This window comes from Streptomyces sp. P5F9 (assembly GCF_057961495.1).
In genome coordinates, this window is record NZ_JBXVPZ010000015.1 from 1 (window position 1) to 56,888 (window position 56,888).

Annotated in this window: 47 protein-coding genes and 4 pseudogenes; 20 read left to right on the forward strand and 31 right to left on the reverse strand. The window is 69.0% G+C overall.

Annotated features, from left to right (window positions below; translation table 11 throughout):
- Positions 1 to 97 precede the first annotated feature (97 nt).
- On the reverse strand, positions 98 to 1,330 hold the full coding sequence (locus AC31A1_RS04830; protein WP_489651999.1) for an RNA-guided endonuclease InsQ/TnpB family protein: 1,233 nt from the start codon (positions 1,328 to 1,330) through the stop codon (positions 98 to 100).
- A gap of 50 nt (positions 1,331 to 1,380) precedes the next feature.
- Here AC31A1_RS04830 and AC31A1_RS04835 point away from each other — a divergent pair, with 50 nt between their 5' ends.
- Complete coding sequence (locus AC31A1_RS04835; protein ID WP_489652000.1) at positions 1,381 to 1,539, forward strand: Arc family DNA-binding protein; 159 nt, start codon at positions 1,381 to 1,383, stop codon at positions 1,537 to 1,539.
- Positions 1,540 to 1,623: 84 nt separating this feature from the next.
- Positions 1,624 to 3,036 (forward strand): thioesterase domain-containing protein, encoded by a 1,413-nt coding sequence (locus tag AC31A1_RS04840; protein ID WP_489652001.1) that lies wholly within the window; start codon positions 1,624 to 1,626, stop codon positions 3,034 to 3,036.
- 15 nt (positions 3,037 to 3,051) lie between these two features.
- Here AC31A1_RS04840 and thpD read toward each other — a convergent pair whose 3' ends face one another.
- The 12 genes from thpD to AC31A1_RS04900 all read right to left on the reverse strand — a co-directional run bounded on the left by thpD (position 3,052) and on the right by AC31A1_RS04900 (position 13,938).
- On the reverse strand, positions 3,052 to 3,960 hold the full coding sequence (gene thpD / locus AC31A1_RS04845; RefSeq protein WP_489652002.1) for an ectoine hydroxylase: 909 nt from the start codon (positions 3,958 to 3,960) through the stop codon (positions 3,052 to 3,054).
- Positions 3,957 to 5,366, reverse strand: coding sequence for an ATP-grasp domain-containing protein (locus AC31A1_RS04850; RefSeq protein WP_489652003.1), 1,410 nt, complete (start codon positions 5,364 to 5,366; stop codon positions 3,957 to 3,959). Before AC31A1_RS04850 ends, thpD begins: the two co-directional genes overlap by 4 nt.
- 10 nt (positions 5,367 to 5,376) lie before the next feature.
- Entirely contained in the window at positions 5,377 to 6,162 is a 786-nt protein-coding gene (locus AC31A1_RS04855; RefSeq protein WP_489652004.1) for a creatininase family protein, read from the reverse strand.
- Positions 6,163 to 6,165: 3 nt separating this feature from the next.
- Positions 6,166 to 7,038, reverse strand: coding sequence for a dihydroorotate dehydrogenase (locus tag AC31A1_RS04860; protein WP_489652005.1), 873 nt, complete (start codon positions 7,036 to 7,038; stop codon positions 6,166 to 6,168).
- Positions 7,039 to 7,054: 16 nt separating this feature from the next.
- Positions 7,055 to 7,678 carry a hypothetical protein gene (locus AC31A1_RS04865; RefSeq protein ID WP_489652006.1) on the reverse strand — a complete coding sequence of 208 codons (624 nt, stop codon included), beginning with the start codon at positions 7,676 to 7,678 and terminating at the stop codon, positions 7,055 to 7,057.
- Positions 7,679 to 7,724: 46 nt separating this feature from the next.
- Positions 7,725 to 8,111: an ectoine synthase gene (locus tag AC31A1_RS04870; RefSeq protein ID WP_489652007.1), complete on the reverse strand. Its 387-nt coding sequence runs from the start codon at positions 8,109 to 8,111 to the stop codon at positions 7,725 to 7,727.
- Between the two features lie 5 nt (positions 8,112 to 8,116).
- The gene (locus AC31A1_RS04875) at positions 8,117 to 8,884 is read right to left on the reverse strand and encodes a thioesterase II family protein (protein ID WP_489652008.1); all 768 of its coding nucleotides are present in this window, start codon (positions 8,882 to 8,884) and stop codon (positions 8,117 to 8,119) included.
- A gap of 3 nt (positions 8,885 to 8,887) precedes the next feature.
- Positions 8,888 to 9,178 (reverse strand): phosphopantetheine-binding protein, encoded by a 291-nt coding sequence (locus AC31A1_RS04880; protein WP_489652009.1) that lies wholly within the window; start codon positions 9,176 to 9,178, stop codon positions 8,888 to 8,890.
- Complete coding sequence (locus AC31A1_RS04885; protein WP_489652010.1) at positions 9,175 to 10,755, reverse strand: amino acid adenylation domain-containing protein; 1,581 nt, start codon at positions 10,753 to 10,755, stop codon at positions 9,175 to 9,177. The genes AC31A1_RS04880 and AC31A1_RS04885 overlap by 4 nt, the downstream gene beginning before the upstream one ends.
- 509 nt (positions 10,756 to 11,264) lie before the next feature.
- Positions 11,265 to 11,600, reverse strand: a complete 336-nt coding sequence (locus AC31A1_RS04890; protein ID WP_489652011.1) for a winged helix-turn-helix transcriptional regulator — start codon at positions 11,598 to 11,600, stop codon at positions 11,265 to 11,267.
- A gap of 624 nt (positions 11,601 to 12,224) precedes the next feature.
- Entirely contained in the window at positions 12,225 to 12,644 is a 420-nt protein-coding gene (locus tag AC31A1_RS04895) for a hypothetical protein (RefSeq protein ID WP_489652012.1), read from the reverse strand.
- Between the two features lie 595 nt (positions 12,645 to 13,239).
- A complete protein-coding gene (locus tag AC31A1_RS04900; RefSeq protein WP_489652044.1) occupies positions 13,240 to 13,938 on the reverse strand; it encodes a FadR/GntR family transcriptional regulator in 699 nt (232 codons plus the stop codon).
- 150 nt (positions 13,939 to 14,088) lie between these two features.
- Between AC31A1_RS04900 and AC31A1_RS04905 the strand changes: the two genes are divergently transcribed.
- Together AC31A1_RS04905 and AC31A1_RS04910 are read left to right on the forward strand one after the other, a co-directional pair.
- Positions 14,089 to 15,825, forward strand: a complete 1,737-nt coding sequence (locus AC31A1_RS04905; RefSeq protein WP_489652013.1) for an IlvD/Edd family dehydratase — start codon at positions 14,089 to 14,091, stop codon at positions 15,823 to 15,825.
- Positions 15,826 to 15,872: 47 nt separating this feature from the next.
- Complete coding sequence (locus AC31A1_RS04910; RefSeq protein WP_489652014.1) at positions 15,873 to 17,060, forward strand: fumarylacetoacetate hydrolase family protein; 1,188 nt, start codon at positions 15,873 to 15,875, stop codon at positions 17,058 to 17,060.
- Between the two features lie 77 nt (positions 17,061 to 17,137).
- On the opposite strand, the gene AC31A1_RS04915 is transcribed toward AC31A1_RS04910, so the two are convergent.
- The 4 genes from AC31A1_RS04915 to AC31A1_RS04930 all read right to left on the reverse strand — a co-directional run bounded on the left by AC31A1_RS04915 (position 17,138) and on the right by AC31A1_RS04930 (position 22,835).
- Positions 17,138 to 19,519 (reverse strand): beta-xylosidase/alpha-l-arabinosidase, encoded by a 2,382-nt coding sequence (locus AC31A1_RS04915; protein WP_489652015.1) that lies wholly within the window; start codon positions 19,517 to 19,519, stop codon positions 17,138 to 17,140.
- Between the two features lie 211 nt (positions 19,520 to 19,730).
- Positions 19,731 to 20,627, reverse strand: coding sequence for a carbohydrate ABC transporter permease (locus AC31A1_RS04920; RefSeq protein ID WP_489652016.1), 897 nt, complete (start codon positions 20,625 to 20,627; stop codon positions 19,731 to 19,733).
- Position 20,628: 1 nt separating this feature from the next.
- Complete coding sequence (locus AC31A1_RS04925) at positions 20,629 to 21,531, reverse strand: carbohydrate ABC transporter permease (RefSeq protein WP_489652017.1); 903 nt, start codon at positions 21,529 to 21,531, stop codon at positions 20,629 to 20,631.
- Positions 21,528 to 22,835, reverse strand: a complete 1,308-nt coding sequence (locus tag AC31A1_RS04930; protein WP_489652018.1) for an extracellular solute-binding protein — start codon at positions 22,833 to 22,835, stop codon at positions 21,528 to 21,530. Before AC31A1_RS04930 ends, AC31A1_RS04925 begins: the two co-directional genes overlap by 4 nt.
- Before the next feature lie 639 nt (positions 22,836 to 23,474).
- On the opposite strand from AC31A1_RS04930, the gene AC31A1_RS04935 reads away from it, so the two are divergent.
- Both AC31A1_RS04935 and AC31A1_RS04940 read left to right on the forward strand, forming a co-directional pair.
- Positions 23,475 to 23,762: a hypothetical protein gene (locus AC31A1_RS04935; RefSeq protein ID WP_489652019.1), complete on the forward strand. Its 288-nt coding sequence runs from the start codon at positions 23,475 to 23,477 to the stop codon at positions 23,760 to 23,762.
- A gap of 71 nt (positions 23,763 to 23,833) precedes the next feature.
- Positions 23,834 to 24,871: a LacI family DNA-binding transcriptional regulator gene (locus tag AC31A1_RS04940; RefSeq protein WP_489652020.1), complete on the forward strand. Its 1,038-nt coding sequence runs from the start codon at positions 23,834 to 23,836 to the stop codon at positions 24,869 to 24,871.
- Between the two features lie 310 nt (positions 24,872 to 25,181).
- On the opposite strand, the pseudogene AC31A1_RS04945 reads toward AC31A1_RS04940, so the two are convergent.
- Together AC31A1_RS04945 and AC31A1_RS04950 are read right to left on the reverse strand one after the other, a co-directional pair.
- A pseudogene (locus tag AC31A1_RS04945) lies at positions 25,182 to 25,448 on the reverse strand (helix-turn-helix domain-containing protein); the annotation flags it as partial.
- A gap of 125 nt (positions 25,449 to 25,573) precedes the next feature.
- Positions 25,574 to 26,209: an NADPH-dependent F420 reductase gene (locus tag AC31A1_RS04950; RefSeq protein WP_489652021.1), complete on the reverse strand. Its 636-nt coding sequence runs from the start codon at positions 26,207 to 26,209 to the stop codon at positions 25,574 to 25,576.
- 93 nt (positions 26,210 to 26,302) lie between these two features.
- Here AC31A1_RS04950 and AC31A1_RS04955 point away from each other — a divergent pair, with 93 nt between their 5' ends.
- Positions 26,303 to 26,686 (forward strand): winged helix-turn-helix transcriptional regulator, encoded by a 384-nt coding sequence (locus AC31A1_RS04955; protein WP_489652022.1) that lies wholly within the window; start codon positions 26,303 to 26,305, stop codon positions 26,684 to 26,686.
- Between the two features lie 24 nt (positions 26,687 to 26,710).
- Here the strand turns inward: AC31A1_RS04955 and AC31A1_RS04960 are convergent.
- Positions 26,711 to 27,108, reverse strand: a pseudogene (locus tag AC31A1_RS04960) (transposase); the annotation flags it as partial.
- On the opposite strand from AC31A1_RS04960, the gene AC31A1_RS04965 reads away from it, so the two are divergent.
- Positions 27,014 to 27,556 (forward strand): serine hydrolase, encoded by a 543-nt coding sequence (locus tag AC31A1_RS04965; protein WP_489652023.1) that lies wholly within the window; start codon positions 27,014 to 27,016, stop codon positions 27,554 to 27,556. The pseudogene AC31A1_RS04960 and the gene AC31A1_RS04965 sit on opposite strands and share 95 nt — an antisense overlap.
- On the opposite strand, the gene AC31A1_RS04970 is transcribed toward AC31A1_RS04965, so the two are convergent.
- Positions 27,451 to 28,509: a helix-turn-helix transcriptional regulator gene (locus AC31A1_RS04970; protein WP_489652024.1), complete on the reverse strand. Its 1,059-nt coding sequence runs from the start codon at positions 28,507 to 28,509 to the stop codon at positions 27,451 to 27,453. The two genes, AC31A1_RS04965 and AC31A1_RS04970, sit on opposite strands and share 106 nt — an antisense overlap.
- 470 nt (positions 28,510 to 28,979) lie before the next feature.
- Here AC31A1_RS04970 and AC31A1_RS04975 point away from each other — a divergent pair, with 470 nt between their 5' ends.
- The 4 genes and pseudogenes from AC31A1_RS04975 to AC31A1_RS04990 all read left to right on the forward strand — a co-directional run bounded on the left by AC31A1_RS04975 (position 28,980) and on the right by AC31A1_RS04990 (position 35,946).
- On the forward strand, positions 28,980 to 33,104 hold the full coding sequence (locus AC31A1_RS04975; RefSeq protein WP_489652025.1) for a Kelch repeat-containing protein: 4,125 nt from the start codon (positions 28,980 to 28,982) through the stop codon (positions 33,102 to 33,104).
- 462 nt (positions 33,105 to 33,566) lie between these two features.
- A pseudogene (locus AC31A1_RS04980) lies at positions 33,567 to 33,728 on the forward strand (GNAT family N-acetyltransferase); the annotation flags it as partial.
- A 172-nt stretch (positions 33,729 to 33,900) separates the two neighbouring features.
- A complete protein-coding gene (locus AC31A1_RS04985; protein WP_489652026.1) occupies positions 33,901 to 34,092 on the forward strand; it encodes a hypothetical protein in 192 nt (63 codons plus the stop codon).
- A gap of 426 nt (positions 34,093 to 34,518) precedes the next feature.
- The gene (locus tag AC31A1_RS04990; protein WP_489652027.1) at positions 34,519 to 35,946 is read left to right on the forward strand and encodes a non-reducing end alpha-L-arabinofuranosidase family hydrolase; all 1,428 of its coding nucleotides are present in this window, start codon (positions 34,519 to 34,521) and stop codon (positions 35,944 to 35,946) included.
- A gap of 599 nt (positions 35,947 to 36,545) precedes the next feature.
- On the opposite strand, the gene AC31A1_RS04995 is transcribed toward AC31A1_RS04990, so the two are convergent.
- Both AC31A1_RS04995 and AC31A1_RS05000 read right to left on the reverse strand, forming a co-directional pair.
- Complete coding sequence (locus tag AC31A1_RS04995; protein WP_489652028.1) at positions 36,546 to 38,162, reverse strand: multicopper oxidase family protein; 1,617 nt, start codon at positions 38,160 to 38,162, stop codon at positions 36,546 to 36,548.
- A 72-nt stretch (positions 38,163 to 38,234) separates the two neighbouring features.
- Positions 38,235 to 38,675, reverse strand: coding sequence for a hypothetical protein (locus tag AC31A1_RS05000; RefSeq protein WP_489652029.1), 441 nt, complete (start codon positions 38,673 to 38,675; stop codon positions 38,235 to 38,237).
- Between the two features lie 700 nt (positions 38,676 to 39,375).
- On the opposite strand from AC31A1_RS05000, the gene AC31A1_RS05005 reads away from it, so the two are divergent.
- Together AC31A1_RS05005 and AC31A1_RS05010 are read left to right on the forward strand one after the other, a co-directional pair.
- On the forward strand, positions 39,376 to 39,825 hold the full coding sequence (locus AC31A1_RS05005; protein ID WP_489652030.1) for a spore-associated protein: 450 nt from the start codon (positions 39,376 to 39,378) through the stop codon (positions 39,823 to 39,825).
- Positions 39,826 to 39,992: 167 nt separating this feature from the next.
- Complete coding sequence (locus AC31A1_RS05010; RefSeq protein WP_489652045.1) at positions 39,993 to 40,337, forward strand: thioredoxin family protein; 345 nt, start codon at positions 39,993 to 39,995, stop codon at positions 40,335 to 40,337.
- Positions 40,338 to 40,596: 259 nt separating this feature from the next.
- Here the strand turns inward: AC31A1_RS05010 and AC31A1_RS05015 are convergent, their stop codons facing one another.
- Positions 40,597 to 42,933, reverse strand: a complete 2,337-nt coding sequence (locus tag AC31A1_RS05015) for a glycosyl hydrolase family 95 catalytic domain-containing protein (RefSeq protein ID WP_489652031.1) — start codon at positions 42,931 to 42,933, stop codon at positions 40,597 to 40,599.
- A 1,586-nt stretch (positions 42,934 to 44,519) separates the two neighbouring features.
- Between AC31A1_RS05015 and AC31A1_RS05020 the strand changes: the two genes are divergently transcribed.
- Positions 44,520 to 45,362: an FkbM family methyltransferase gene (locus tag AC31A1_RS05020; RefSeq protein WP_489652032.1), complete on the forward strand. Its 843-nt coding sequence runs from the start codon at positions 44,520 to 44,522 to the stop codon at positions 45,360 to 45,362.
- Between the two features lie 45 nt (positions 45,363 to 45,407).
- Positions 45,408 to 45,808 (forward strand): annotated as a pseudogene (locus AC31A1_RS05025) (transposase); the annotation flags it as partial.
- Between the two features lie 90 nt (positions 45,809 to 45,898).
- On the opposite strand, the gene AC31A1_RS05030 reads toward AC31A1_RS05025, so the two are convergent.
- On the reverse strand, positions 45,899 to 46,504 hold the full coding sequence (locus AC31A1_RS05030; RefSeq protein WP_489652033.1) for a TetR/AcrR family transcriptional regulator: 606 nt from the start codon (positions 46,502 to 46,504) through the stop codon (positions 45,899 to 45,901).
- A gap of 57 nt (positions 46,505 to 46,561) precedes the next feature.
- Between AC31A1_RS05030 and AC31A1_RS05035 the strand changes: the two genes are divergently transcribed.
- The 4 genes from AC31A1_RS05035 to AC31A1_RS05050 all read left to right on the forward strand — a co-directional run bounded on the left by AC31A1_RS05035 (position 46,562) and on the right by AC31A1_RS05050 (position 49,162).
- A complete protein-coding gene (locus AC31A1_RS05035; protein WP_489652034.1) occupies positions 46,562 to 47,461 on the forward strand; it encodes an alpha/beta fold hydrolase in 900 nt (299 codons plus the stop codon).
- 178 nt (positions 47,462 to 47,639) lie between these two features.
- Positions 47,640 to 47,975, forward strand: a complete 336-nt coding sequence (locus AC31A1_RS05040; RefSeq protein WP_489652035.1) for an FAD-dependent oxidoreductase — start codon at positions 47,640 to 47,642, stop codon at positions 47,973 to 47,975.
- Between the two features lie 30 nt (positions 47,976 to 48,005).
- Positions 48,006 to 48,833, forward strand: a complete 828-nt coding sequence (locus tag AC31A1_RS05045; protein ID WP_489652036.1) for an FAD-dependent monooxygenase — start codon at positions 48,006 to 48,008, stop codon at positions 48,831 to 48,833.
- 32 nt (positions 48,834 to 48,865) lie between these two features.
- Positions 48,866 to 49,162, forward strand: a complete 297-nt coding sequence (locus tag AC31A1_RS05050; protein WP_489652037.1) for a dioxygenase — start codon at positions 48,866 to 48,868, stop codon at positions 49,160 to 49,162.
- Between the two features lie 389 nt (positions 49,163 to 49,551).
- Here AC31A1_RS05050 and AC31A1_RS05055 read toward each other — a convergent pair whose 3' ends face one another.
- The 6 genes from AC31A1_RS05055 to hpaB form a co-directional block, all read right to left on the reverse strand.
- Positions 49,552 to 50,160 (reverse strand): TetR/AcrR family transcriptional regulator, encoded by a 609-nt coding sequence (locus AC31A1_RS05055; protein WP_489652038.1) that lies wholly within the window; start codon positions 50,158 to 50,160, stop codon positions 49,552 to 49,554.
- Positions 50,161 to 50,451: 291 nt separating this feature from the next.
- Positions 50,452 to 51,456, reverse strand: coding sequence for a 3,4-dihydroxyphenylacetate 2,3-dioxygenase (gene hpaD, locus AC31A1_RS05060; RefSeq protein ID WP_489652039.1), 1,005 nt, complete (start codon positions 51,454 to 51,456; stop codon positions 50,452 to 50,454).
- A complete protein-coding gene (hpaE, locus tag AC31A1_RS05065; protein ID WP_489652040.1) occupies positions 51,453 to 52,940 on the reverse strand; it encodes a 5-carboxymethyl-2-hydroxymuconate semialdehyde dehydrogenase in 1,488 nt (495 codons plus the stop codon). The genes hpaD and hpaE overlap by 4 nt, the downstream gene beginning before the upstream one ends.
- The gene (dapA, locus tag AC31A1_RS05070) at positions 52,937 to 53,884 is read right to left on the reverse strand and encodes a 4-hydroxy-tetrahydrodipicolinate synthase (RefSeq protein ID WP_489652041.1); all 948 of its coding nucleotides are present in this window, start codon (positions 53,882 to 53,884) and stop codon (positions 52,937 to 52,939) included. Before dapA ends, hpaE begins: the two co-directional genes overlap by 4 nt.
- Positions 53,881 to 55,338, reverse strand: a complete 1,458-nt coding sequence (locus AC31A1_RS05075) for a fumarylacetoacetate hydrolase family protein (protein ID WP_489652042.1) — start codon at positions 55,336 to 55,338, stop codon at positions 53,881 to 53,883. Before AC31A1_RS05075 ends, dapA begins: the two co-directional genes overlap by 4 nt.
- Positions 55,339 to 55,353: 15 nt before the next feature.
- Entirely contained in the window at positions 55,354 to 56,805 is a 1,452-nt protein-coding gene (gene hpaB / locus AC31A1_RS05080; RefSeq protein ID WP_489652043.1) for a 4-hydroxyphenylacetate 3-monooxygenase, oxygenase component, read from the reverse strand.
- Positions 56,806 to 56,888: the final 83 nt, after the last annotated feature.

Here is a 56,888-nt window from a genome sequence, read left to right on the forward strand (position 1 = left end):
CCACTCACATCAGCCGATTCACCCGCCTCGGACTCGAACTCACCGCCTGACAATGGCGAATCCGCCAACAAAGTCCTGAAGGGAGGGGATTCCTGGCTCAGGCTGCCTCCTGGAGCAGCGCTCCAGGAGGTCTTCCGCCATCAGCACCAGCCGGGTTGAGACCAGCCCGGACGAGCATCACGCGGGCGGAGTTCTTGTCCCTGGGGGACACGGTTCCGCACGCGGTGCACGCGTAGGTTCGTTCTGAGAGGGGGAGTGCGTGCTTGGTTCTCGCACCGCACTGTGCGCAGTCCATCGTGGTGCGGGCCGGGTGCACCAGGTGCACGATGCGGCCATGCTTGCGGGCCATCTCGACGAGCGCGGTCTTGGTCGCGCCGATCGCTGCGTCGGCGGCTTTGCGGGCCATGGTGGACTTCGCGAGGAACTTGGGCCGGAAGTCCTCGACGGCGATGGCGTCGTGGTCGCGGACCACGGACTTGGCCCATTTGCGGGCGGTGTCCTGCCGCTGCCGGGCGATCTCCGCGTAGACCTTGGCGCGCGACTTCTTGGCCTCGCGGTGGCCTTTCGAGGAAGCCTGTCCCTTCTTCGGCTTGCGGCGGGCAACCATTCGGTCGTACCGCGACAGCTTGGCCTGGGCCTTGCGGCCGTGTTGTGGGTGGGGCAGGTCGTGGGCGTCGCTGGTGGTGGTCGCGGTCTCCTTGACGCCCCAGTCCACGCCAAGGACGCGGCCGGTCGAGGGAAGCGGCTGCGCTCCGGTGGCGACGACGAACGAGGCATACCAGTGCCCGACGCTGTCCTGGTACACGCGGACCGAGGACGGTACGGAGGGCAGGTCCCGCGACCACATCACGGTCAGCACGATCCCACCTGCGAGGTGCAGGCGGCCGTCCTTCAGTCGGAAGCCACGGGTGGTGTAGTTCAGCGTGGGCAGCGCCTCGCGCTTCTTCTTCACCCTGGGCATGCCCGCACGCTGCCGCACCGGCAGCCGGGCCCTGATGTCCTGGATGGCCTTGGCGCGGGACTTGGCGAAGTCGCGGATGGTCTGCTGCTGCGGAACCGAGGCACCCTCCCGCAGCCACGCCATCGCGGTGCGGGCCTCGGTCAGCATCTTGTCGAGCTGTGCCGGGCCGCACGTCGTCTTCCGGGTGTCTTCGGCCAGGGCCTGGTTCAGGTGGTGGACCTTGCGGGACGTGGCCACGCACTCGTTCCACACCCACCGGCAGCGCGCCCACTCGGCCTCAAGGCCGGTGCGGGCGGTCGACGACACACGGAGCCGGTAGGTGTACCGGGCGCGCCCGGTATCCCGCGAGACCTGCCGTCGTGTCGTCATGGTGTCACACTACCACTCGCAGACCACTCGAAACCCACTACCCTGGGGTCATGAATGAAGAGAAGCGCATCACCCTACGTCTGCCCGGCGACCTGCATGAGTGGCTTGTCGCTCAGGCCAGGTCCGCCCGCAGGTCCCTCAACTCCGAGATCGTCTACCGGCTGGAGGTCGAGCGCGACACCGCTGTGGCAGACGCCGAATCGCCCTGACGGCGACTCGGCTTTCCCTGCCCTGCTCCGCAGGGGTCCGATTCCTTCCCGGCCTGAAGGCCGGGGCATCCTCGGAGGCCTTCGGTGAAGACGACCGTACCGTCGGACCCCGCAGGCGAGGCGGAGGCGGCACGCGTCGCTGCGGCCCTGTCGGCCTTCCCGGGTGTGGTGGAGGCGGCCGTCGGGTTCGTCGACGACATCAGTGGCGACCGCCGGCCCGTGGCCTGGGTGGAGACCTCGGCTCAACAGCCGGTCGACCACCGGGCGTTGCGTGAATTCCTGCTGGGGCGGCTGCCCCGGGACATCCTGCCGACCAGGATCGTCCCGGTCCCCCGGCTGCCCAGAGACCCGGACGGGAAGGTCGCCGTAGAGGAGCTGATCGCGCCGTCGTGGATCTCGGCGTCGGTGCACTCGCTGCGGCTGCTGCCCGACTCGACGGAGAGCCAACTGGCGGATCTGTGGGGCGAGTTGCTGTCGGTGCCGGACGTCGAGGTGGACGAGGACTTCTTCGATCTCGGCGGCAGTTCGCGCACGGCGATCTCGATGCTCGCCCAGTGCCGGGCCGCGTTCGGGGTGGAGGTACCGATCCACCGGTTCTTCGAGAAGCCGACCATCGACAGTCTGTCGAACCTCCTCAAGGACGGTTCCGCCGCGCACAGTTGTCTGCTCGGCCGGGGACACGGCGGACACAAGCGGCCCTTCTTCTGCGTCTATCCGGGGACGGGTGTCCAGGGCCTGCGCCTGCTGTCGCGGCTCGAACCGGAGCGGCCGTTCCTGACGCTCACTCCGCACGGCTACGGCGCGTCCCCGCCGAAGATCGACTCCCTCGACGAGTTGGCGGCCCATTACGTCGACGAGATCCGCGGCGTGCAGCCGCACGGCCCCTACCACCTCGCCGGACACTGCGCCAGCGCCATCGTCGCGTACGAGGTCGCGGCCCGGCTGGAGCGGGAAGGGGAGAGGGTGCTGTCGTTCGTCGGGGTGAAGGCACCGGCCAAGGTGGTGCTCGAACGGGTCCAGGGGTCTGACTTCTTCGTCCTCGACGAACTGTTCGGCAACGCGGAGCCCGGCAGCGCGGCCAAACGGCTGGAGTCGCTCCTGGAGGAGGAGACCGGACACCTCAGGTCCCGGGAGGGGCAGGCGCTCGCCTTCGCCCGGATGCGGCCCGTACTGGCCGATCTCTACCAGGAGTTGATGAGTACGGCGTCGGTCGCGGCGGGCTACGAGTTCGACCGTTTCATGGGACTGATCGAGAGCTGGGCCTGGTACGTGCTGGAGGCGGCCGGGCACACGCCGTCCGCCTCTTCCTTCCCCGTGGACATCGTCACCTTCCCGTCCGACCGCCGCGACCTGTCGGCCGACTGGCGGGCGGTCAGCGGCCGGCCGCCCGTCGTGCACGTCCAGGACAGCGTCGAGCCCTTCGAGTCGCCCGAGTTCGCGCGGTGGCTGGTCGCCCTCCTCGACGCCCGCGACGCGGCCTGGGAAGCGGCGCCCTGACCTGCCTTCCCGCCGTCAGCCGTCCTCCGGCCCCCGCACCGGCGTGAACTCGCGTGCGGCCAGGAAGGGCGGCCGGCGGCTCGGGGCGGAAAAGGGTTCCCGCAGCGTGTTCTCGACGCTGTTGAAGACCACGAACAGGTTCTGCCGGGCGTACGGCGTGATGTTCCCCGACGAGCCGTGCATGCAGTTGCAGTCGAAGACGACGCCGGTGCCGGCCGGTGCCAGGCAGGGCACGACACCGGTCTTGTCGCTGAGCGTGCGCAGCGCCTCCTTGCTGGGCAGGCCGACCTCCTGACGGACCAGCGAGGTGCGGTAGTTCGCCGACGGCGTCTCGCCGGCGCAGGTGACGAACGTCCGGTGCGAGCCGGGGATGATCATAAGGGGGCCGTTGATCGCGGTGTTGTCCGTCAGCGCGATCACGAGGGTCAGCGCCCGCATCCGCGGCATGCCGTCCTCGGCGTGCCAGGTCTCGAAGTCCGAGTGCCAGTAGAAGTCGGTGCCGTCGAAACCGGGTTTCTTGTTGACGCGCGTCTGGTGCACGTACACGTCGGAACCGAGGATCTGCCGCGCGTGATCGACCAGCCGCGGGCTGGACACCAGGGCGCGGAACCACGGGCTGATCGCATGGACCTCGAAGACCGACTTGATGTCCTCGGAGCCCGGTTCCTTGATGATGCGCGGGTCCTCGCCGGGGCGGACGCGCGCGGCGATGCGGTCCAGTTCGGCCAGGGACTCCTCGACCGCGCTCCGGTCGAGCAGGTCGTCCAGGATCAGGAAGCCGTCGTCCTCATAGGCGTGCAGCCGGTCCGCCGACAGGGGTCCGGGACCGCCGTGAACGACCGGTTCGGCGCGTGGGAGCAGTGCTTCGCCGGTGGAGTTTCTGGTGGGGTAGATGTCCGTCTCGTCGGGGTGGCGTGTCGTCAAGTCCTGCTGCCCTCCTTGGCCGTGGCGGGTGCCCGCCGCTGTGAGCCGACCGGCGCGGCACTCTGTGCGGCACGCAGCGGTTCGAGCAACTGCTCTGTCTGCTGGACGAGTTGGTGGAACCGGTCGAGCGTCGGCGCGAAGATCACACAGCTCAGCCGGCCGTGGGCCAGCCCGGTCAGTTCGCACGGGACGACGCCCGAGCTGTGGTCGCGCGGTGAGCGGACGACCGGTTCGAGTGCCTGAAGAAGTGCCGCGAGCCCTGTGGGGCGCGGCAGCCGGTAGAAGTCGTAGTGTCCGACGGCGGTTTCCTCGGCCCGCTCGGGTCCGAGGAAGTGCAGGCCGAAGTCGCGCAGGTGAGTGGAGCCCGTACGGCGGGAGTTGAGGTCGAGCATGAAGACGGTGCCGTCGGGTCTGGCCACCGCGTCGATCCCGAAGTGGCCCCGGTATCCCCGGACTTGAAGCGCCGAGGCGATCACGGTGGCGCTCGTCACGAAGGGCTCGTACCAGGGCTCGTCCTTGAGGGAGCCTGCGGTCACGTTGCCCCGCACCTGCGTTGGCTCGCCGAAGAGCATCTCGCACACGTGCGTCAGGGTCGGAGGGCGCTGCGGGTCGGCGGGCACGGTGAACTCCACCGAGGGGAAGGTCACCGCGTCGCCCTCGATGTACTCCTCGACGACCACCGGTTCGTGCTCGCCGAAGTAGGGGCTGTCGCGCAGCCGCCGTAGGACACTGTCCGGCGGGTCCGAGGGCCGTACGGTGATGAGTCCGACGCTCGCTTCGCCCCGGTCGGGTTTGAGGATGCAGGTGCGGCCCGTCGCGGTGATCCGGGCGGCGGCCTCGACCGCGGTCTCGTGGCTACGGCACTCCGCGCCCTCGGCACTGCGGGCCCGGGCCGCACCGAGTCCGCAGTCGGCCACCAGGGCACGGAACCCGCTCTTGGTGTCCAGCCGGTCCCTGAGGTCCTGGGAGGCGCAGCTCTCCGGCAGTTCGACCTGTACCTGGAAGCGGTCGGACATCCGCCGTACGAACTCCCACAGGCCCGGTGTCGTCGTGTGCGGGATCAGGCGGAAGCGGCGGCCGGGACCGATGTAGTCGAGCAGGCCCTGCAACAGCGCGTCGTCCTCGATGATGTCGTCGAAGATCGATCCGGACGGGACGGCGGGGCTCAGGTTCAACACCCCGCGCAGACCGAGGAATTCACACTGCCAGTCGAGATGCGCCATCGGCACCTCGGTGAGGATGAGCTTGGCCGTCGGCAGCCAGAACAGCGACTGGTCCTGCTGGGGGAAGGCCTCGGACACGATGGCGTCGCTCTCCCCCGGCCGTCGGGCCCGCCCGGCGAGCAGGCGCAGGGTGTCCACCGCGTTGCACACGCAGACCGTGGGTACGGTGCCGTTCTCCGTCACTGTGCTCCCCTTATGCGGTGTCCGGTCGCTTCAGGCCGTGGCCGTTCCCGATCAGGTCGCCCATGGCGTCGACGAGGTGCCAGAACAGGGCCTCGCCGAGTTCCGGGGTGGCGCCGGTCGAGGAGGACAGGGCGCCGCCGTTGGAGGCGAGGGTCTCGTCGATCGGATGGAGGTAGACGCCGGCCCTGGGCGGGGTGTCGTGCTCGACCTTCTCTCCGGTGACCAGGTCCGGACGCAGGTACATCATGAGGCTGGTCTCGGTCACCCCGGCGTGCTCGGCGTGCCAGCCCGGGAAGTGCGGGAGCCGGGACGCGATCCAGTCGTCGGCGACCAGGCTCCACCAGCTGAACGCGATGATCTCGGTCGCGCCGAGCGCCCCGGCGGCACGGCACTCGTCGAGGGCCTCGAACAGCAGGGCCTCGTTCTCGTAGTGCCCGTTGACCACCACGATGCGCGCGGGTTCGAGAGCGGCCAGCGAGCCGACGGCGTCGCGGAGATAGTCCACGAGGACCGTCCCCCGTATGTACACGGTGCCCGGGTGCCCGAGCCCGCCGCCGCTCTGCGGAAGGGACCGCGCGGACAACGGCTGTCCCGGCACGAGGTAGGCGCCGATCCCGGCCGCCGTCTCCTGGGCCAGTGCCTCGGGGATGTCCAGGTCCACCGAGAGCGGCAGATGCGGGCCGTGCTGCTCGATCCCGCCGATCGGCCAGACGAGGGTGGCGCCGCGTACCCGCGCGGGCACCTGGGCACTGCTGAGATCCGTGAGGCGCTGGGCCGCCGTTGCCCGTGTCGGCATGCGCTACTCCTTCCTCAGGGCCCGGCCGACGAGGTCGCGGGTGCTCTCGTCGCGGCCGGACAGCCAGTCGGTGTAGCCGACGCAGATGCGCCGCAGGGTCGCGTACATGTCGCGGTGCAGTGCGGAGTACACCTGTACGGCGGTGGCGCCGACGCTCAGGTACTCGACCACGTCGGCCGCCTCCCGCACTCCGCCGGAGGCGAGGATCGGTATGTCGACACCGTGTCGGCGCAGGGAGTAGATCTCGGCGAGGACGAGTGGTTTCAGACCGTCGCCCGAGTAGCCGTACACACCGCCGAGCACGGGCTCGCCGCTCTCCGGGTCGACGGCGAGTCCGGGGATGGTGTCGCTCAGGGTGATCGCGTCGGCGCCCGATTCCACGGCCGCTTCGAGGCGGGCGCGGGTGCCGCCGTCGGCGGCGAGCTTGACGCTGATGGGCAGGCGGACCTTCTGTCGTACGGCTTCGGTGTACTCCCCCACCCGTTGCGGGGTGTCGTCGAAGCCGTCCTCGTTGATGCAGGAGATGCCCAGTTCCAGTCCCGGGCAGCCGGTCGCCTCGATCTCCTCGCACAGCGCGGCGAGTTCGTCCGGTGAGTCGGCGTGCACCGAGGCGACGACCGGGAGTTGCTCCTGGGCGAAGCGGCGCAGGGTGTCGCACCATGCCGGGACCGGGCGTCTGGAGTAGGTGGTGCTGTTCAGCATGCCGCCCCTGATGCGCACGATGCGTTCGCCGCCGCCGGGCGGTGGGTTGGGGTGGATCGTCTTGGTGACCACGCCGCCCGCGCCGCGCTCCAGGAGCCGCCGGATGGTGCGTTCCTGGTCGGTGAGGAGTCCCGAGCCGACCACCACGGGGCTGGACAGCCGTATGCCCAGCATCTCGGCTCCGGCGGCGTTAACGGGAACTCCGCTCGGGCAGCGGGCCCTGTCCCGTGCCGGTGGGGTCGGAGGCGGCCCAGCGGACGGCGCGAAGGTACTCCACGACCGTCTCCGGTTTCCGCATCACGTCGTCGATGTCGAGGAAGGCGACCGAGGCGATGGCGGGCAGTCCGCGCAGCAGATGGCTGCCGCCGGGCTCCTCGTCGATGTCCGTCAGCACGAGGATCGGCTTGCCCAGCGCGGAGGCCCAGCCCAGTTCGATGTGGGTGCCGTCGGTCCGCATCAGCTCGCCGGGAGCGACCGACGGCAGAATGGGAAGGTAGGCGTCGCACTGGGTCATCCAGAGGTGGTCGCGCACGGTCACCTCCTCCGGGCCGAACTGGTGCGAGATCTCGCCGAACCGCTCCACCACATGGGCCGAGAGGATCTCGCCGCCGTCCTCCTCGATCGCGGCGATCACCTTGAGGAGCACTTCGTGCAGGACGGGGGCGAGTACGCCGCCGGTGCCGACGGCGTACTGGATGGGCCCGCCGACGAAGACCTTCAGCCCCAGCAGACCGGCACCTCCGCCACCGGTGTCATCGACGCGCGGCTCCCCGCCGCGGTGCTGTGCGTTGTCGCGTTCGCTGCTTGCAGGCATCCGTCCTTCTGCCTTTCCCGCGGGTGTGAACCGCTGTTGCGGGTCGTCAATAGCTGGAAGCGTGCGATTCGTTCAGGTCGTGCTTCTCCGGACCGACGAGGGGTGGGTTGAAGACGCTGAGCAGGACCAGGTCACCGGCGTCGTCGGCACGGAGGTAGTGCGGCTCGTGGTTGTTCAGGACGTAGATGACGCCGGGTCTGAGGACATGGGCCGAGCCCGTGTTGTCCTCGATGAGTCCGGTACCGGCGATGCAGTAACACGACTCCAGGTGGTTGCGGTACTGCAGGAACGACGTCGTACCGGCACGCACCACGGTGTGGCAGACCGTGTAGCCGACCCCGTCCGAGGCGACGACGAGACGGTAGCTGCGTCCGTTCCCCCAGTCGACGTCGAGTTCGGTGCCCTCGACATCCTCGATGCTGCGGATAAGCAAGGCCGCTATCCCCTTTTCGTTCGGTGTCCGGCCGCCGGTTCATGGGCGAGACGGGCGAGTTCGGCGCAGACCGCCTGCCGGTCGGCCTCGGTCGCGGTGCCGCCGGCCGGCAGCAGGGAGACCTGGCCGGTGGTGGCCGCCGACCACGCGGTGACGGCCTGCCGGGCCCGGTCCTCGCCGGTGCCCGGCGGGAGGACCGTCACGGGGACGGCGGGCAGGTCGGCGGGGTCCCACGTGTAGGTCTCGATCAGCTTCAGGTCGGCTCTGACCATCGGCTCGAAGAAGTCGCGCGACAGCGGATCATCGAGGTCGAAGGGGGCCATGGCCCGCTCGGCGAGCGCCTGCCACATCTCCTCGGCGGGCATGGCGTGCAGCGGGTGCTCGGGCCGTGCCCCTGACGGCCCCGACTGGCCGAGCACGGCCAGCGACAGGGGCGGCGTGCCGGAGCTCTCCAGGGCTCTCGCCAACTCGTAGGCGCCGTAGGCACCACCGCAGTCGCCCAGCAGCAGGAACGGCAGTCCGCGTACGGCGACGTCCTCGGCGCACCGCTCCGCCAGGTCCGCGACGAGCGCCGGCATCGCCGACAGCGGGGGCTCGGTGAAGCGGTTCTCGCGGCCGGGCAGCCGGAACGTCAGCACCTGCAGCCAGTCGGGGGTCAGCCGGGCCAGCCAGGTGTGGTCGGACGGTCCCGCTCCGGGCTTCGGGAGCGTGTAGAGGAGCGCCTTCGGATCGGTCGCCGTGATCTGGTGGTCGCCGGCCCAGCGGTTCCCCATCCGCTACGCCTCCTCGCTCTGCCTCAGCCGCGCGACCTCGGCGACCAGGCCGCCGAAGGTCGTCTCCCGGAAGGGCAGTTCGAGGGGAATATCCATCTCCAGCCGCAGGGCCAGCGACTTGACGACGCGCAGCGCGAGCATCGAATGGCCCCCGATGTCGAAGAAGTCGTCGTCGTCCGCAAAACCGTCGACACGGCCAAGTACCTTCCGCCATACGGCGGTTACCGCCTCCGAGACCTCGGACGAGCCGTCGGCCGTGGCCCGTTCGGTGATGTGCTCCGCGCTGTCCGTCATGCCCTGCCCTTCGTGTGACCGTCCACGTCGGCCGCGGTGTCCTGCGCTACGGGGTGTTCCGCGTCCCTCGTCCCGCCCGGTGCGGCACTCCCCCGGCTCGTCTTGCCGGACGGTGTCAGGGGGAGCTCGGTACGGGCCTCGATGCGCGTCGCCACCATGTGCGGGGGCAGACGCTGTTTCAGCCAGCGGCGCAGTTCGGCGGTGTCCAACGCGGTGGACGACGAGGTGACCAGGACGGTCAGGGAGGTGGCCACGGGTGCGCTGTCGGGAACGCAGAGCGCGTCGGTCACCTCCGGGTGTGTCCGGACCACGGCCTCGATCTCGCCGAGTTCGACCCGGTGTCCGGCGATCTTGATCTGGTCGTCGGACCGTCCGGTGACCACGAACGCGCCGTCCGCCTCCCGGCGCGCCAGGTCACCCGTGTCGAACAGGCGGTCCCCCGGTGCGCCGAGCGGATCGGCGACGAACCGCTCGCGTGTCAGCTCCTCGCGGTGGAGATAGCCGAGCGCGACCTGCCGTCCCCCGATGAAGAGCCGCCCCGTCCCGCCCTCGGCCACCTCGCGCAGCCGGTCGTCGAGGATGCGGACGCGGGTGTCGGGGGTGCTCACGGAGATCCGGGTGGCCGCGTCGCCGGGGGCGGTGCAGGGCGCGCCGGCGACCCAGACGGTGGCTTCGGTGGGGCCGTAGAGATTGCGTATCCGGGGACGTCCCCTTGAGGGTTCCCCGGATTTTCCCCCGGGGTCGAGCAGTCGGGGCACCAGGTCGACGGGGAAGGGTTCTCCGCCGACGAGCAGGGTGTGCAGTTCCCGCAGGCCCGCCGAGGCGGCGTCGTGCTCGATGAGGAGGCGGAGCAGCGAGGGGGTCACGAGCAGGTGGCTGACGCGGCGGCCGTGCCGGGTGCCGGTCGCGAGCTGGGAGGTCATGATGCTCAGCGGGTCGCTGCCGGTGAGGCAGACGTAATGCCCCCTGCTCAGCGCCCAGATCAGCTCCGGGAGGCTGGCGTCGTAGCCGGCACTGGCGTGCGCGAGCCAGACCTGCTCCGCCGGTTCGGAGAAATCGTTGTCAAGGGCGGTGAAGAAGCCCGCCAGACTGTCGTGCGAGATGAGCACGCCCTTGGGCTGCCCGGTCGAGCCGGACGTGTACAGCACGTAAGCGCAGTGCGGGACACCGGGCTCAGGCGGGGACGGCCGTCCGCCCTGCCACCTCAGGTCGTCCAGCAGCAGTTTCGGCACCCGGTCCGGGAGACGGTGCGCCAGCGCGCTGCTGGTGATGACGCAGCGGGGCCCGGCGTCCTCGACGACGGTCGCTAATCGGGCGTCCGGATGCACGGGCGAGAGCGGCAGATACGTCGCCCCGGCCTGGTGGACGCCGAAGAACGCGGCAGGCAGGTCCCGGTCGCGCTCCAGCAGCACCGCGACGATGCCGTCGGCCACCCCGCCCGCGCGCAGCGCCTCCGCGATCTCGCCGCTACGGCCCGCCAGTTGACCGAGGGTGACGACACCCACGGCGTCTTCCAGACACTCGCGGTCGGGGTGGCGCGCGGCCACGCCACGGAGGGACGTCCAGGTGGCGTCCACGGCTCCGGGGACACTCTCGTCCCCGTTCCCGGGAGCACCGACTTCCTGTTGGACGCCCGGAGTTGATGAATTCGTTGATCGAATTGTGGATCGAGCGGACAGCGACACGCCTCGTCACACCCCCGTACCTCTCACTGGGAGAGGGATACAGCTCTGGTGACTCTTTGTCACACGCTTCATGCAGTGGCCTGGGTGGTCAGCCCCTGGCCGATCCATGGTGACACGCTGACCAGGGTGCGGCAATGGGGTTAGAGCGGTGGATACCGGCCTCCTGAGGCCCACGGGATTCCGCTTCCGGGCGCCTCCGCAGACGCGTCGATTCCCCCTTGTGCGGGGCGCACCTGTCCGGTGCTGGGAAGGCTTTGCCGACTCGCGCCCGGTCCCGGCCCGTGATCGACGGCGGTCGGCAAGTCCGGTTGCCTGTGCGAAAGATGGGCCCTTGGGGCTCCGGGCTCCGCCGTGCCGATACCGAGCGGCGGCGAGACGATACTCAGCGCACCGGCGGGGCCTCAGTCACTGCGAGTGATCGGCTCTGGGTCGGTGTCGGCATCGAGCGCGTCGAGTACGGCGTCCCCGCTCGCCCGCGCCCACTCGGCCAGCATGCGGATCGGGTCGATCAACCTCGCGCCGAACAGGGTGGGTCCGTACTCGACGCAGGGTGGCACCTCGGCGTAGGCGCGGCGGCCGATGAGTCCGTGGGCCTGGAGTCGGCGGACGGTCCGGGTCAGCACCCTGCGGGAGATACCGCCGATCAGCTCGATCAACCCGCCCTGGCGCACGGGGCCTTGACCGAGGCCGTAGAGCACGACCGCGGTCCACTTGTTGGCCCCGAATTCCCACCGCACTGGACGAGCGCCGACCGTCTGTTCAACGGGTGGTCCGGACCCACCTGCCGACAACTGACCACCGGCCGGAACTACGCCGTCCTGTCCTCCCTGATGGGATACATCCGTGCCGAGTTCACCCGCTCTGACGGCGCTGTGTCGCAGTAGGTCCTCCAACTCCAGCCGACCACACTGCTGTTGCAAACCCACCGGCTGCCGCGCCCCGGCGAGCGACGAGGCTCGCAGGCGGGCGGCGAGGTCTACGCCCGGTTCCGCTCCGAACTGGAGCGCTCCTAGCTGACCCCACAAGGCCGAGGACTACGCCCGACGCCTCGGGTACAGCGTCAAAACCCTCACCCGCGTCTGCCGGGCCGCGACCGGTCAATCCGGCAAACAGGTGCCCTACATGGTGAGGCGAGGTGGATGAACCGTTTGCAGCAACACAGAGCGGCGACGAGGCCTGGGGAAGTGTGCCGGAACCGCCGCAGCCACCAGACGCTGATGCAGCCGACCCACCCCCAACCGCATCACGCGACTGCCGCGGGCAGCACGACCGCGGGTTCCCGCAGGATCCGCCTCCGACCGCCAAGGGGCAGCCGACGGTAGAGGATCAGACTCAGGCGCGGTCACCCAAGGGCGCTCGAATCAGCCTTGAAACTCAAGCGTGGAACCCCATTCCCAGCTCTTGGTGGGCAAGTCCATCATGTAAAGGTTGTAAGTGATGGCTGCCGAATCCTGGTCAGGGTTGTCGAGAGTAGACCGGTGCTCGTAGTAGCCATTCTCGGGATACAGGCAGTCTTTCCAGGCGTACGTGTTCGCGTCCAGGATGATGGAGCGGACCCTGACGGTATCCTCCTGCCTCCACGTATAGGTCCCCGCGTCCAATTTGATGCTCCGAGAGACGCAGCTCGGCGCCATCTTGTCGTTTGGCTGGTTCGACAGCACCTCGGTGCGCACGTTTTTGGCCAATGGGTGGTCCGTAGCAGATGCGGCGCTGCCCTGCGCGGCAGTCGCCGTAACAGCGACAGCGCAGACCACGAACGCTTTGAGCTTGCCAGTACGCATCAGATCCCCCGCGGTAGTTGGTGTGTCCGGATCATGTCAGCAGACGGGGCGTGCCGGTAGCTCGCATCGTGGACCTTTTCCACCTCATGACCCACGGCCGTTAACTATGGTCAAACCAAAGCGAGTTGATGGGTCTCCCCGCCGCCGGCACCGGTCCCGGCCGGAGCTTCGCGATAGCCCCGTTCGACGCCACTTTCCACGCGGGCGAGTGGAACCCCTCTGACCGAGAGCGCTCAGACCTTCGGCATCCTCGTGGACGGGATCTCGCTCGCATCGTTGCTGCGAGCCGCAGGCCCGCTCAGTAACCGCGGCCCGTGACGCCGATCGTCAGCCGCTCGTCCTCGGCCGGCTCAGCTTGACGCTGAAGCCGATGTGAAGCACCACGAAGGCACCATCGCCGCGTTCGAGACCGAGGCAGGCAAGGAGTATCTGATCACGTCGCTCTGACATCTCAGGAGTGCCGTCTGCGCCGAGCCTGTCGATTGAGCGGGGCGCAACGGATGACAGCGGCCATCACCGCGAGCGCGGGATCCCGTTGGCGTCGGCCGCTTCCGTGGTCTTGCCCGCGGGCCCGCGAGGTCACAGCCGTGGCAGGTCATACAGCGTCGCCCGGCAGTCCGGGTGACTGGGCGATCTCTTGTTCGGCGGCTTCGATGATGGCCAGTACGGCGGCCGCCGCCGCTGCGTGGTCGCGAGCCTCGACGGCTTCCACGATGGCTCGGTGACCCGGCAACGAGGCTTCCACCGCACCGGGGGTCTGCGTGCTGAGGAGGAAACTGTGCTCCAGCGCGATGCCGACAGCGCGGCCCAGTGAGCCGAGGAGACGGTTGCCGCCGGCGTCGAGCAGGGCCCGGTGGAAGGCGATGTCGGCCTCGATGTATCCGCTGCGGGCAGGATGCGCCGCCGCGGCCTCCATGGCCGCCAAGGCCTCGTACAGGGCTCGTACCTCGTCGGGACCGGCTCGCTCGGCGGCGAGCCGGGCCGCCTCGGGCTCGACGATCCGGCGCAGTTCACCCGTATCACGCAGCAGAGCCGTGGCGTCCTCGGCTTGTTTCCAGCGCAGCACGTCCGGGTCGAGGTGGTTCCAGTGCTCCGGGGGCAGCACGCGCGTGCCGGTGCGCGGGCGTACGTGCAGCACCCCTTTGGCCACCAGTCCCTTGACCGCCTCCCGCAACAGGCCGCGGCTGACGCCGATCTCGGCCGCGAGCGTGTCCTCGACCGGCAACGGTTCACCCGGCTCCCACGCCCCACCCACGATGCGCCGCCCGAGCTCGTCGACCACGCGCTGGTGCATGGTCGGGAAGTGCACCACGATCTCCGCTCACCCCCTGGACGTCATTCATCGAATCATTTAATGATTGAGGTCCAGGGTACGGCTTGCGGGCCTTCACCCGACACCGCCCCACCGCGAAGCGGACGACGCGAGAGCCACGGGAGTGCGTACATGACCGACGGTCAGAAGACGAACCGCCGCAGCCAGGCATGGTTCGGCGCACAGGGCCGCAGCGGGATGGTGTACCGCTCCTGGATGCGCAGCCAGGGATTCGGACACGAGGTGTTCGACGGACGTCCCGTCATCGGCATCGCGACCAGTGCCTCCGAACTCGCCCCGTGCAACGCGCATCTGACACGCGTCGCCGAAGCCGTCAAGCGTGGTGTGTGGCAGGCGGGCGGCCTGCCGCTCCAGTTCCCCACCATGGCCACCGGCGAGACCCTGATGCGTCCCACCGCCATGCTGTACCGCAACCTCATGGCCATGGAGGTCGAGGAGCTGATCCGGGCCAATCCGCTCGACGGTGTCGTGCTGCTGTCCGGCTGCGACAAGACGACCCCGGCCATGCTCATGGGCGCCGCCAGCGTCGACCTGCCCGCCGTCATGGTCACCGGCGGGCCGATGCTCAACGGCAAGTACCGGGGCCAGGACGTGGGATCCGGTACCCAGGTGTGGAAGTTCGAGGAGGACCTGAAGACCGGCCGGATGACCGAGGAGGAGTGCTTCTTCGCGGAGGGGTGCATGGCCCGTTCCAACGGACACTGCATGACGATGGGGACCGCCTCGACGATGGCCTGCCTGGCCGAGGCGCTCGGTATGCAGCTGCCGGGGTCGGCGGCCTGGCCCGCGGTCGACTCCCGACGGATGGAAGTCGCGCAGACGGCCGGGCAGCGCATCGTCCGGATGGTGGAGGAGGAGCTGCGCCCCTCGCAGATCCTGACCCGGGAGGCGTTCGAGAACGCCATCCGGGTCAACGCGGCCATCGGCGGCTCCACGAACGCCGTCATCCATCTCATCGCCATCGCCGGACGCGTCGGTGTCGAGCTGAACCTGCGGGACTTCGACGGCTTGGCCCGCGCGGTGCCGACCCTGGTCAACCTGATGCCGAGCGGCACCTACCTCATGGAGGACTTCTGCTACGCGGGCGGCCTGCCCGCCGTCATGGCCGAGCTGCTCAGCGGCAAGCTGCTGCACGGAGGACAGATCACGGTCACCGGACGCACCATCACCGAGAACACCGAGAACGCCGAACGCGTCGACTCCGACGTCATCACCCGCCTCGACGCCCCCTTCCAGCCGGCCGGCACCGGAATCGCCGTACTGCACGGCAACCTGTGCCCCGACGGCGCTGTGATCAAGCAGTCCGCCGCCTCACCGCACCTGCTCACCCACCGCGGCCCCGCGCGCGTCTTCGACTCCCCCGAGGCCTATCACGAGATGGTCGACGACCCCGAACTCGACATCGACGAGAACACCGTCATCGTCATCCGCAACGCCGGCCCCAAGGGCTACCCCGGCATGCCCGAGGTCGCCAACGTCCCGCTGCCCGGCAAGCTGCTGAAGGCCGGCGTCACCGACATGGTGCGCGTCTGCGACGGCCGGATGAGCGGCACCGGATACGGGACGGTGATCCTGCACGTGGCGCCCGAGGCCGCCGTCGGCGGACCTCTCGCCCTGGTGCGCGACGGCGACACCGTCGTCCTCGACGTCCCCAACCGCACCCTGAGCCTTGACGTGGACGACACCGAGCTCACGCGACGCCGGCAAGCATGGAGGGCACCCGCCGAGCGGCACACCAGCGGGTACTCCTGGCTCTACACCCAGAACGTGGAACAGGCCGACCAGGGCGCCGACTTCGGTTTCCTGCGCGGAAGCCGTGGACACGAGGTCCCCCGCGACTCCCACTGAGCCCGTCCCGGGCGACCGTTTCCCTTTGATCCAGGAGAGCATCGATCGTGGAATCGGCAGCAGCGCGCCCTCGTCCGGTCCTCACAACCGGCTCCGTCCTGCCGCAGGACGCCGACCGGGCCGCACTCGTCGCGCGCGTCCTCGACCCGGAGTGCGGCGGACCGTGTGTCGCCGCGGTCCGCGGTGAGCAGGTCGTCGACCTGACGGCCGTCGTACCGACCGTCTCCGACCTCATGGAGCGCGAGGACGCTGCGGCAATCGTCCGCGAGGCCGACGGCGGACAAGTCTGGCGCCTGGACCGACTCCTCGACGCACCGACCGGCCGCAGTGACGTCCCGCACCTGCTCGCCCCCATCGACCTGCAGGTGATCAAGGCCGCGGGCGTCACCTTCGCCCGGAGTCTGCTGGAACGCGTCATCGAAGAGCGCACGGGCGGCGATCCGGCGCAGGCCGCACGGGTACGGGCCCGCGTCGGGCAGCTGGTGGGCGGCACCCTCGCCGGCATCCGTCCCGGATCGCCCGAAGCGGACAAGGCCAAGGAACTGCTCGTCTCCGAAGGGCTGTGGTCGCAGTACCTGGAGGTCGGGATCGGGCCGGACCCGGAAGTGTTCACCAAGGCCCCCGTACTGTCCGCGGTCGGCACCGGCGCCGACATCGGAGTGCTCGGCTCCTCGGTGTGGAACAACCCCGAGCCCGAAGTCGTCCTCGTCGTGGACTCGCGCGGCCGGGTGCGCGCCGCGACGCTCGGCAACGACGTCAACCTCCGCGACATCGAGGGACGCAGCGCCCTGCTGCTGTCGCGCGCGAAGGACAACAACGCCTCCTGCGCGATCGGCCCGTTCCTGCGCCTGCTCGACGAGCGTTTCGACCTCGACACCGTACGCGGGCTCGACATCGACCTGCGGATCGACGGCACGGACGGCTACGTACTCCACGGCAGCAGCTCCATGCGTGAGATCAGCCGCGACGTACTGGACCTGGTGGCTGCCACACACGGCCCGCATCACCAATATCCGGACGGCTTCGTGCTGTTCACCGGAACGCTGTTCGCCCCCACCGAGGACCGACAGGCACCTGGCGCGGGCTTCACCCACGAGTACGGCGACGTCGTGCGGATCTCCAGCCCACGGCTCGGCGCTCTGGTCAACACTGTCGTGCCCAGCGAGCAGGCCGCGCCGTGGACGTTCGGAGCGGGAGCGCTGATGCGCAACCTCGCCCGACGCGGCGTGCTGTGAGTTGACCCCATGCCTGGCCGCGCGGTCCCGCGTGCGCAGTGCCGCCCCTGGTGCGACGTGCGCTGCGCCCGCCCGGTTCATGCCGGTGCGACCGGCTCCAATCCGATAGTGGTGTGCAAGCGCCGCGTGTGATCCACATGGCGCTCGGCTCCGGTCAATGTGACTCTGGCCGTCAGACGCGGGTCCGCGCTGGAGGCGGCCAACCGAACTTCCAGTTGGCCCGGTTCGACGACGCGTCGGCCGTCACGTCCGGTGAAGGAGGCGAGGTCGGCCGGGACCGTGACACGGACGCGGCGGGCCTCGCCCGGCTCCAGTTCGACCCGGGTATAGCCGATGAGGCGCTGCACCGGCTGGACGACGGAGGCGACCGGGTCGTGCAGATAGAGCTGGACGACCTCGGTTCCGGACCGTCCGCCTGTGTTGCGGACGGTGAAGGCGAGGGCGAACTCGCCGTCCGTCGGGGCCTCCTGGGCGTCCACGCTCAGGTCAGTCCACTCGAACCGCGTATAGGACAGGCCGTGACCGAAGGCGAACGCGGGGGTCGGATCGATGCTGGAGACCTCGTTGGCGTGGGCGAGCCGCGCTCCGAGGTACGTGGCCGGTTGGGAGCCCGTCCCGCGCGGCACGCTGACCGGGAGACGTCCGGAGGGATTGATACGACCGCTGAGCACCCCGGCGATCGCGTGCGTCCCCTCCTCCCCCGGGAAGAAGGACTGCACGATCGCAGCGGACTCCTCCACGGCGCGGCCCAGTGCGTACGGTCGTCCCGCGAGCAGGACGGTGACCACAGGGGTCTCCAGGTCCAGCAGGGTGTCGAGCAGCCGCTGCTGCGCGCCGGGCAGCACCAGCGCCTCGACATCGCATCCTTCGCCGCTGGTGCCCCGTCCGAAGAGCCCGGCGCGGTCTCCGAGTACCACCAGGGCGACGTCGGCCTCCCGTGCCGCCTGGACGGCCTCGTCGATGCCGGAGAGATCTCCGTCGTCGATTCCGGTGCCGCGGGCGACCGTGATCTCGGCGTCGGGAAACTCGGCGGCGAGAGTGTCGCGCAGCGTGGGCAGCTCGATGCCGAGTGGGGTACCGGGGTGGCGGACGCCGATGTGCTGGGGGAAGGAGTAGCAGCCCAGTACGGCGACGGGCTCGTCGGCGTTGGGGCCGAGCAGCGCGATGCGGCGCGGCCTGTCGAGCGGCAGGGTGCCGTCGTTGCTCAGCAGCACGACTGCTTTCTCGGCGACCGTGCGGGCCAGCGCGCGGTTCTCCGGGCCGTCCAGGTCGACGTGGCCGCGAAGGACGGCCGGATCGGACAGGTCCGCCCCGTCGAGCGCGGCCGGTATGGGGTTCCAGTCAGGGTCGAGCAGGCCGAGCATCGCCTTCTGGGTGAGTGTGCGGCGCAGGGCGCGATCGACCAGCGCCTCCGGGACGCGGCCGTCGGCGACGGCCTCGGCCAGGGGCGCGCCGTAGGTCTTGACGTTGGGCAGTTCGACGTCGATGCCCGCACACAGCGCCGTTCCCGCGGCGTCGGCCCAGTCGGCTGCGACGCCGTGCAGAGTCTTGAGGAAGGCGATGGCGAAGTAGTCGGCGACGACAGTGCCGTCGAAGCTCCACGTGTCGCGCAGCAGGCCGGTGAGCAGATCCTCGTCGGCCGCGGAGGGCATGCCATCGGTGTCGGTGTAGGCGCTCATCACCGACCGGGCGCCGCTTTCACGGATCGCCATCTCGAACGGGGGCAGCAGAACGTCGGCGCGCTCACGCGGCCCCACGGAAGAGGGGGCGAGGTTACGGCCGGCGCGAGAGGCCGAGTATCCGACGAAGTGCTTGAGGGTGGCGACGATCCCGGCGGACTCTAGGCCCTGCACGTATGCCGTTGCGATGGTGCCGACGAGGTAGGGGTCCTCGCCGATGGTCTCCTCGACCCGGCCCCAGCGGGCGTCGCGCACCACATCCAGGACCGGTGCGAGTCCCTGGTGGACGCCGACGGCACGCATGTCGTTGCCGATGACGGCGGCCATGCGCCGTACCGTGTCCGGATCGAAGGTGGCCCCCCAGGACAGTGGAACGGGGTAGGCCGTCGCTCCCCAGGCCGCGAATCCGGCCAGACATTCCTCATGCGCGAGAGCCGGGATGCCGAATCGGTTGGTGGCGGCGACACGGGTCTGGGTGCGGGCCAGGGAGAGCGCGCCCAGGGCGGGGTCGACCGGGGCCGTGCCGAAGGGCCGGGTCAGTTGGCCCAGTCCGGTGGGCAGGAGCGCGTCGAGATCGACGGCCTCCTCCATGTCGTGCTGATGGGGGGCGACTTCACCGCCCTGGTCCGAGGCGCCCACCCACACTCCGTACAGCTGGGCGGTCTTCTCCTGGAGGGTCATCGCGGCGATCAGGGCGTCGACTCGTGCGGCGACGGGCACGGTGGGGTCGTTCCAGAGGGAGATTCCGGGGATGTTCTCTACAGCCACGTTGGCGTTCACTTTCCTCCCGCGCGTCAGGCCCTTGGGCGGGGCGCGACGGGCGAGCAGGTAGAAGAGCAGGACTCAGGGCGGGACAGATCGCGTCCGGGCTCGGGCATCGGCCCGGATCCCCGTCGCCCGCCCATCGGGGGATGGAGTTGCCGCTGCTTCCAGGGCTGGTGCGGGCCCCTCGCGGCCACGGGCAGGCCACCGGACACGGCGTCAGCGTCGGTCAACGGCTGAATCCGGCGGTCAGTCCGCTCAGCAGTTGACGACGGCCGAGCGCGTACAGCACCAGGACGGGCAGTGTGGTGAGGACGACGGCGGCGAGAACGGCAGGCACATTGACCCCGTACTGGCCCTGGAAGGTCCACAGCGCGAGCGGCAGGGTCCGGCGCTCAGGGCTCTGGGTGAGGATCAGCGGCAGCAGGAATCCGTTCCAGATGGTCAGCGAGTTGAAGATGGCCACGGTGAGGATGGCCGGTCGGGTCAGCGGTGCCGCCAGCCGCCACAGTGTCGTCCATTCGGTGGCGCCGTCGACCTTCATCGAGTCGAACAGCTCTTTGGGCACGTCGCGGATGAAGTTGGTGAGCACCAGCACGGACAGCGGGATCGCGAAAGCGATCGACGGGAGGATCAGCGCCAGCAGATTGTCATAGAGGTGCATTTTGATGATGATCAGGTAGACCGGGATCACCGTCGCCTGCAGCGGGATCGCCAGGCCCATGAGGAACAGCCCGTTCATCGCGCGAAGGACACGCATGCGCCAACCGCGAACAATCGCGTAGGCGGCCATGAAGGAGACCACCACCGCCGGCACCACGGCGCCGGCGGTGACCACGACGCTGTTCAGGAAGTAGTGAAGGAAGTCGGACTCGATGACCAGTCGGTAGTTGTCCAGCGTGGGGTCGCTCGACGGCACCAGCGGGTTGCTCGCGTAGTAGCGGCTCTGGACCTTGAGGCTGGTGATGAGGGTCCAGTACAGGGGCACGGCGACGACGACGAGCCAGAGCCATCCGGCCAGGCCGCCGACCCAGTTGCGGCGGCCGGCCTTCTGGCGCGGGCGGCGTTGCCGCTCGCGGTGGGTGACCTTCTGTGGTTGTCGCGGCTCGGTCAGGGTGGTGGTCACGTCAGGCCCCTTCGAGTTGGCTCGCGCCGGCGTCCCGGCCACCGAGCCGGCGCAGCAGCAGGGCGAGGGCCAGACCCACCAGGACCAGGATGACCGCGATGGCGCTGGCCGGTCCCATCAGACTGGCCTGGAACCCCCGCTTGTACATGTCCAGTGCGAGGACCCGGGTGGCGTCGCCGGGGCCGCCCTCGGTGAGGATGAAGATGAGGTCGAAGAAAGTCAGCGAACCGACCACCATCAGCGTGGACGAGGTGATGATGGTGTACTTCAGCTGGGGCAGCGTGATGCTGAAGAACTGCCGGATCCGTCCGGCTCCGTCCAACTGCGCCGCCTCGTACAGGGACTTCGGGATCTGCTGGACACCACCCTGGTAGATCAGGGAGTGGAACGGGACGAACTGCCAGGAGACGACGAAGATGACGACTCCGAACGCGAGTCCGGGCCGCCCCAGCCAGTCCTTGCTCAGCGCCTGGATCTTCAGTCCGGCACCGAGCCCGAAGTTGGGATCCAGCAGCGCCTTGTACGCGATCGCGATCGCCGCGGAACTGAGCATCAGCGGGACGAAGTACACCACGCCCAGCACCGCACGGTAACGCTGGCGGCCCGCCATGAAAGTGCCGAGCAGAATACTCAGCGGCGTCTGAACGGCCCAGGACGCGGCCATCACCAAAAACGTCACCCCGAGGGCGTGCGGCAGCCCGGGGTCGGTGAGCACCGCACGCCAACTGGTCAGCCCCGACGGGTGGATGGCGCCGATCCCGTCCCACGTGGTGAAGCTCAGCGCGAAGACACCGACGAGCGGAACCACGGCGAAGCCGACGAAGACCACCAGCGCCGGCACCGCCAGCCACGGCAGGATGCTGCGCGGTTCGCGACGCGGCCGATGACCGGTGAGTGAACTCATGTGCCGGTGACCGCGTTGAGATTGTCGGCGAACTGCTTCGGTGAGATGGACAGTTGGAACAACTTGACGATGTTGTCCAGGAGGGTCTCGGCTGCCGTCGGACTGAGCGCCTGGTCCCAGGACTGGCCGAACACCTTGGCCTTGCTGGCGATGTCGTAGGTGAACTGCAGGAAGTCGGCGTTCTTGGAGGCGGCCAACAGCTTCTCCGTGCCCAGCCGGATCGGCACCGACCCGTTGTCGATCCACGCCTTCACCTCCTCGTCCTGGAGGACGCCTGTGGCGAAGAAGTCCTTGGCGACCTTCTTCTGCTCGGCGCCGGCCTTCGAGGAGATCGACAGGTACTGGGCGGGGTTGCCGACGGTGTCGCTCGGATCGCCCTTGCCGCCTTCCACGGGCGGGAAGGTCATGTAGCCCAGTGAGCCGCTGGAGACGAAGTCCCCACCATCCGCCTGCTGGATGCCGTACGACCAGGCCCCGTGCAGCATCATCGCGGCCCTGCCGGTGTACAGCAGCGCCTGGTCGGCGTTGGAGTCCGCGGTGATCGAGGAGAAGCCCTTGACGAACCCGTGGGCCTTGACGAGTTCCTGCACCTTGGTCAGCGCGGTGATGGCGTCCGGGTTGGACCAGGCGTTCTTCTCACCTTCGACGATGGCCTGGAACACCCCGGAACCGCCGATGCGGTCGAACAGGAACTCCAGCCACATCATGTTCGTCCACCGGGACTGGCCACCGAGGGAGAACGGCGCTATGCCCTTCGCGTTGAACCTGGGCACCAGCGCCATGATGTCGTCCCAGGACTTCGGTGGATTCACACCGACCTGGTCGAAGACCTTTTTGTTGTAGTAGAGGATGATCGGCTGCACGGTCTCGACCGGCATCGCGTAGATCTTGCCGTCCACGGTCGCCGCGCCGAACGAGGACGGGAACAGCCGCTTCTTGACCTCGGAGTGCTCAGCGAACCACGAGGTGAGGTCCTCGACCTGGCCCGCCTCCACGTAGGTGCGCAGCGTTCCGCCGCCCCAGCCCCAGATGATGGTGGGTGCCTTTCCGGCACCGATGGAGGTCTTGATCTTCGTCTTGTACGCGTCGTTCTGGTAGGTGGTGTCCTTGATCTGCTCCTTGGGGTGGGTCTTGTTGAACGCGTCCACCGCGCCGGCCCTGACGCCTTCCTGCGGCTGACCGTTCAGATACCAGTACGTGGCCCCGCCGCTCTTGCCGGGGCCGGACGAGCCGCAGGCCGCCAGCGCCGCGGAGGCCGGCACGCCGACGGCCAGGCCGAGGAGGGTACGTCGGGAGAGCGCCATGTCTTTTCTCCGCACCCGAGAGCCACAGGCTTCTCGTGAGTCATGGTGAAAGGTTTTCGAAAACTCCTTCTTCGAGCTCTGTCCGTGCAAGCTAGGTTTCGGTCTGATGCCCTGTCAATACGCGTGCAGACACGCATAGTCGGATCACTGTTAGCTGCGTAGAATCGAGCGAGGACGACCGTCGCGGCGTCATCGCAGAGGCCGAAACTGTTTCGAAATCGGCTGGTTGAGGACAGGACGACGCGATGGCTGCGGCTGACTCCATGTCGGTGCAGGTCATGCCATGCCAACACGGCTCGGTGCGGCCGATGCGGGACCGGGCCGACGCCCTCCAAGCCGGGTAGCCGGTCGTGGGTAACGTCCCGCGGCTCGGCAGCCGCTGGGCCGGCAACCGCCTGGAGCGTGCGGCCGAAGGCGGCGCCAGACGGATCGAAAGTCTGCAGGGGGCGGCCGTGGAGGACATGTTCGCGGGAATCCTGAGCGTCCCGCCGGCAGAGGCGGCCCGACATGGTCCCGGCCACCCCGGCCGGGTGTACGGCAGCCGCCGGAGACCGCGGTGGAGAGAGCCGCGGTGCTTGTCGGATCGCAGCACGGTCCCGGTCCCGGCGTCCCCACGCTGCCTGCCTGGTGCGGGAGTTCATGCCCGGTCAGGAGGGCGCGGCGGCGATCACTCCGGCCGGGGTGATCCCGCCCACCGGCCTGTGGGTGCAGATCCTCCGAAGGCCGAGCTGGACAGTGCGGCGGTCGGCCCGCTGCGCCCGGGTACGGCTGAAGCCCGACGCAGCCGTACCCGGACGGGTCGGCGGGGATGCCGATCGGACCGCGTTCACCGGACGCGGTCTCACGCAGATCGTCAGACATGTCCAGACCGAGGAACCAGTCGACTCGTTCCCAGACGATCTCGGTGCCGGACTGCCGTACGGTTGACCGGTTCCACCCGCGTTGCCGGTACGACCGGCGGCTCACCACACCGGTGGACGAACAGCTGGGAGGAACCGATGCGACCGAACGCCAGGCGCACCACCTTGGCCGACATCGCCCAAGCGGCCGGGGTGTCCGTCGCGACCGTGTCCAAAGTGGTCAACGGCCGCGGTGACGTGGCAGCCGACACCCGCACCCGGGTACAGGAGCTGCTGCATCGGCACGACTACCTCGCGCCGGTGTTCCGTCACACCGAGGCCGTCGAAAGCCCCACCATCGAGGTCCAGTTCCAGGGCGGCCTCAAGTCGTACGTGGCCGAGACTCTGGAAGGCATCATCGACTCCGCCGCCGAACTGGGGGCCTCGGTGGTCATCAGCAAGGCGTCCCATGCCCCGCACTGGGCCCGGGACCTCGTCTCAGCCGGGCGCCGCGCCGTCATCGCGGTCACCAGCGTGTACACCGCGGGGCACCTGAACGAACTGGCCCGGGCCGGGCTGCCACTGGTCGTGCTGGACCCCCTGCACCTGCCGGACATCCGGGTCAACAGCGTCGGGGCGACCAACTTCGCCGGTGGCCTGGCCGCGACCCGGCACCTGCTCTCCCTGGGCCATCGCCGCGTCGCCTATCTCGGCGGACCGGCCATGGCCGTATGCAACCAAGCACGCATGCACGGCTACCGCGCCGCCATGGAGGCGGAAGGAGTGCAGGTACCCCACGCCTACGTCCGGCCCGGAGAATTCACGTACGAGGCCGGGTTGCTCGGCGCCGCGGTGCTCCTGGACCTGGAAGAGTCTCCGACCGCGATCTTCGCGGGCAACGACGAGATCGCTCTCGGTGTCATCGAAACCGCCCGCGCCCGAGGCCTGCGCACCCCCGAAGACCTGAGCGTGGTCGGCTTCGACGACACAAGCCTCGCCCAGATGGCCTCACCGCCGCTGACCACAGTGCGCCAGCCACTCCGGGAGATGGGCGGTGCCGCCCTCCGAACAGCCCTCCGCCTGGCCAACGGCCAGAAGGTCGAGTCCCACCACATCGAACTCGCCACCGAACTCGTGATCCGGGCCTCGACAGCGCCGCCCCGCGAACAGACTTCGGCGCGTGACCAACTCAAGTGAGAGGTCTCCGGGCAGAGTTGGCGAACCGGTCGGAAACGTCTCCCGCGCTGGGCGCCGTGAACGAGTCGATCTGCCGTCCGTGGATCTCGACCCACGCCAGATCAAGAATGCCGGCACCCTCTCGCCGTACTGGCACCCGCTGGAGCCGGCATCCGCGCCTGCGGGGACAGGGTTGTAGCCAGGACCAAAGCCTGCGCCGACGAGCGCGGAATACTTCGCCGGCTCTGAGCTTGATCATCAACCTCAATGCCGTTGACTTGGGGCGGAGTTGGCAGTTCAACGGATACCAGGGGTGGTGTTCTGTGGCTGCTCGGCCGGTCGATAACAGGCCCGGCGCCTGCTCGGCGAGCAGACCGGTGACCGTGGTGACGTAAGCGTGGGCGGTGCCGACGGATATCCCGAAGGCTCTGGCGATACGGGCGAGGGTGTCATGGCGACGCAGGTACAGGAGTGCGACCAGCGCACGGCGGTGCGGCGGGAGTTTGCACCGCCGGTCACCCTCGCGGGGGACGATGAGCATCGTGACCCACTCGACCAAGGCGTGAGGCAGGTCGAGTGCGGCAGGATACGGAACCAACAGGGCTCCTGTGCTGCGGAGTTGAGACGTCGAACACCTCCCTCAACGGCACGGGAGCCCTGTCCGTTGCGCACCCCGACCTCACACCGCCCCCGTCACCCGATCAGCGGCCGCACTGGAAACGCTCACTGGTCGACGACGGGCACGGCGGTAACGGGGTTGTGGCCCGCGGCGACCAGCCGCATGACGAATCCCGCCACGTCTTCAAGCTGCCGGGCGTGCTCCAGTCCGCCTATCACGGCGGGCACGCCACCGAGGTCGCGGATCAGCTCGGCGGCGATGTCGAGCGCAGCGCCGTCGTCGCCGCACATCGCCACGGTCCGTTTCGGTTGCCCCGTCGGCGTCGGCGCCAGCCAGCTCGTCCCCGCGAACAGGTGCAGCGCCTTGACCACGCGGCTGCCTACGGCAAGCCCGGCGATGTGCTGTACCGCCGACCCGGTGGGCGGTTTGAGCAGGCCGGAGGCGTAGTCGACTGCGTTGGTGCAGTCGATCACGGCCTTGCCCGCCAACGACCCCTCGCCGGCCTCGGCGAGAGCGAGCACCTGGTCGAGCCCCTCCCACGCCACTGCCACGACCACGGCATCGCTCGCTCTGGCCACCTGCGCGGGGCCGACCGCCTCGACCGCGTCGCCGAGCCGCTCCGCGATCGCCCGGGCCTTGTCCTGTGAACGGCCTCCGACGAGGACGTGGTGTCCACGTTGCGTCCACGCCTCCGCCAGTGCCGAGGCCATCACGCCGGTGCCCAGAATTCCGATACGCACGTCGCTCTCCCATGTCTCGAAGCCTGATCTCTCGCTACGGTAGGAACCTCGGGCCTACCGATCGGTAGGCCCGAATCCGGTAGGAAGAGACGCGTGAACGACCACTGCTCGCCCTTCGCCGCCGACTGTGCGGTGCGCCTGGCCGCCGACCTGATCGCCCACACCTGGGACCCCGTGGTGCTGATGGCGCTGCGCGCGGGCGGACGCCGCCGGATCGACCTTCTGAGTGGCATCGCGGGCGTCAGTGACAAGGTCCTGACCCAGACGCTGCGCCGTCTGCACGCCAACGGCCTGATCAGACGGATCACCACGCCGGCCGACCGCTCCGTGCTGTATGAGCTGTCCGAGCTGGGCGGCAGCCTCGCTGACGGACCGCTGGCCGCCCTCGGTCAGTGGGCGATCGATCACGCCGATCAGGTCCTTGCCGCTCAAGAGCACCACAGCACCGGCAGCGGCAACCGAGCAATGGTCAGATAAGAGGTCGTGCGGATAAGCGTGCGGTCATGGCCGACGGTTCGGGCGTTCGCCCCAGCGGTGAGTCGTCCATGCCCGCCGGATCAGCCTGCGCACGGTGATGATCGTGTCGGCGAGGTCGAAGAAGGCGTCGATGACGGTGGTGCGCCGCTCGTAGCAGCGGGCGAGCCGGTGGAAGGCGTTCTGCCACGCGCGGGTCCGTTCCAGGCGCCCACGCCGACTGGCCTGGAGGGGCGCTCCCCCTTGTGCGCGAGGCGTCCGTGCAGGCCGCGTTCGCTGAGCAGCGCGCGGGTCCTTTCCGAGTCGTAGCCGGCGTCCGGGTGCACGGTGATGTCGTCGGGCAACGGTCCCAGTTCGTCCAGACGGTCCAGGGCCGGGGCGAGCAGCGGGGAGTCGTGTCGGTCGGCGCCGGCCAGGACACGCCCCGGCTCGGCCTCCGGCTACCACGTCCTCACCTACGGCCACCTCGTGGGCGAGTTGGTGCACCGTCTGACCGGTCTGCCGTTGCGCGACTTCGTTCGCCGTCACATCGCCGAGCCGCTCGGTGCCGTATTCGGCATCGGTCCCCTGCTGGTGGGGGTGTTCGGAGTGGTCGCCACCCGGGCTGCGGCGATCGCCCGCAGCCGGGATCACTCTGGCCGGAACCACCGTGGTGGCCGGCGGCGCCACGATGCGCGCCGCACTGCCCGTCTGCCGAAGACCTCCGCCGCCCCTGGAGCCAGGCCGTCGTCTCGGCTCCAAGGACGCCGCCTCGGCCGGAGCGTCGCTTACCCCTCCGGATCGTCCAACCAGCCGCGTTCCTGGGCCAGCAGGGCTATCTGGAAGCGGGTCCGTGCGCCCAGTTGTCTGCCCAGATCGCTGATGTGCGTCTGAACGGTCCTGCGGCTGAGCCGTAGGGCGCGCGCAATGGCGTCGTCCTTCATTCCGGCGGCCATCAGGCGAAGAATGTCTCGCGTCCGGCCGTGCAGGGCGCCATCGTGTCGTGCGGCGGTCTCGGTGGGTGAAGCGGGCCGGCTTTCCAGCGCGAGTGGCACGGCACGCTCCCATACGCTTTCGAAAAGGGCTATCAGTACGTCCAGCAGCGTTGAGGAGTGCACGACGAGTGAGCCCGCGGCGGGATCGTCCCTCTGCAGGGGCATGATCGCCGCGGCGCCGTCGAAGATGACCAGTTTCATGGGCAGTCCGGGCAGGAGCCGCAACTCTCCTTCCGCGGCATTGCCCCCGAGGGCCGTCTCCAGGCATCCGTCGTCCGCGATTCCGTCGCTGTCGTAAACGGACCGCAGCCGTACGTCGGTACGGACCGTGGCGCCCGCAGCGGTCGAGGCATCTGCAGGGGTGATCCGCGAGGTCACATACGGCGGCTTCGCGAAATGCAGCACCTCGTACCGACTGCTCCTCAGAAGGTGCACATAGCGGGCGCCGACCTGTTCGTCGCTCTCGACGACCTCGAAGAGGTCCGAGGCGATCCGTCGGCCCGGGGCCGCACTGTAGACCTCCTGGAGCTGTTCCGCGTACAGCTCCGCTTTCGCCAACTCCTGTCGTTTACGGGCCAGAAGAGCGCCCAGCGAAGAGCGAGGCGGGCCGGCGCTCCAGCGCGTGGGCCGTTCCCCGACGCGTACCGCCAGGAGTTCGGTCTCCAAGGACCTCAGGGCGGTCCGGGCCGCCGCGACTGACACGCCGATCCCCTCCGCGACTGCGTCCTCGTCCGCGTCCGGATGACTGACCAGGTATTCCAGTGTCTGCCGAGCAAGAGAGCCCAGGCCGGTGCCCGCCCACAGTGCATCCAAGGAGGACGCGTCCATCATCAACTCCTCGAAAGATCGCACGAGTTGATGCCGATGCTACGCAAGTGCGCAACTGCGCGGGCCCGCAGCCGACGGATCTTGTCAGGCGCGGCTGCCGAGGCGAGGATGAACACGGGTCACCGACGCGGTGATCGCCGTTTTGATGTCACGACACAGAATCATTTCCCTCCGGAAATGGCCCGCGCGGTCTTTGAGCGACGGGCCCCATTGGCATGGAGATTTATTTCCAATTCTGAACCGGGTCCCAATTCGCATGGAATCCGCTCAGGAAATGCACATGTAACACACAGACTATTGTCAACTGCTCCTCGGTGTACGCCAATTGATTGCGGTGAATGGGACTACCCACATTCACCGTCGACCGGCAACCGCGTACAGGTCGACCCTTGAAAGGCAAACTGGGGAGCAACGTTTTGCGCACTTCGCCAAGAACCGGTTCAGCTATACGCCGAAGAGCCGCCGCCTGCCTGACGCTCCTGAGCGCCGCGGCAATGACGGTCCTGGGGATGCAGATCCCGGCACACGCGGCGGCGCCGTCCGTCGCGTCGGCCTCAACGGCCTCGTCAGCCTCGTCAGCCTCGTCAGCGAAGAAGAAGATCGCCCTCGAACCGTCCTGCGCCACCCCCAAGAAGGGCGAAGCCGCCTGCTTCGCCCTGCGCCGCACCGACACCAAGGCCGTCAAGGGCCTGCTGGCAGCCTCCGTCACCCCCAGCGGGTACGGCGCCGCCGACCTGCAGAGCGCCTACAGCCTTCCCGCCGACGGAGGTGCGGGCCAGACCATCGCCATCGTCGACGCCTATGACGATCCCAGCGCCGAGGCCGACCTGGCCGTCTACCGCGAGCAGTACGGGCTGTCCCCCTGCACCACCGCCAACGGCTGCTTCACCAAGGTCGACCAGCGCGGCGGTAGCGACTACCCCGCGCCCGACGCCGGCTGGGCCGGCGAGATCTCCCTCGACCTGGACATGGTCTCCGCAGCCGCGCCGAACGCACACATCCTGCTCGTCGAGGCGGACCAGCCGAGCTTCGAGGACCTGGGGGCGGCCGTCGACCAGGCGGTCGCGCTCGGTGCCAAGTACGTCTCCAACTCCTACGGCACCAACTACAGCAGCACGCCGGGCAGCGGCGAGAGCTCCGACGAGACGACGTACGACGCCCACTACAACCACCCCGGTGTCGCCGTGGTCGCCTCCTCGGGGGACAGTGACTACGGGGTCGCCTACCCGGCCGTCTCCCCCTACGTGACGTCCGTCGGCGGCACCTCACTGGTCCGGGATTCCGGCACCGCACGCGGCTGGTCCGAGTCGGTCTGGAACCACGACGGCTTCGGCCCGGGATCCGGCTGCTCCCTCTACGAGCCCAAGCCCGCCTTCCAGACGGACACCGGATGCGCCAAGCGCACCGTCGCGGACGTCTCCGCCGTCGCCGACCCGGCCACCGGCGTGGCCGTCTACCAGACCTACGGTGGTGGCGGCTGGCAGGTGTACGGCGGCACCAGCGCCTCCTCACCGATCATCGCCGCGGTGTACGCGGCCGCCGGGACACCCGTCGCGGGCACGTACCCCAACTCCTACCCGTACGCCGCAGGCACCGGTCTCCACGACGTGACCGAGGGCGACAACGGCAGCTGCACCCCCGCGTACCTGTGCACCGCCGGGGCCGGCTACGACGGCCCGACCGGCCTGGGCACACCCGACGGCCTGGCCGCGTTCCGCAGCGGCCCGCACGGCAGACTCTCCGGCACCGTCACCGATGACAGCACCGGCAACCCGGTCGCCGGGGCCACCGTCACCACCCAGGGCGGCGGCACGGCGCACACCGATGCCGACGGGGCCTACTCGCTGGTCCTGCCGGTCGGCAGCTACGACATCAGCGTCGAGGCATACGGTTATGCCGGCAGCACCGCCTCCGGCGTGTCCCTCGCCGACGGCGACACCCTCACCAAGAACTTCGCCCTGAACCCGGTCCCCAGCCGGACGGTCTCCGGCAAGGTCACCGACGGCTCCGGCCACGGCTGGCCGCTCTACGCCAAGATCACCGCGGACGGCGTTCCCGGTGGCCCGGTGTGGACCGACCCTCTGACCGGCGCCTTCGACCTGAAACTGCCCCAGGGCCACGACTACACCCTGCACGTGGACAGCGCCTATCCCGGCTACACCTCGCCCACCAAGAAGATCACCGTCGCGGACGCTGACCAGAGCCTGAACGTCGCGGTGCCAGCCGACCCGTGGGAAGCCACCCCTCCCGCCGGTTATTCGGTGCGGGACGAAGGCACCACCGAGCCGTTCGACGCGACCGACGCCGCCCCCAAAGACTGGAGCGTGGTCAACGCCGACGGAACGACTGGCGGTTGGACCTTCGACGACCCTGGCTCACGCGGCAACACCACCGGCGGCGACGGCGGATTCGCGATCGTCGACAGCGACCACTACGGCGGCGGAGCACACCAGGACACGCAACTGCTCAGCCCCGTCTACGACTTCACCGACAACTCCGCACCCGAGATCGCCTTCGCCAACGACTACTGGGCCATCAGCGGCCAGAGCGCGGACGTCGACGCGACCACCGACGGCGGCGCCACCTGGACCACGCTGTGGTCCGCCACCGGCACCACCTTCGGCGCGCAGAAGGTCGAACTGCCGCTGACCGACTACGCCGGCAAGTCATCGGTGCAACTGCGCTTCCACTTCACCGGCTCGTTCGGCTGGTGGTGGAAGGTTGACAACGTTTTCGTCGGCGAGCGCCACGTCACCACCCTGCCGGGCGGTCTGCTCACCGGAGCCGTGACCGACGCCAACACCACCGCGGGGCTGGTCGGCGCCACCGTGACGAGCAAGGACGACAACAAGCAGAGCACCGTGACCCTGGCCACCCCCGACGACCCCGCCCTGGGCGACGGCGTCTACGCCCTGTTCTCCTCCCTCGGCAGCCACGGCTTCACCGCGGCGAAACCGCACTACACCGGGCTCGACAAGACGGTGAAGGTGCGGGCCGACAGCGCGGTCGGCGCGGACTTCGCTCTCGGCGCCGGGCAGTTGACACTGGACAAGACCTCCGTGACCGCGTCGGTCGGCTGGGGCGCGCAGACCACCAAGACCCTGACGGTCAAGAACACCGGCACGGCGGCCGCCACCGTCAAACTGGGCGAACAGCCCGGCGGGTTCAGCATGGCCTCCGCCAACGGCGCCCCGCGCAAGCTGGTCAAGGGCTCGTACTCCCCCCTGTCCAGCAAGGCCGCCGCCACCGCGCCGGGCAAGACTGCCACGGTGGCTCCGGGAGCCGCCGGCGACGCTTGGGAGACGGCCGCCGACCTGCCGGTGAAGCTCATGGACAACGCTGTCGCCACCAACGACGGGAAGGTCTACTCCGCCTTCGGCTTCAACGGCAGCGCCGACACCAAGGACATGTACGCCCTCGATCCCGTCGCCGGCACCTGGACCAAGCTGGCCGCCGCGGCGGACACCCGGGAGGACCCCGCCCACGCCTTCATCGACGGCAAGTTCTACGCCGTCGGCGGCTGGGGACCCAGCGGCGATCCCGACGCCAAACTGGAGATCTACGACCCGCAAAGCAACACCTGGACCACTGGCGCCGCCTCGCCCAAGCCCTACGCCGGCTCCGGCAGCGCCGTGCTCGACGGCAAGCTCTACGTGGTCGGTGGCTGCGGCGCACAGTCCTGCGGCAGCACGGATGTCACCGCCTACGACCCGGCCGCCGACAGCTGGTCCACGGTGGCCGACTACCCGGAGCAGATCTCCTGGAGTTCCTGCGCCGGCATCAGCGGCAAGCTCTACTGCGCCGGCGGTGTGGGCGGCAGCAGCGAGGTCAAGCACTCCTACGTCTACGACCCCGCCGCCAACGCCTGGTCACAGGTCGCCGACCTGCCGATCACCCTCTGGGGCTCCGCCTACACCTCCGCCAACGGCCTGCTGGTGGCCGCCGGTGGCGTCACCGACAACAGCATCACCAACCAGGCCTTCGCCTTCGACCCCCAGGCCGGCACCTGGGCCGCCCTCCCCAACGCCGACACCGCCACCTACCGCGGCGGAGGCGCGCTCGGCTTCTTCAAGGTCGGTGGCGGCGTCGCGCTCGCAACCCCCGCAACGACCGTGGAGGTGCTGCCGGGCTACGACCAGGGAGAAACGGGCGACGTCAGCTGGCTGAGCGAGAGCGCGCAGCAGCTCACCCTCCAGCCCGGCAAAAGCTCGAAGGTGACGATCACCCTGGACGCCTCCGTGACCGAGGTGACCCAGCCGGGAGACTTCACCGCCCAGCTCTCCTTCAGCTCCGACACCCCGTACCCCATCCCTAGGCTCCCCGTGGAGATGCACGTCGCCCCGCCCAGCACCTGGGGCAAGATCACCGGCACCGTGCTGGGGGTCACCGCCACCGGCGGCACCGCTCCGATCGCCGGGGCGACCGTCCAGATCGACACCTGGGCCACGAGCTACACGCTGACGACGGACGCCACCGGCGGGTACGCCCTCTGGCTCGACGTCCGCAACAACCCGCTCTCCGTCATCGTCGCCAAGGACGGCTTCCAGCCGACCGTCGCGACAGTGACGATCAAGAAGAAGTCCACCGTCACCAAGAACTTCACCCTCAAGAGAAAGTAAGGCCCGGCCGAAAGCCGGGGTGCGCCCGCTCGCCAGCAGGCGTCGGCCCACCCCGGCTGTCGCCAGTGGCCGTGGCCACTGGCGTGGGCAACCTTCCCGAGCAGGTTCAGGGTGCTCGGCTCGCAGGTCTCGGTGCAGTGCGCCCTGTAGCCGTCCCGTGTGGTGTCGCGTCTCACGCGAGAGCAACAGCGACGAATACGGCCACCGGCAAGCACGTCCCGGCCCGGCCGATCCGTTCACCCACCTCCCTCTTTCCCTTCGGCGCCGGACGGTGCGGAACCGCCCCGCACCCAGCACCCCAGCAGCCCCCGCACAGCACCGTTGCCTGCGCGTCGGCGGCTCCGCATGAGAAGACCGCGACGGCGTAGCGACCGCACGCGTGGCGACATCACCCACGCCCGCACCCAGGCGGTGAGGTTCCTCGGATACGACATCACCGTGCACTACAACGACCGCAACGTCGAGGGCGTGCTAAAGAACTGGTCCCGGTCATGGGCGCCGGGCAAGGACGGCGAGCTCCGGGACTCTGCGATCTTCTCGATCAGCGCAGCGGAGTGGCCGGATTGCCGAGTAAGGCTCGAACAGCGAATCGCTCACGGTCTCGTACGTTCATCGGCACCCTGACCTTCCCAGTGACACCACGAAGATCAAATGTCCCGCCGAAGCCCCACCGGCGGGGCTGCTTCATCACCCGGCAGCGCGAAGTCCCGCAACCGCGGCGTGGCCAAGTGCCTGGTCGCCGAGGATCGCCGAGCCGCACCGCCGAGCGAGCCTGCTACTGGAGTCCGTCGCCATCGTGCGCCTCGCCAGCAACAGGCTGGAACTCGCCCGGGCACGCGCCGCGCTGAGTTCCGCGCAGAGGGCGACCGGCCAGGCCGAGCAGGCACGGCGGGCGCTGTACCAGGCGCTGCAACTGGCCGATCTGTGCGGCACCCGGCGGCTGCAGCGATCCCTGCGGCACCTCAACAGCCAGGAGGCGCCGACCTAACCGCCCGCGCTTCCGAAAGATTCGCTCAGTGCGGCGGAGCGACGGGGCGCCTGCCTGACCGCCGTCGGCAACTCCAACCGTGAATCGCGGACCAGCTGTGCGTCACCGTGAGCACGGTGGAACAGCATCCGCCTCGCGTCTACCGCAACCTCAACGTCACGAGGCGCCCGGACCTCCCCAACGAGTTCCAGACCCTGACGGTTGGGTCCGAATGACCGGCCTCACAACTGCGAATGTTTCGAATCTGTTCGCGAATCCTGCGAGAGGCCTTGACGGCGATTCCCGGTTCCCTATCATCCAGATTGCTCGACACTCCGATCCTCGTTCGACATAGCGAACATTCAGAGCCGCTCCACTCGCACAGCAGGCCATCTCCCTGCGGCCGATATGTCATGCCCGCATCAACCCAAGGATGACGAGGTTCCCATGCGCAGACGAAGTCTCAGCCGCGGACATCTGGCCACCGTGCTCGCCGCCGCGGTCGCGGCCCTGATCGCGTTGGCGGCGACGCTCGTCACCGGCCCTGCTCAGGCGGCCACCAGCGGCGCCGTGCGCGGTGTCGGTTCCGGCCGATGTCTCGATGTGCAGAACGGCGGCCAGACCGACGGCACGTACGTGCAGATCTCGGACTGCTCAGGCGGGACCGGCCAGCAGTGGACAGCGACGGACAGCGGCCGGCTGACCGTGTACGGCAACAAGTGCCTGGACGTTCCGGGCCACGCCACCACGGCCGGTACCCGGGTACAGATCTGGACCTGTAGCGGCGGCGCCAACCAGCAGTGGCGGGTGAACTCCGACGGCACGATCCTCGGCGTGGAGTCCGGGCTGTGCCTGGACGTCTCGGGCGCCGGTACGGCCAACGGCACGGCGGTGCAGATCTGGACGTGCAACGGCGCCGGCAACCAGAACTGGACCGGCCTGTCCGGGACGCCTACCCCGCCGCCGAGCACCTCGTGCGCTCTTCCGTCGACATACCGGTGGTCGTCGACGGGCGCGTTGGCGCAGCCGGCGAACGGGTGGGTCGCGCTGAAGGACTTCACCACCGTGACGTACAACGGCAAGCACCTGGTCTACGCGTCGGACGTGTCGGGTTCGTCGTACGGCTCGATGGCGTTCAAGCCCTTCACCAACTGGTCGGACATGGCGTCGGCCGGCCAGACCGGGATGACCCAAGCCACGGTGGCACCCACGCTGTTCTACTTCGCGCCCAAGAACATCTGGGTGCTGGCCTACCAATGGGGTTCATGGCCCTTCATCTACCGCACCTCCAGCGACCCCACCAACCCCAACGGCTGGTCCGCGCCGCAGCCGCTGTTCACCGGCAGCATCCCGGGCGCCGCCCCGATCGACCAGACCCTGATCGCCGACGGCCAGAACATGTACCTCTTCTTCGCCGGCGACAACGGCAACATCTACCGGGCCAGCATGCCGATCGGTAACTTCCCGGGCAGCTTCGGCTCCTCCTACACGACGGTCATGAGCGACACGGTGAAAAACCTGTTCGAGGCGCCACAGGTCTACAAGGTCCAAGGCCAGAACCAGTACCTCATGATCGTCGAAGCGCGCAGCGCCAACGAGCAGCGCTACTTCCGCTCGTTCACGGCCTCCAGCCTGAACGGTTCGTGGACCCCGCAGGCCGCCAGCGAAAGCAACCCTTTCGCGGCCAAGGCCAACAGCGGCGCCACCTGGACCAACGACATCAGCCACGGAGACCTCGTCCGCAACAACCCCGACCAGACCATGACCATCGACCCCTGCAACCTGCAGTTCCTCTACCAGGGCAAGTCCCCCACCGCGAGCGGCCCCTACGACCAACTGCCGTGGCGTCCAGCCGTCCTCACCCTGCAGCGCTGACCTGCCTGATTCACCGGAGCATGCAAGACGTCATCAGCTTTCCGAACGTGATCGTTCAGTCCGGGTGGGCCTGAACTCCCGTTCACGGCGGAAGACGAGCGTAGTTCGTCCGGTCGTCCGACTCATGGAGGTCGCTGGTGGTACCGCTGCTCGGTCTGTTGGAGGCGGCCAGGGACAAGAGGATCCGGGAGGAGCCCGCGGGGCGGCGCGAGGAGGCCGCGTGGGTACAAGCTGCGCCGGACTACGAACGAGGCGCCGGAGACCAGGTACGCCTTGCTCGTGCTCTCCTCGTCCGTCAAGGCCCTCGAACGCGTCCCCCGGCTACGTCCGCAGGCCGCGGCGCGTCGACGTGTACGAGTCGACATGTACGAAGTGAAGGACGAGGGCCGGGTGCTGCACCTGCCAAGGCTGATTCAAAGTGACATACCCCGCTGCTGGGCGGAGTGTTGACGCAGATCAGGCTGGCCCTGGCCGGCCGGGCAGGAGCCCGCCTGGCGGCCGCGGTCGGCCTCACCGTGGGTAAGGACACGCTGTTCCACACTGGTGCGGGTGCGCCCACCGCAAACTGATGAGCGCACCCGAGCGTCGAGCGGAGAGCGTCAGGCCTTGTAGGCCACGTTCGCCATCATGCCGGCCTCACCGTGGTACGCGTTGTGGCAGTGCAGCATCCACTGGCCCGGGTTGTCGGCGTCGAGGAACACGGAGACCGTCCTCTTGGGCAGCACGATCGCGGTGTCCTTGCGCGGGCCGGTGGTACCGAGCTGGTAGGTGTGGCCGTGCAGGTGCATCGGGTGCCACATCTCGGTCGTGTTCACGAAGTCGAGTCGTACGCGCTGGCCCTCCTCGATGACGATCGGGTGCGCCTGCGGATCGTTCATGTCGAACGGGGTCTCGTTGATGGACCAGTTGTACTTCATCATGTTGCCGGTCAGCTTGATCTGGTGCGTGACATCGGTTTTGGCGGACTTGAGCCGCACGTCGTCGGCGGCCTGCAGCTGGGAGGCCTGCATGATCATGCCGTCCAGTTCCTTCGGTCGCACGGTCGCCTTCGGCACCCTCCCCAAGCCTGTGCGCACCAGCGCCAGGCCATTGGTGTTCTTGCCCTCGGCCAGGGCGACAAGCGGGAAGACTCCGTCCCCGAGGGTGACGAGGACGTCGTACCGCTCCCCCATGCCGACCAGCAGAGCGTCCACCTCCTGGTGCTGGACCGGGAACCCGTCAGTGTGGGTGATCGTCAGCTTGTGGCCGCCGAGGGCGACCCGGTAGGCGGTGTCCGAGCCGGCGTTGATGATCCGCAGGCGCACCTTCTTGCCGGGCTTGCCGGTGTAGACGTCGGGGTCGGCGGCCACCCGGCCGTTGACGAGGTGATGCGGGTACTTCACGTCGCCGGCGTCGCCGCCGAGCAGCTTGCTGGTGGCGCCCATGAGCATGAACTTCTTGGACATGTCGCCGGATGAGGAGGCCGAGGCGGACTGGGAGGCGGAACCACCCATGTCCATCCCGCCCATGCCGGTATCCGAACTGCTGGGGCTCGGGCTGCTGCCCATGTCCATGCCGCTCATGTCACCCATGGCGGCCATGCCACGCCTGAGTTCGTCGAAGGCGTCGTCGGGGGTGCCGGTGACGCCGTCGAGCCAGTCGTCAAGGACGATGACCCACTCGTCGTCGTACGACAGCGGCTCCTTGGGGTCCTCGACGATCAGCGGGGCGTACAGGCCGCGGTCGAGCTGGACGCCGACGTGCGGGTGGAAGAAGTACGTGCCGGGGTCGGGAGCGATGAAGCTGTAGGTGAAGGTGGAGCCGGCCCGGACTGCGGTCTGGACGGCGGGCGGTACTCCGTCCATGTCGTTGCGCAGCGCGATGCCGTGCCAGTGGATCGACGTGGTGGTCTTGTTCGGGAGCTGGTTGGACAACTCGGCGACGAGAGTGTCACCGGCAGAGAGCCGGACCTCCCTGCCGGGGGTGCGGCCGTCGAAGGCCCAGGTCTTGGGCATGACTCCGGCACCCAGGTCGATCATCGCGGGTGCCGCGGTCAGGGTGACCTGCTTCCGCCGTCCCGTGGCCTTGCGCTTCATATCGGCGGCGGTAACGGCCGAGGCGGTGGGGCTGACCAAGGCGTTTCCACCGCCGGAGCCACTGCTACAGGCAGCGAGCGCGCCCGCTCCGGCGACTCCCAGGCCAGTGAGCATGACGGAGCGTCGGTTCATGCTGTTCATTGCGTGTCCTCTGTTTCGTAACTGCCGATGTGGTCACGGAGGAACGGCACATCACGCGCCGTCCGGCGCGGCCTACAGACGCGGTTGAGAGAGGACGGAGAGGTCTGGCGGAGCGCGGCCGACCACTGCACCGGGTGTGCGTCCCGCCGCGGCCTGCCGCATGTTCACCAAGGCGTCGAACGAACTCTGGCCCGGTACGGCGAGCTGCACAGTGTCCACGCTCGCCGAGCCGCAGTGCTGCATGCCAGGCATGGCGCACCCGCAGTCTTCGACGTCGTGCGAGGAGGCGTCCGAGACCGACGTTGCCGCATCACCGCCCATCGCGTGTACAGCCTGGGCAGAACCCGGCATCACGTGCCCGGCACCGGCCGGTCCCGACATGGACGACGAGGTGCCCATCGGGGACGTCTCATGGTGGACGAGCACGGCCAGCGCGACGCAGAGGGTGAGGAACACCCCGTACGTCCAGCGGACGGCTGTGCCGCCTCCGCTGCGCGCTGTCCGTATTGCCATCATCTCCACCTGTGCCGTCATTACCGATCACCGGCGTCGGCATCCTACCCCCAGGGGGTACCAGGATGGTCGCCGGTCCGATGTCGTACCTACTTGGCCGGCAGCCCTCCCGTGCGAGTGCAGCACGGTGATGAAGGTGCGTATTCGCGCACCGATCAGCCTTCTGGCACTTCGCGGACTGCGAAGCCTGGCGCCATGCCACACGCCGAGCCGTCCATTGCACCGCCAGAACCTCAAGGTCGGCCGCTCGGGCTCTGCCCACCTGACCAGCGTGGGCCGCGCCGCGTGATCCGGTCACGCGGACTTGAGTGAACCCCTCCGACACATAGCGCGCCGAAGGGTTGTGGCAGGAATGCGCCGACGCCCACGCGTCGTCGTGCTGTCGGGCGGATCCACGACGGCGGGGGGGTCGGGCACGGGCAGCCGCAGGTCACCCGTGCCGCTGCCTGGCGTTCTCGGCCGGCGACACCCCCGGACGAAGACCGCGGCTGTGACGGCACAAAGTGACCCGATGCGCGAACGGCGGGCCCGGGCGCCACCGCAAGCTCCCTGCCCACCGAGGTCACGGCCACCCGGCCGGGTTCCCGGTTCGCCCGGTCAACTCGGCCGGATCAAGCCGGTGCGGGGTCACAACCCTGCCTGGCCGACACGTGTCTGACCTGTCAGGAGCAAGGCACTCCTAAGACCACAAGGGGGAAATATGCGATTCGCTCATTCCATTCTCGCCGGTACGGCGATGGCGGCCCTGGCAGTCGGCGCGACGACCGTTCTGGCCGGCCCCGCCTCCGCGGCACCGAACACCACTGCACAGAAGGTCTGTGGAAGCAGCTACAAGACCGTCAATTCCGCGCCCGTCGGCACGCAGGGCACCGTCTACCTGACCTACAACGCCTCCAACGGCAAGAACTGCGTCGCGACCATCCGCACCAACCCCGGCGCCGCGCGCGACATGGGCGCGTGGATCTACGTCTCCGACACCGATGAGTACGCCCAGGACGAGGGCGCCTACACGTCGTACGCCGGACCGGCCTATGTCCAGGGCAAGGCCCACTGCGTCGACTGGGGTGGCCACATCGACAACGTTTACGTCTACGTGACGGGCTCCAACTGCGCCGCGCTGAAGGAGCACCGGGTCACCACCATCCGCTGACCCGCGTAGTACTGCCGCGGTCCGCCCCACTCCCGTCGTCCGGGGGTGGGCCGGATCCCATCGCCGGTCCGGATGCCCGTCGTCCCCGCGCCGGCGAGGGCAGCCCCTGGCCGAAGGCGGCGGAACGGCGCCTGTAGCGCGGGGCTCCCTGGCCGGTTCCGCTACTCCTGTACGTCTACGCCGACTGGTGCGGGCCCTGCAAGGACCTCAAGCCGATCGTGGAAGAAGCCTCCGCTGAACTCGGCTACAGATTGCGCACACTGGAACTCGACTACGCCAGGGCCGAGCAGTCCTGTAGAAATTGCGCCCTCGACGCCGTCCGGACGCTCCTCGTGACCGTTGGCGGTGCTCGACGGCTCTGCTCCCACGATCATCTCCCCCACCTCGCCCCGGATGCGGAGAGCACCAACGCTCTAAAGCGGCCCGCTGCGGCCCTGGCCTGCCCTGACACCGGTCAGCCGTTCTTGGGCTTCCGAAGCCGCCTCCACGCAGATGAGGCCGCAGACCAATGAGACGAAGGCGTCGCGGAGTTCGGTCCGGCGTTCCCAGCGCACGGCGAGACGCTTGAACTGCCGGCAATCCGGCACTTGCGCAGCTCCTCACGGTGGGGGTTGGAGTCGTAGCCCTTGTCGCCGAGGAGTACCGCTGAGCGGCATCGGAGACTGGCAGGAGCAGTCGTCGGGCGATGTGAGAGAAAGCGTGTCGTCGAGTCCGAGGCCGGCCCGGTGGGCCGCATGACACTCGACGACACGGCCGCATCCTCCGGCTCTGCTACGGCAGGCCCCAGGCCGCACCCGGCTCACTGATGGCAACGGGCCCGATGACGAGTTCGGGACGGGAACCGGCGTGGACCAGTACCTCACGGCCCCGGGGAAGGTCGATGGCGAGGGTGCCCTCGCCCAGATCGTGGGTGCGGGCGGGTGTGCCGTCGTCCAAGAGCACGGTGAGGGTCCCGGTGAGGCCGTGCCGGAGATTGAGCGGCTCGCCTGCCAGGCTTCTGATCCTGATGAACCGGGTCACCCCGGCTTTTCGCACGGCGCTGACCAGGAAGGCACCCTGGGTCCGGAAGTCATGCAGGGTGACGTCTGCCCAGGAGGACGGGACCGCCGGGAAGACGCGGAGCACGCCGCCCCAGCTCTGGCAGAACATGTCGTGCAGGGACTGCGAGGCGGACAGCGGCGTCTCGATGACCGGCCCGGCCTCGGTGTAGTGCGTGTTGGCACGGCAGGGGTAGCGCGTGGTGGGATCGAAGAACTTCCGCAGGTACGTGATCGCGGTATCTCCGTCACCGGTCATCGCGTACATGGAGGCGGCGCCGGTGTAGCTGTAGCCTCGGTGGGCGCCGGTCAGGGCGTGCCAGTGGGTCACCGACTTCGCGATCAGGTCGCGGCTGCCGGGCTGGTCCCAGTTGACGAGATAGAGCGGATACACCATCAGCAGGTGTGAGTAGTGCCGGTGGGACTGCGCGTACGGGGTGTCGGCGCCGATCATGAAGCCGTTGTCGTCGACCGGGTACGGCGTGAGCCTGGCCAGCACTTCCTGCCAGCGTGGGATCAACTCGTCGTCGATTGCGAGCAGTTCGGCTGACTCGATCAGGGTCTGGCAGCCCCATCGGATCAGGGCCAGGTCGTAGTTGGTGTCCTGTGGCGGTACAACGGGGTATTCGGGCGAGAGCGTGCTGGGCAGGTGGAGTCTGCCGTCGCTGCCCGGGGTGAGGAAGTGCAGGTAGTAGTTGATCGCCCGGCGCAGCACGGGATAGATCGTGTCGCGCAACAGCGCCTTGTCCATGCTGTGCCGGTAGGACAGCCACACGTTGTGCAGTGCCCAGGTGAGGTCGCCGGTCTCGGCGCCTGTTCCCGGTCGGCCCACTTCGCGGTTGGCGAACATGTCGGAGCTGCGGCCGATGCCGGAGCTGTCCGCCTGGTAGGCGGTGGGCACGTTGGCCGCGAGCTGTTCCTGGTTCTGGCGCAGCGTGGTGGCGAGCGAGTCCAGCTCCGGGTGGTTGAAGCCGTGGATGAGCCAGTACTCCAACTGGACGTTGAGGTTCCACCAGACCGCGGGCCAGGGTGTGGGCTCCAGCCATGGCCCGGAGGTGGCCATGACGGGACCGCCTGCGCGGCTGGCGGAGGCGACCTTGTAGAGCTGGATCCAGTGGAAGCTCTGCAGACGTTGGTCCGGGAACGAGACGAAGCTCCTGCGGTAGAAGGTGTGCCACCACTGGATGTGCCGCTGCCTGAGGGCGTTGTACGCGGCCGCGCGCCGGAGGTTGCGCAGCGAGGCGGCTTGGGCGGCCGTGTCGGAGGGCGAGCTGTGTCCGACGCTGAGCAGCAGGTCGTGGCCGATGCGGCGGTAGGCGGTGGCGGTCTGGCCTCCGGTGAGGGGCTGGAGCACCTGCTCGGTGCCGTCGGAGGAAGTCCGCGTGGCCCAGGGCGGGTTGACGGTGTAGCCCGAGGGCGGAGCTTCGCTGATGTGCCGGGGGCTGAGCGCTTCTTCGGGGTGGAACGTCCAGGTGACCCGTTCATCGCCATCGGCCGTCACACGGGCGGCGAACACCTCGTCATGGATGAGAGCGGAGAGCGTGAGCGTGCCCGCGGTAGTGGTGACGGTACCGGTGAGCTCGGCGTTCCACAGGCTCAGCCGCCAGTCGACGGAGGTGATGGCGCCGACCGGTTCGAGTGTGAGGTGGCCGACCGGCAGGCGACAGGTGCCCCAGCCGCTGCCGAACTCGGGCCGATGGTCCTGGACCCGGCCGTGCTGGATGGTGAAGCGGAGCTTGTTGGCTCCCGGCTCCTGGTACACCATGCTGCCGAGCAGACCGTCCCCCAGGAACGGTCCCTCGTGCCAGAGGGTGGGCAGTCTGCTCCACAACAGATCCTGGCCCCGCAGAAATTCTTTCCAGGCACCGTCGGCGCGCATGGTGTCGCGGAGTCTCCAGGGGCTTCCGCCGGCCCGGGCCGGCGGAACAACGTCGGCCGCCCCCTCTGCCCGTACAGGCTCGTCGGCGTGGGCCGTCCCACCGGGCAGGGCCGCGGCCGCGGCTCCTCCCAGCGCGGTGCCGAGTAAGACTCTGCGGGGCAGCGGCGAGTGCTTCCCCGGCTGTGAGGTCATCATCGTCCTCCAGAACTGACAGTCATCTACACATCGGGTGTATCGAGGAACCTAGGCACGCCCCAAGCACCTGTCAATGACATCGGCCGAGAGCCATCCATGCCGAAAAAACGGCTAATTTCGGCTATTTGGGAAGACGTGTGCGCACAAATAATACCGCCCAAAGTTCTTGACTCATCCGATGTATTGCGGTTACCTGCGTTCGCGTTCCTCACCGCGCATTCCGCGTTCGGCCCACGGCTGACTCTCACCGGAAGGACAGCGCCCCATGCGCAAGGCCACGATCCGGCGCTTGCCCCGCACTCTCCTGGGAGCACAGGCAGCCGCCCTCCCGCCGTTTCCGGCGAGCGCAGCCGCGCCGGCCGCGCCGCCGGCCGACCCTGCTGGACCGGCGCGTGGGAGAGCGCCGCATCCGCGACCGCCACCGAACCGTCGGGCCATTCGGTGCGCAACATGATCCACACCGAGGCCTCCAGCCGCGGGGCCTGCATCCGCGTCTCCAACCGGCTCGGCACGGCGCCGCTCGAAACCGACGCCACGGCCGTCGCCGCACAGGAATCCACCGCCCCGAAGAACCCGAACTCCGCGGCTGGAACGACGCGTTCAATCTCCTTCTACGGCGCCACATCCCTCACGGTCCCAGCCGGCCAGGACGCCGTGAGCGATCCGGTCCCCGTACGGGTGCCCTCGGACACCAACCTGCCAGGCAGCCGGTACACACCCCCACGACTCGGGCCCGGCGACGTATCACCGCTCCGCCCTGCGGACCTCGTTCCTCGCCCCGGACGGCAATCCCACGCCGGAGCAGGTCAGCACCGCGACCACCGGCTCCTGGCACTACGGCGTGGACGTGCTCGGCTCCAGGACAGCAGGGCAGCGTCGTCGCGCAGGGCGACTCGATCACCGACGGGTACGGACCGACAACGGGCGCGAACCACGGCCGGCTCGACCAGCTCACCACCCGGCAACGCCAACTGCCCCCGCACAAGCGCCTCGGCATGCCGAACACAGGCATCACGGGCAAACGCGTCCTACTGAAAGCACCGGCTTCAACGCCCTGCCCCGCCTCGACGCCGACGTGCTCTCCCACAGCGGCGTACACGCCCTGATCGTCATCCGGTGCGGGCGGAATCTTCGATGCCGCCGTCCGTGATCCCGACATCCCCGACCGGGCCCTGCCGGCCTTCGACTCCCGCGGCCACCCGCACTTCAGTGACGCCGGCCTGCTGGCCGGCGGTGCCTCGCTCACCCTGCCGTCGGCCTCGCCCGCCGAAGCGGCGCCGACCCACCACCCCGGCCGACGGCTGGACACAGAGCTCGTTCGCGTACAGCTGGCAGAGGCCCTGGAACCTGGACCTCAGCGACCAGCACAGCTACAGCGGCGGCGTCCATCGCATGTGGGTGCATGCCACCGACGAGCCGTTCGAGGAGGGCAGTTGCACCGACCCACGCCCCACAACCACAACCACAACCACCGCAGCCGGTCCCACGCCGGCACCGGTGCCGCGACGATCAGCCAGGGCCTCACGGCCGCCTCGGCCTCCAGAGCTGGATTGTCGGCCCCAATCCTGATACATCACGTTGTCATGGCCATGAGCATGATGGAACTGCACAGCATAAATCGCTGGGAAGCCTCCTTCCTCCGCGAGGAGGTGGGCGGCTACTTCGCCCACGGCATCGAGTGCACACCGGGCGCGACGGTACTCGACGTGGGCGCCAACATCGGTGTGTTCTCGGCCGCCGTGTACGAGCGGCTGGACGGAGACGTGCGGATCTACGCCTTCGAGCCGCTGCCGCCACTCCACGCGACACTCGAACGCAATGCCCGCGAGTTCTTCAACGGGCGTCTGACCGCGCTCCCCTACGGCCTGGCGTCCCGTGACGACGAGCTCGACTTCAGCTACATCCCGGCCGCCACGATCTTCTCGTCCTCCTCGCGGGATCAGGGGAACATCGAGGACGAGCGGCGCCGGGTCACCGCCAGCGTCGTCGAAATGATCCGCCAGGGCGGCCTCGGACCGGTCCTGCGCCGCGTACCCGCCCCCCTCCTCACCCTTCTCATCAGCCGCAAACTGCGGGTGCTGCGGCGGCTGGAGACTCACCGAGTGAAGGTCAGGCCCCTGTCCTCGGTGCTCGACGAGCAGGGCATCGACCACATCGACCTCCTCAAGGTCGATGTGGAAGGCGCCGAACTCGAAGTACTCAGAGGCATCGAGGAACGCCATTGGCCGCTGGTCCGCCAGGCCGTCGTCGAGGTGGAGGGCTGGCGGCAGAACCGCGACACGGTCTGCGAGGTCCTCCTCACGCACGGCTTCACCGTCAGCACCGAGCAGGACTCGGTGCAGCGGGCCGGCGACATCGGCATAGTGTTCGCGGTCAGGCCCGAACCACGCGCAGCGCACGGCCCCCAGGGAGGTACCAACGGCTGACACATAGAGGTTGATCGGTTCTGATGGCCTTGTCCAGGGCGGGAGTTGGGCGTTCGGTCCGATGTGGGAACGTCGCCGTGGATCGTGTCGGATGAGGTGCGGGACTGCTTGGAGCCGTTGCTGTCGCAGCGCGAGCGCAGGTTCCGGTATTCGGGCCGCGAGGTACGGTGCGGGATCCGATACGTGCCGCCTGCCGGGACCCAGCGGGCGTACCTCCCGCAGGAGTTGGGCTCCGGCTCGGGCACGACATGCTGGCGCCGGTTGCGGGACGGGAACGAGGCCGGCGTCCGGCAACGGCCGCACGAGGTCCTGCCGACCGAGTCGAATGCGGCCTCACACCTGAACTGGTCTCGCTGCGCGGTCAACTCCTGCCCCACGTTCAGGTGTTGAAGAGGGGGCAGCGCACGGGGCCGTCGCCGGTCGACCGGGGCCGGCCCAGCTCGAAACGCCGCTGAACCCGGAGCCCCTTTGACCAGACGGGTGCACCAGCCTCATGTCCCGGCGGCGGCACGGACGCCAACGAGCCTTCCCGCCTATCACGACCCCGACGGTCCGGCCGGTCGATGCGGCACAGCCTCGGCATTCCTGGCGGCGGCGGCCGCGACGGCTGCCAGGTCGTCGCCCGAGAAGCCGACGCGGCTCAGCACCGCCAGGGACTTGTTCGTCGCCAGCGTGCACAACGCCAGTTCCGCCGCCTCCCGCTCACCGGCCCCCGCCGCCAGCAAGGCTTGCTCCAGCCTCGCCCGCAAACCGTCGATCATGGCGCGGACCATCGCCTGCCCCTCCGCGTCGAGCGCCGGGAACTGCGTTGCCGACACCGTGAGCAGGCAGCCGTCAGGGACCGTCGGGTCGGCGATGCGGTTCAGGGCGACCTGCAGGTAGGCGGCCACAACGGCGCTCGGGCTCGGGTGGGGGCCGGACAGTGCTTGCTCGTACAGCGGGTGGTAGGTCTGCGCGTACCGTTGGAGGCTTTTGCGGAAGAGGGCGCTCTTGTCGCCGAAGGTGCCGTAGAGCGAGCCCCGGCCCAGGCCCGTGCCCTCGGCCAGGCGGTCGATCGAGGCCTCCGAATATCCCCAGCGCCAGAAGACGTGCATCGCACGTCGTAGCGCCTCGTCCACGTCGAACTGCTTGCGGCCTGCCATGGTCCGTCAGTCTACACATCTTGTAACGATCGTTCAAAGATGGGTAGAGTCGTCGGCATGACAACCTTGAGTTCGCTGCGACTGCCCGACGGATTCCCTGACGTCTTCACCAGCCGGCTCGTGGAGGTGAACGGACTGCGGCTGCACGCGGTCACCGGCGGGGACGGCCCGGCGCTGCTGCTGATCGGCGGATGGCCCCAGACCTGGTACGCCTGGCGGGAGGTGATGCCCGCGCTGGCCCGTCGGCACACCGTCGTCGCCGTCGACTCGCGCGGCGCCGGGCTCTCCGACAAGCCCGACGACGGGTACGACGCCGGCACCCTGGCCGCCGATCTGGTCGCGCTGATGGCCGCGCTCGGACACGACCGCTTCGACGTGGCCGGCCACGACATCGGCACCTGGACCGGATACGCCCTCGCCGCCGATCACCCCGAGCGGGTGGGCCGGCTCGCCATCATCGAAGCACTGATCCCCGGTCTCACGCCGTCCCCGCCGTTCTTCGGCCCGGCCGCGGCCAACCTGAAGCTCTGGCAGTTCGGCTTCAACCGCCTCACCGACCTCAACGAGGAACTGGTCCGGGGACGGGAACGGCTCTTCTTCGGCTGGCAGTTCGCCACCAAGGCCGCCACGCCGACCGCGATCCCCGCGTACGCCGTCGACGTCTACGTCGACGCGATCACCGCGGATCCCCGCGCGCTGCGGGCGAGCTTCGCCTACTACCGGGCGCTGGACGAGACGATCGCGCAGAACGAGCAGCGCGGCAAGACCCGGCTGACGCTGCCGGTGCTCGCCGTCGGCGGCGCGCTGTGGAGCGGCGAGGGTGCCGCCCAGACGATGCGGCTGGCGGCCGACGACGTCACGGGGGTCGTCCTCGACGACTGCGGCCATTACCCGGCCGAGGAGCAGCCGGCGCGGTTCGCCGAGATCCTGGAGGACTTCCTCGCGGCCAGCCGGTAGCAACCACGCCACACGGCTGGACTTCGCGAACGGGGCACGGAGCTTCGCACAGGCAGCTACGTCGTCGAGCAGACCTTCGCCCTCCTCTACCAGTTCAACCGCCTCGCCCTCCCGGGCGATCCAGTGGTGCCGGCCGACAGCGTGATGTGCGTTCCCGACCGGCGCATGTGCCGGATCCATGCCCGCTCTTGTGCACGGCCCGCGGATCGCCATCATCGGGGGTGGCATCGGTAGTCTCGCCGCCGGCGCCTTCCTGCGCCGCGCGGGACTGACCTCCACCGTCTACGAGCAGGCGCCCGTACTCGCCGAGGTCGGCGCCGGGCTGGTCGTGGCTCCCAATGCCGCACGGCTGTTGCGTCGGCTCGACGTCATGGAGCGGTTTGTGCGCCGGGCCGTGCCGCTGGACTGGGGGTGGGAATTCCGTCGTTGGACGGACGGCAGCGTGCTGTCGGTGGCGAAGCTGAGCGGTGTGTGCGAGCGGCTCTACGGCGAGCGCACCTACGTCGTTCACTGAGGCGATCTGTTCGACACCCTCAGGACGGCCGTGCCCGGCGAGTGGATTCGTCTCGGCGCCCGGTGCACGGCCGTCGAACCGGGCCCGGGCGGCGCGCTGCTGCGCTTCGCCGACGGCAGCCGGGTCGAGGCAGACATCGTCATCGGCGCCGACGGCGTGCACTCCGTCGTCCGCGGCGCGGTGGCCGAACCCGCGCCGCTGGAATACTCCGGCATCTGCGCCTTCCGCACCATCGTGCCCGCCCACGCCGCGCCCGACTTCGCCCTCCACCCTACCCAGACCCTCTGGCTGGGGCCCGGACGGCACTTCGTGCACTACCCGATCGGCGACGGGAGTGCCGTCAACGTCGTGGCCTTCGCCCCTGCCGGCGATTTCACCGACGAGTCGTGGAGCACGACGGCCACGATCGAGGAGTTCCACGCCGAGTTCGCCGACTGGGACCCGCGGGTGACGGACGTGATCGCCGCCGGCAGTGTCCCCGGACGCCGGGCGCTGCTGGACCGGGCACCCCTACAGCACTGGAGCCGGGGCAGGATCACGCTGCTCGGTGACGCCGCGCACCCCATGTTCCCCTTCTTCGCCCAGGGCGCCGCCCAGTCAATCGAGGACGCCGCCGTACTGGCCCGCTGCCTGGCGGGTTCCACAGACGACCCCGAGCAGGCACTGAAGCGGTACGAGTCGGCACGCATCGAACGCACCACACGCCTTCAGCAGGTCAGTCGCGCCCGCAGAGACATCAACCACCTGCCCGACGGACCCAAGCAACAAGCTCGTGACGCGGCGCTTGCCGGGTCCGACCCCCTGGTGGGCAACGGCTGGATCTACGGCCACGACGCCGAGGAGGTGTCCGCCCCGTGAACACCCATGCCGACGACAGGAGGAACCTGAGCATGACCACCACCACTCCCGCCGTACCGGACCGGCAGCGTCAGGTCGAGGACGAGCTGGTCCAGACGGTACTCGCGTCCTTCCGTGACACCCCGGACTCCCGGCTCAAGGAACTGATGCAGGCCCTGGTGCGGCATCTGCACGCCTTCCTCCGCGAGGTCCGCCTCACCGAGACCGAATGGCAGCACTCCATCGACTTCCTCCCGCCCAACTGCCCGTGGCGGGCACCGTCTTCGCAGCCGACAAAATCGCCGACACCGACTCCGTCTGCCCCTGAAACGCTTACAACTACGGCCTGAACCACGACCACCCGGGAGCACAGGCGTGCTACGCGACACGCAGCTCACCCAATTCGCCCGCTGGGGCGTCGACTTCATCAAGGCCGATGACATGCAATCGCCCGCAGCAGCGACCCATCGAGCTGAGCCTCTCCCCTGGCACCGACGTGTCTCTCGCCCGCCTCGACCACTTGAGGGCTGGGCCGGCACCACCGTCGAGCACCGGGCGCGCTGCGCCGAGCAGGGCATCCACGCGGCGGGTCCCACGCGGATCGTCTTCGCCAAGGCCAACGATCACGCCACCGTGCTCGGCGTTGCGGGGCTCGTCCTCTCACAACCTCAGGCTCATCGCGTGACCCGAACGAGGCCGCCCGCAGAGCGGCCGGAGCAGACCGGGACGCCAGTCCGCGTCAGGGGGCGCGGGTCAGCAGCGGCATGGCAACTCCATCGACCAGATACTCGACGAACTCCGCATCCAGAGGCAGGCCGAGCAGAGCGTGGCGCATGAACAGGGCCGGCACACAGAGCTCGTCGATGAATCGCACGTCCTGCCCCAGGGCGAGTTCTCCACGCCGTTCTGCCCGCTCGCAGACAGCCCCGACGGGTGGTACAGCGGGGATCAGCAAGGGGCGCAGCAGCGCCGCGAGCTCAGCATCATTGCGCATGGTGACGAAAAGACCGCTGATCACGGCGCCTGGCTCGCCACTCATCCACTCGGCGAGCAACCGGAGGTAGGCCAGGAGGTCGCCGCGTAGCGTCCCGGTGTCCGGCACCTGCAGGTCTTCTGCCGGGCGGAGGCTGATGGCCGTGGTCACCAGTTCCGCCTTGGTGGGCCAGTGCCGGTACAGCGTGGCCTTGCTCGTCCTGGCACGGGTCGCCACTGCCTCGTAGTGCAGCCCCTGGTAACCGGACTCGGCGAGCACCTCGTAGACGGCTCGCAGGATGATCCGCTCACGGCCTGCCGAGAGCCTCTTGGCAGGGCGGGCGACCGCCGTGGTCGGTGCCGCCGGCTCGGACATGGCACCCCTTCGCTCTACAACGTGGACAATCTTGACGCGTGCGCGAACACTCGTCCCGCAACGGTCGAGTCGGGCAGTTGTCTCGACAAAGTCGAAGCCTTGGACTGCTCCTTGATCCTTTCCAGGATACGCGGCAATCGACGCAGCCACCGAACGGTTCCCAAGGTCGAGTCACCCATACTGACCAGGGAGGACGCCGGTTCTGGCGGCCAACAGTGCCGAATTCACCCGCTGCCCCCGCCGTGCTGAACGCTCCGGCGCCGCGCCCGGCACCGGAGCTGTTCCGCGCGGTCAGCCGAGTCCGTCGGCGCCGACCTGGACGGCGGACTCGTCCAGAAGTGAGCTGCTCACCGGCTGCTGCCGTCCGTCGAGGTCGAGAACCGGGGTCGCCTCCTTGTACCAGGACTCGATAACCGCGTTGCCCCAGAAGTCGCGGCGGCGGTCGTCGTTGACGTTCCACCGGTACGTCTCGTGGTCCGGGTCGCCGGTGTAGTAGTCGGAGGTGTAGATCTCCACCCGGTGGCCGTCGGGATCGCGCAGGTAGACGTAGAAGGCGTTGGAGACACCGTGCCGGCCGGGCCCGCGCTCGATGTGCTTCTCCTCGTGCAGCGCGCCGAAGATGTCGGCGGTGCGCAGCACCTGGTGGGACTCGTGGGTGGCGACGCCCAGGTGGTGCAGGCGGGGGCCGGCCCCGCCGGTGAAGGCGACGTCGTGGACGGTCTGCTTGCGATACATCCAGGCGGCGTACAGCTCGTGTTCGTCACCCTCGATGGTCTCCGAGCAGCCGAAACCGAGGGACTTGTAGTGGGCGTATGCGGCGGGGATGTCGGGGGTGCAGATGTTGAAGTGGTCGAGGCGGGCGATCTGGGCGCCGTGGTGGAGGTCGTACCGCTGGATGAGGCGCTCACCACGCTCGATCTCGTGGAAGAACTCGACCGGGAAGCCCAGCGGATCGACGACGCGTAGGGCCTCTCCGACTCCGACCGTGCCCTCGCCCTTCTTCAACCGCTTGACCGGGCGGCCGAGTTGGCGGAAGAACTTCTCCGCCTTGTCGACGTCCTCAGGGGTGCGGACACGGTAGGAGATGTGGTCGAGAGCGGCGACCTCACCCTTGCGCAGCACGAGCGAGTGATGGGTGAGCTCATCGGTCCCGCGCAGGTAGAGGGAGTCGGCATCCTCGTACTGGACGTGGAATCCGAGCATGTCCACCCAGAACCAGCGGGCCCTGGCCAGGTCGGTGACGGCGAGCTGGGCGTAGGCGGAGCGCACGACGTCCGGTGCGGCTGTTCCAGTCATCGGACGGCTCCGAATCGTGGGGTGTGGACGTCACCGAGGGCGACGTGGACGATCTTGGACTCGGTGTAGAAGTCGATGCTGTGGGCGCCGCCCTCCCGGCCGACGCCGGAAGCCTTCACACCACCGAAGGGGGTGCGCAGGTCACGGACGTTGTGCGAGTTGATCCAGACCATGCCGGACTCGACGGCGTGCGCGATGCGGTGGCCGCGCTTGAGGTCCGAGGTCCAGATGTACGCGGCCAGGCCGAACTGGGTGGCGTTGGCCAGCTCGATCGCCTCGACCTCGTCGTCGAAGGGCGCGACGGCCACGACGGGGCCGAAGATCTCCTCCTGGAAGATCCGGGCGTCACGGGACACGTCGGCGAACACGGTCGGCTGGAGGTAGTTGCCCTCGGTGAGGTGCTCCGGGCGGGCACCGCCCGCCACCAGCCGGGCCTCCTTCTTGCCGATCTCGACGTAGTTCAGGACGCGCTCGTAGTGCTCCGTGTGGACCAGCGCCCCCACCTCGGTGGCGGGGTCGGAGGGCAGGCCGACCCTGACCCGTTCGGCTCGCTCGGCGAGGCGGCGGGTGAACTCCTCGTACAGCGGGCGCTCGACGAGCACCCGGGAACCCGCCGTGCAGCGCTCCCCGTTGAGCGAGAACACACCGAAGACCACGGAGTCCAGGGCCGCCTCGATGTCGGCGTCGGCGAAGACGACGACCGGGGACTTGCCGCCCAGCTCCATCGACGTGGTCTTAAGGTGCTCGGCCGAGGAACGGATGATGTGGCGGCCCGTGTCGGTCGAGCCCGTGAAGGAGATCAGCGGCACGTCGGGGTGGTCGACGAGGGCCTGCCCTGCCTCCTCGCCGATGCCGTGGACGATGTTCACGACTCCGGACGGCACGCCCGCCTCGGCGAAGATCTCCGGCCAGAGCGAAGCCGACAGGGGTGTCCATTCGGCGGGCTTGAGGATGAGCGTGCAGCCGGAGGCGAGGGCCGGCGCGAGCTTCCAGCTCTCCAGCATGAACGGGGTGTTCCACGGGGTGATCAGGCCGGCGACCCCGACCGCGGTGCGGACCACGTAGCTGAACTGCTCACCGCCCTGCCGGAAGGCCTCCTCGCCGAGCGCGACGATGACGTCGGCGAAGTAGCGGAAGTTCTCCGCGGCGCGCCGCGCCTGGCCCTTGGCCTGGGTGATCGGCAGGCCCGAGTCGTACGACTCGAACCGGGCGAGGCGGTCGTGGCGGGCCTCGACGGCGTCGGCGATGCGGTACAGGACGCGAGCGCGTTCGCGGTTGGAGATGGACGACCAGCCGGGGAAGGCGGCCCGCGCTGCCTCGACGGCACGCTGGACGTCGTCCTGCGCACCCCGTGCGGCCTGTGTGTAGGAGGTGTTGGACACCGGGTCGGTGACGTCGAAGGTGCGGCCGTCGGTCGCGTCGACGAGTTCGCCACCGATCCAGTGCCGGATGGTCGAGGGCAGGCCTTCGGGGGCGGTGCTCACTTGTCGGCTCCGTTCTGCTGCGTTGCGAGCTGCTGTGTCAGGTCCCCGCCCTCGGCGAGGAGGGTGCGGATGCGGGCCAGGCCGGGGGCGGTGGGCGTGATGAGCGGCGGCCGTACGTGAGGCGAGGCGATCCGTCCCTGCTGGGCGAGGACCCACTTCGCCGGGGCCGGGTTGGTCTCCACGAAGAGCAGGTCCACCAGCGGGTGCAGGCGGTAGTGCAGGTCCCGTGCGCCGTCGAAGTCCCCCGACTCCCACAGCTCGTACATCCTTGCCACGGCGGTCGGCGCCAGGTTGGCCACGGCGCTGACGAAGCCGGCGCCGCCCAGGGCGAGTAGCGGCAAGCAGAGGAGTTCGATGCCGGACCACACCAGCAGCGAGCGGCCGCAGGCGTGCAGTACGCGGGAGAAGTGTTCGAAGTCCTTGGTGGTCTCCTTGACTCCGACGAAGTTGTCGAAGTCGGTGAACAGCCGCTTCACGGTGTCGGGGGCGATGTCGACCGCGGTGCGGGAGGGCACGTTGTACGCGACGATCGGCAGGTCCGGGAACTCCCGGGCCACCGTGGCGTACCACTGGTACAGCGCCTCCTGGGTGGGGCGCGCGTAGTAGGGGGTGATCACCAGGGCCGCGTCCGCTCCCAGGTCCTGGGCGGCGGCAGTCAGCTCCAAGGTCTCGTTCAGCTTGTGCGAGCCGGTTCCGGGCAGGAAGGGCACCCGGTCGCCGGTCTCCTCGACGGCCGTACGCATGGCGGCGATCCGCTCGGCGACGGTCTGTGCGCTGGGCTCGCCGGTGGAGCCGCCGAGCGAGATACCGTGCGAACCGGACTCCAGCTGGAAGCGGATCAGGGAGCGCAGGCTGTCGTGGTCGACGGTGCCCTCGTCGGTGAACGGGGTGACGACCGGGGCGATGGATCCGCGGATGGTGGCGGGATCACTGCGGAACTTCATGCGGTCTCTCCTTGCGACTCTTGCGAAGGGGCGTGGCTGCGGCGCCACTGCTCGAACGGTTCGCGCCAGTCGGGACCGAGGGGATACAGCCCGTCGACGCTGTGCCCAGCACGCACCTGCTCGGTGATGAAGCGCTCTCGCAGCTCCTGCTCCCGGCAGTCGGCGATCAGCTCCTCGGCCAGTTCGGGTGGCACGACCACGACACCGTCCGCGTCACCGACGATCAGGTCGCCCGGCTGCACCAGCGCGCCGCCGCACGCGATGGGCACGCCCGAGTCCCACGGGACGTGGCGGCGGCCCAGGACGGAGGGGTGCTCCCCGCCGTGGTAGACGGGCAGGCCGAGTTCGGTGACCGCGGCGCTGTCGCGCAGGCCGCCGTCGGTGACGACGCCGGCCGCCCCACGCGTCTGGGCACGCAGCGCGAGGATGTCGCCGAGGGTCCCGGCGGAGGTGTCGCGGCGCGCGTCCATGACGAGCACGTGGCCCGGCCGCAGCTCCTCGATCGCCCGCTTCTGGGCGTTCATGGCGTTGCCGTACTTCTTGAACAGGTCCTCGCGCAGCGGCAGATAGCGCAGGGTGTGCGCGACGCCGACCATGGTCCGGTCCGGCAGCGTAGGGCGGACGCCGTCGATGGACATGTGCGGCAGGCCGCGGGCACGGAGCTGTGCGCTGAGGGTGGCGACGGCGACCGAGCGCAGCCCCTCCTCGAACCGCTTGTCCAGCAGGGGCGCGGGTGTGTACGCCGTCCCGTACGCGGCCTCCCGCTCTGCCGGATCGGCCTTGGGCATCGCCCCGTACGGCTCCAGCGCGGGCCCGGCGACGACGGGATTGCGGAGGCGGCCGGTGGACAGCCCGTTTCCGGTCACCTCGACCTCGACCACGTCACCGGGGGCGACCACGGAGGCCCCGGCCGGCGTGCCGGTGAGGATGACGTCCCCCGGCTCCAGGGTGACCTGCCTCGACAGGTCCGCGATCAGCTCGCCGAACGGGAACAGCAGCGTGTCCGTGGTGTCGTCCTGGACCAGTTCGCCGTTGACCCAGGTCCGCAACCGCAGGGCGGCCGGGTCGAGTTGGCGTGCGTCCAGCAGTCGCGGCCCGATCGGCGTGAAGCCGTCTCCGCCCTTGAAGCGGAGGTTGGAGCCGCGATCGGCGTAGCGCAGGTCGTACACACCCGCGTCGTTGGCAGCGGTCACCCATCGCACGTACTGCCAGCCGTCCTCGGGCCCCACCCGCTGCGCGCGCGAGCCGATGACGAGAGCGATCTCGCCTTCGAAGCCGAGGAGTTCGCATCCCTCGGGACGGACGAGAGCCTCCTCGGTGCCCGCCAATGACGAGGGTGGCTTGAGGAAGTACGACGGATGGGCGGGGATCCGGCCGCGCTCCTTGGCGCGGCTGGGGTAGTTGAGATGCAGAGCGATGATTTTCGACGGGGTATTTCCGAGCGGGTGCGTCATGTCGTCCGTCCGTGATCAGGCGCGGTCGAGGAAGGCCTGGATCCTGGCCTTGTACGGCTCGCGGTCGTAGCTCTTCACGTACGCGCCGGCCATCCGGACCGGGTCGCCGAAGAAGTAGTACTCGTACAGCGCCTGGCGGCTGGAGAACGCCGAGATGCAGGTGTCCCACACCAGGCGGAAGAGCTTGACGCGCTCGGGGCCGGACAGGGTGGCCGACTGCAGGTACGCCTCGATGTCGGCGGCAGCGGGGCCCTGGATGTCGAGTTCGGTCGGAGTGGCCATCAGGCCGGAGGCGCCGAGCTTGCGCAGGATCTGCGGGAAGCGCTGGTAGAGCTTGGGGTAGAGGTTGCGGGCGGCGTTCAACGGGGCGAAAGCCGGGGTGAGGACCCCGTACTCGTTGATCTCCGCGTCCGCCTCGGCGGCGCGCAGGAAGGCCCGCAGCATCTCCAGCGTGGTGATGATCTCGGCGACGTCCTCCTGGACGTGCTGGAACTGCTCGATGCCGATGGCCTCGGTCAGCAACGACACCAGGCCGAGGACGTACTCGGTCTTGGCGGTGGTGCGGGTGACGACCTGGTGGGTCATGTGCACCACCGACGCCGTCTGCGAGTAGAAGCCGTTGCACAACTCGGCGTCACCGAGGGCGAAGCAGCGCTCGTACGGCACGTGCACGTCGTCGAAGACGACGACGCAGTCCGACTCCTCGAAGCGGGAGGCGAGGGGGTGATCGTGCCGGGGGCGGTCGTAGTCCAGCGGCTCGCGGGCGATGTAGCGCAGGCCGGGGATGTCGTTCGGGATGGCGAAGGCGTAGGAGTACGGCTTGTCCTCGGGGGTGCCGCGCAGCACGGTCGAGGGGAACACCAGCATCTCGTCGGCGAACGGGGCGATCGTGGCGAGCATGCGCGCACCGCTGATGACGACGCCGTTGTCGTCCTCCCTCACGATCCGCGCGGCCAGCTTGCCGCCGGCCTGCTGGGTACCGGCCACGGACCGGTTGACCTGCGGCGGGATCAGCGTGTGCGTGCACAGCAGATCCTCTTCGCGGACCTTCTCGTAGTAGCGGCGGATGTTCTCGCCGAAGGCCGGGTTCGCCTGGGCGAACCAGTCGGCGGCCGACGCGAGCGCCATCAGGGAGCTGTTCATGTAGTCGCCGGTGCGGCCGAGCATGCCGTTGCTGTGGTCGGCCCACACCTTGAACGCCTTGCGGCGCTTGACCAGGTCGTCCTGAGTCTGCGGGGTGAGGAAGGACGTGCCGACCGGCTCGCCGGACGTAGGTGAGGTGTAGGTGAGGACGTCCTTGTGCTCGTCCGAGTGCTGGAGGTCGAACAGTTCGGCGTAGGTCTGGACGACGTTGCGGAAGGCGGGGTGGTCCTGGATGGCGCCGGTGACGGTCTCGCCCTGGATGTGGACGGTCGGGCGGGAGGCGGCGAGGCGCTCCAGGTATTCCTTGCCAGTGCGTGCGGCCATGGTGGTTCCTTAAGAATGTTGGGCGGTCCGGGAGGACCGGGTGTGGCTGATGATGGTTTGCCGTTGATGGCTCCAGGAGAATG

Bases quoted from the DNA above. Each gene is read 5' to 3' on its own strand.
- AC31A1_RS04965 (WP_489652023.1), top strand. From the start codon at position 27,014: ATGTCGTCGGGCAACGGTCCCAGTTCGTCCAGACGGTCCAGGGCCGGG.
- hpaD (WP_489652039.1), bottom strand. From the start codon at position 51,456: ATGACTGGAACAGCCGCACCGGACGTCGTGCGCTCCGCCTACGCCCAG.
- AC31A1_RS04930 (WP_489652018.1), bottom strand. From the start codon at position 22,835: ATGGCGCTCTCCCGACGTACCCTCCTCGGCCTGGCCGTCGGCGTGCCG.
- AC31A1_RS04830 (WP_489651999.1), bottom strand. From the start codon at position 1,330: ATGACGACACGACGGCAGGTCTCGCGGGATACCGGGCGCGCCCGGTAC.
- AC31A1_RS05055 (WP_489652038.1), bottom strand. From the start codon at position 50,160: ATGTCCGAGCCGGCGGCACCGACCACGGCGGTCGCCCGCCCTGCCAAG.
- AC31A1_RS04875 (WP_489652008.1), bottom strand. From the start codon at position 8,884: ATGGGGAACCGCTGGGCCGGCGACCACCAGATCACGGCGACCGATCCG.
- AC31A1_RS05000 (WP_489652029.1), bottom strand. From the start codon at position 38,675: ATGGCAATACGGACAGCGCGCAGCGGAGGCGGCACAGCCGTCCGCTGG.
- AC31A1_RS04925 (WP_489652017.1), bottom strand. From the start codon at position 21,531: ATGAGTTCACTCACCGGTCATCGGCCGCGTCGCGAACCGCGCAGCATC.
- AC31A1_RS04880 (WP_489652009.1), bottom strand. From the start codon at position 9,178: ATGACGGACAGCGCGGAGCACATCACCGAACGGGCCACGGCCGACGGC.
- AC31A1_RS05020 (WP_489652032.1), top strand. From the start codon at position 44,520: ATGGCCATGAGCATGATGGAACTGCACAGCATAAATCGCTGGGAAGCC.
- AC31A1_RS04855 (WP_489652004.1), bottom strand. From the start codon at position 6,162: ATGCCGACACGGGCAACGGCGGCCCAGCGCCTCACGGATCTCAGCAGT.
- AC31A1_RS04860 (WP_489652005.1), bottom strand. From the start codon at position 7,038: ATGCTGGGCATACGGCTGTCCAGCCCCGTGGTGGTCGGCTCGGGACTC.
- AC31A1_RS05040 (WP_489652035.1), top strand. From the start codon at position 47,640: ATGCCCGCTCTTGTGCACGGCCCGCGGATCGCCATCATCGGGGGTGGC.
- AC31A1_RS04865 (WP_489652006.1), bottom strand. From the start codon at position 7,678: ATGCCTGCAAGCAGCGAACGCGACAACGCACAGCACCGCGGCGGGGAG.
- AC31A1_RS04905 (WP_489652013.1), top strand. From the start codon at position 14,089: ATGACCGACGGTCAGAAGACGAACCGCCGCAGCCAGGCATGGTTCGGC.
- AC31A1_RS05015 (WP_489652031.1), bottom strand. From the start codon at position 42,933: ATGACCTCACAGCCGGGGAAGCACTCGCCGCTGCCCCGCAGAGTCTTA.
- hpaB (WP_489652043.1), bottom strand. From the start codon at position 56,805: ATGGCCGCACGCACTGGCAAGGAATACCTGGAGCGCCTCGCCGCCTCC.
- AC31A1_RS05035 (WP_489652034.1), top strand. From the start codon at position 46,562: ATGACAACCTTGAGTTCGCTGCGACTGCCCGACGGATTCCCTGACGTC.
- AC31A1_RS04835 (WP_489652000.1), top strand. From the start codon at position 1,381: ATGAATGAAGAGAAGCGCATCACCCTACGTCTGCCCGGCGACCTGCAT.
- AC31A1_RS04895 (WP_489652012.1), bottom strand. From the start codon at position 12,644: ATGCGTACTGGCAAGCTCAAAGCGTTCGTGGTCTGCGCTGTCGCTGTT.
- AC31A1_RS04975 (WP_489652025.1), top strand. From the start codon at position 28,980: ATGACGGTCCTGGGGATGCAGATCCCGGCACACGCGGCGGCGCCGTCC.
- AC31A1_RS05050 (WP_489652037.1), top strand. From the start codon at position 48,866: ATGACCACCACCACTCCCGCCGTACCGGACCGGCAGCGTCAGGTCGAG.
- AC31A1_RS04900 (WP_489652044.1), bottom strand. From the start codon at position 13,938: ATGCACCAGCGCGTGGTCGACGAGCTCGGGCGGCGCATCGTGGGTGGG.
- dapA (WP_489652041.1), bottom strand. From the start codon at position 53,884: ATGAAGTTCCGCAGTGATCCCGCCACCATCCGCGGATCCATCGCCCCG.
- AC31A1_RS05075 (WP_489652042.1), bottom strand. From the start codon at position 55,338: ATGACGCACCCGCTCGGAAATACCCCGTCGAAAATCATCGCTCTGCAT.
- AC31A1_RS05030 (WP_489652033.1), bottom strand. From the start codon at position 46,504: ATGGCAGGCCGCAAGCAGTTCGACGTGGACGAGGCGCTACGACGTGCG.
- AC31A1_RS05005 (WP_489652030.1), top strand. From the start codon at position 39,376: ATGCGATTCGCTCATTCCATTCTCGCCGGTACGGCGATGGCGGCCCTG.
- AC31A1_RS04940 (WP_489652020.1), top strand. From the start codon at position 23,834: ATGCGACCGAACGCCAGGCGCACCACCTTGGCCGACATCGCCCAAGCG.
- AC31A1_RS04990 (WP_489652027.1), top strand. From the start codon at position 34,519: ATGCGCAGACGAAGTCTCAGCCGCGGACATCTGGCCACCGTGCTCGCC.
- AC31A1_RS04935 (WP_489652019.1), top strand. From the start codon at position 23,475: ATGCCCGGTCAGGAGGGCGCGGCGGCGATCACTCCGGCCGGGGTGATC.
- AC31A1_RS04995 (WP_489652028.1), bottom strand. From the start codon at position 38,162: ATGAACAGCATGAACCGACGCTCCGTCATGCTCACTGGCCTGGGAGTC.